Origin of the sequence: Sphingomonas sp. PvP018 (genome assembly GCF_017876865.1) — a bacterium.
GTDB lineage: Bacteria > Pseudomonadota > Alphaproteobacteria > Sphingomonadales > Sphingomonadaceae > Sphingomonas > Sphingomonas aerolata.
On the sequence record NZ_JAGIOU010000001.1, the window covers coordinates 3067925 to 3124708 of the forward strand.

Below are 56784 nucleotides of genomic sequence, written 5' to 3' on the forward strand. Positions count from 1 at the left end.
TCGTCCTGGTCGAGCAGGACATATTCGCCCTTTTCGACCTCATAGCCCTTCATGATCTCGTCGGCGTCGACCGGGCCGACGCCGGTGACGACCTTGTCGTAATGGATCGGCTGGCCCGAGGGTTCGTGGATCTGCTTGAACGAGACGGCCGCACCCGATTTGGTGGCGGAGTAGATTTCGACCGGGATCGAGACCAGCGCAAGCCGGATCTGTCCCTGCCAATAGGCGCGCGCTGCCACGGTGCGGTTTCCTTCGTTGCGAAACCGATTCAATCGTCGGCGTGGCGAGTCGTTCCGTGAGCGCCGTGCCGTGCGCTGTTTCGCGGCCCGCCAAGTTTCGCTATGGCGCTGCCATGTCCGATAACCCGATCACGCTGTTCGAGGCCTGGTACGCCGAGGCCAGGCAAACAGAAATCAACGACTCCAACGCTGTAGCCCTCGCCACTGCGGATGCGCAGGGACGTCCGTCGGTGCGGATGGTGCTGCTGAAAGGGCATGGCCCCGATGGTTTCGTCATCTACACCAACCGCGAGAGCCGCAAGGCGGGCGAACTGACCGCGAACGCGCATGCGGCGTTGCTCTTCCACTGGAAGTCGCTGCGCCGGCAGGTCCGGATCGAGGGGCGCGTCAGCCTGGTGAGCGATGCGGAATCGGACGCCTATTTCGCGACGCGCGGCCGTAATTCGCAACTCGGGGCCTGGGCGTCGGAGCAATCGCGCCCGCTCGACACGCGCGACACATTCGAACGCCGCTTTGCCGAGGCGCAGGCGCGGTTCGAGGGTGGCGACGTGCCGCGGCCACCGCATTGGGGCGGGTACCGGATCGCGCCCGATCGCATCGAGCTGTGGCAGGACCGCGAACACCGCCTACATGAGCGGCGACTGTTCGTGCGCGACGGTGAAGGCTGGACCGAAGGATTGCTGTTCCCATGACCCAGGACGAACGCCGCAGGGTGATCCCGCTGGCGACGCGCGCGGCGCTCGCCAGCGTCGCGATGGCGTGTTTCCTGCTGCTGCTGAAGGGCTTTGCGGCGTGGACGACCGGGTCGGTCGCGATGCTCGGCTCGCTCGCCGACACCGCGCTCGACCTGCTCGCGAGCCTCGTCACGCTGTATGGCGTGCGGCTGGCGGCGACGCCGGCCGATCACGACCACCGTTTCGGCCACGGCAAGGCGGAGGCGCTCGCCGCGCTGTTCCAGGTGATGCTGATCACCGCGTCGGCCGCCGGCATCGCCTGGCGCGCGATCCTCGCGTTCAACGATCCGCAGCCGACCACGGGCGCCGATTTCGGCATCGGCGTGTCGGTCGTCGCGATCGTCGCGACGGTGTTCCTGCTCGCCTATCAGCGCCGGATCATCCGCCAGACCGGATCGGTCGCGATTCTTGCTGACAATGTCCATTACCAGTCGGACGTGCTGCTCAACGGGTCGGTGATCGTCGCATTGGTGCTCGACCAGTATCTGGGGTGGAGCGGGGCGGATCCGATCTTCGGCATCGTCATCGCCTTGTGGCTCGCCTGGGGTGCGTTCTCGGCCTCGTCGAACGCGATCGACCAGCTGATGGACAAGGAATGGCCCGAGGATCTGCGTGCACAGTTCCTCGACGTGGCGGCGCGTCAGCCCGGCATCCGCGGCATCCATGACTTCCGCACCCGCCGGTCGGGCAGCCATGATTTCGCGCAGTTCCACATGGAGGTCGCGCGCGACCTGACCGTCGCGCATGCCCACGACATCGTCGAGGCGGTCGAGCGTAACCTGCGCACCGCCTTCCCCAAGGTCGAAGTGCTGATCCACCTCGATCCCGAAGGGCATGTCGATACCGACAATCCGCTGGTCGAGGCGGACGTGACGCCGCATTGGTTTGGCAAGCGGGTTTAACCCGCTGGGCGCCCGACAACCGGGTATGAGGGGCAGCAGCATGAGAATACCGTTCGCGCAGATCGATGCGTTCGCCGACACGGCCTTTGCGGGAAATCCGGCGGCGGTGATGCCGTTGTCGGCGTGGCTCGACGATGCGGTGCTGCTGGATATCGCGCAGGAGAACAACCTGAGCGAGACCGCGTTCATCGTCCCCTCGGCCGAAGAGGGCGTCGATTTCGAACTGCGCTGGTTCACGCCGGGCGCGGAGGTCGCGTTGTGTGGTCATGCGACGCTGGCCAGCGGGCATTTCGTGCTGTCGTCGGATAGCGCGCGCGACCGGGTCCGGTTCGCGACGCGGCAGGCCGGGATCCTCGAGGTCGCCTGCGCGGATGCCGGATACACGCTCGAGCTGCCGGCCTGGGCGCCCGCGCCGAAGGCGATGCCGGAGATCGTCGCGGCACTGACGATCGATTCGCCGGTCGAGACCTTGTGGCACGACAAGGGCTATGCGCTGGTGATCGTCGAGGACGAGGCTATCGTCCGCAACCTGAAACCGGATTTCGTCGCGCTGGCGAAGTTTCCGATCGTCGCGATCGTCGCGGCGAAGGGGTCCGCGACCGCAATCGTCAGCCGCGTCTTCACGCCTTATTATGCGATCAACGAGGATCCGGTGACGGGGTCGGCGCATGCGGTGATGGTGCCGTACTGGGCGCAGACGCTGGGCGACAGTTTCACCGCGTTCCAGGCAAGCGCGCGCGGGGGGCGGCTGACGTGCCGGCTCGAAGGCGACCGGGTGGTGCTTGGCGGTGCGTGCGTGACGGTGATCGAGGGAACGTTCCTGCTGCCGTGATAACGGTCTAAATCTACGTCATCCTGACGAAAGTCAGGATCCAGAGCCAGGATCGTCTCGCCCCGTCACCCTGGATCCTGACTTTCGTCAGGATGACGGAAGAGGAGCGGCGTGGCGGCTAGCGCTTGCGGCCCTTGGTCATCGGGTCAGGCTTCTTGGGTTTCACCCAGCCGGGCGGCGGGGTCAGACGTTGCTGGCTGGTGCCCAGACCCATCGCGCCGGGTTGCTGGCGGGTGAGTCCCGCGGTGTCGGCGACGGTGCCGCCGCCGCGGAGCAGGCTGATCTGGTCGCGCAGCCGCCCCGCGGTCTCGAAGTCCATCGCCGCGGCGGCGGCTTCCATCTGGCGGCGCAGGTCGTCGATATCCATGCCACGCCCAACGCGTCAGGCGGCGGCGAGTGCCGCCTCGGTCGACGCGATCCAGCCGCCGCCGAGCACGCGGTCGCCGGCATAGAGGACGGTCGCCTGCCCCGGGGCTACACCATATTCCGGTGCGTCGAACACGACGCGGTCACCGATCAGGCGGGCCGGGACGGGCTTGGCCATCGAGCGCACCTTGGCGGTAAGCGGCCCGGTAAAATCGTCGCCGAGCCAGTTGATGTCGCTCAGCTGCGCCGCCGAAACCGCGAGCGCCCGGCGCGGGCCGACGACGACGCGCCTGGTGTCGGGCTCGACGCGCACAACATAGAGCGGCTCGGGGCTGCCGCCGATCTCCAGTCCGCGACGCTGGCCGACGGTGAAGTGGATCAGCCCGCGATGCTCGCCGAGCTTCATGCCGCCGATATCGACGATATCGCCTGCGGTATCCGCCTCCGGGCGCAGCTTCTTGACCAGTCCGGCGTAATCGCCGTCGGGGACGAAGCAGATATCCTGGCTGTCGGGCTTGGCCGCGACGCCTAGGCCGAGTTCGGCCGCGATCTCGCGCACGCGCGCCTTGGGCAGGCCGCCGAGCGGGAAGCGCAGATAGTCGAGCTGCGCCTGCGTCGTCGCGAACAGGAAATAGCTCTGGTCGCGGGCAGGGTCCGCGCCGCGATGGAGTTCGGCACCGCGTGCACCCTCGACACGGCGGACATAATGGCCGGTCGCCAGGCAATCGGCGCCAAGATCGCGCGCGAGCTTCAGCAGGTCGGTGAACTTGGGTCCCATGTTGCACTGGACGCACGGAATCGGCGTGCGCCCCGCGAGATAAGCGTCGGCAAAGGTGTCGACGACCTGTTCGCGAAAGCTCGATTCATGATCGAAGACGTAATGCGCGATGCCCAGCCGGTCGCAGACCGCGCGCGCGTCGCGAATGTCGCGGCCCGCGCAGCACGAGCCCGCGCGGCCGACCGCCTCGCCGTGATCGTAGAGCTGCAGCGTCACGCCGATCGTCTCCGCGCCGGTCGCATGCGCGAGCGCCGCGACGACCGAGCTGTCGACCCCGCCCGACATCGCGACGACGATCCGTCGACCGGCCAGCGACCCCGACCCTGGTGTCGCGCCGCCGAGCTGAAAATCCGCCTGTTCCATCGGTACACCATAGTCTCTGCGACGAGGCGTTGCAAAAAAAGCGACAGGCGCGACAACTCTTTGTCCCGAACTTTACCTCGTTTTCATTCCCCGGCGTTTAGACGGGACCTCTAGTTGGTGTTTTGCGAGTGTCGCGTTGGATCTGAGCTTCCCCCGTTTCGATCGAGAGGCCGAGCTGACCGTTCTGCCCGGTGACCTGGCGGTGTTGATCGTCGGGATCGCCGCGCGTCAGGCGGCGAGCCCGACCGCGGCGGTTCAGGCCGGGTTTTCGCGGGGTGCGATCGATCCCAAGCTGTTCGCCCCCGTCCACGGGGCGTTCAACGGGCCAATGGCGGATGCCTTGACGCGATGGAAACAGGAATGACCGCGGCGTTTACCGCGGCGTTTCAGCCATTCTTCAACTCCCTTGGCTACGGGTCGTAGCCACGTATCGAGAGGGGGCCCCCGCCCCGATCAGAGGTTGTAAATGATCGAGAACCAGAAGTTCCGCCCTGCCAAGGTCATCGGACCGCTCGGCGAGCAATTGACGCTGGATTCGCTGCCGCCGCCGAGCACGACGCGGTGGGTCGTACGCCGCAAGGCCGAGGTCGTCGCCGCGGTCAATGGCGGTCTGTTGTCGGTCGACGAGGTCTGCGACCGCTATGGACTGACGGTCGAGGAATTTGCCGGATGGCAGCGCGCGATCGACCGGTCGGGGATGCCGGGCCTGCGCGTGACGCGGATCCAGCACTATAAGTCGCTGTACGAAAGGCAGCAAAAATACTGACCCGAATCAGCCTACATAATCAAAACGCGGGCGGAACAAACGTCCGTGCTCGCACGTCTTTCCGCCATCGCCCGGCTACGGGAACAACGGAGGGAAAGTAAAATGGGTATCATTCTTTGGCTGATCATCGGCGGTGTCATTGGCTGGATTGCCAGCATGATCATGCGCACCGACGCGCAGCAGGGCATCTTCCTGAACATCATCGTCGGCATCGTCGGCGCCTTCATCGGCGGCCTGATCCTGTCGGGTGGCTCGATCAACAGCGCACCGCTGACGCTGACCTCCTTCATCGTGTCGCTGCTTGGCGCGATCGTGTTGCTCGCGATCGTCAACCTCGTGCGCCGCGGCAGCGTCCGCTAAGAGCGGTCGCTACACAGCGTTGAAAAAGGGCCGTCCGGGCGACCGGGCGGCCCTTTTTCTATGCGCTCAGTTCAGCAGGAAGCGGACCGAGACCGAAACGGTGACGTCCTTCTCGCCCGCGACGATCTGCGTACTGTCCTTGGCCATCGCCGCGCGGGCCATGAACACCGGCGGGTTCGGATTGCCGGCATTCTCGCCATTCTCGGTGATCGAGACGATCCGCGAGACGCGCATCCCGGCGGACCGCGCATAGATCTCGGCGCGGGCACGCGCGCGCTTGACCGCATCGGCCCGGGCCTCGTCCAGCGCCGCATCGGGCTGGTCGATCGACAGATTGGGCCCGTCGATCTGGTTCGCGCCCTCGGCGACCAGCGCATCGAGGATCGCGCCCGACTTCGCCACGTCGCGGAAGCGGATCGAGACGCTGTTGGTCGCCTGATAGCCGGTGACCGCCGGCGGCTGATTGTCGGCATAGCGATATTGCGGCGCGAGCCCGACCGTCGCGGTGGCGATGTCGCGCGGCGCGACCCCGGCCTTCTTCAATGCCGCGAGCACGCGATTCATCCGCTGCGCATTGTCCGCCAGCGCAGCCGCGGCGGTCGTCGCCTGCGAGACCACGCCTGCGCGGATCGTCGCGACATCGGGCACGCGCGTGGTGCGGCCCTCGGCGCTGACGTCGAGCACCGTCCCGGTCGCGGGGACCATCGGTTCGACCGTCGACGTCTGCGCCTGCGCCGAAGCGGCGGCGGGGATCGCGGCGGCGAGCGGAACCGCCGCCAGCGTCGCGATCATGGTGAGCCTGGTCATATCGTGTCTCCCTGTAAGTCAGCCTGCTTTCGCGATTGATCGAAGCCGGGTCAACGCAGGCTGAACATCGCGTGCAGCTTGCAGACAGGTGCGATCCTGGTCATGTCTGACATTTGGCTGCGCGGCGTGCCGGGGGGCTTGAGCACGGTGATCTATTTATATAATACAGCTGGCGAGTGGTCCGGCGGATTCGGGTCGGGACGGGGATAGCGCGCGCATGAACTACGAAGCCAGGACGATCGGCGGCGAGCCGCAGCAGGTGCTGACGGATCAGACGCCGCCGTCGCATACCCGTCGCAACATCATCATCGCGGTGGTCGTCATCCTCGCGGCGCTGGCCATCGCCTGGTTCGCGTTCGGATCGGGCAAGAAGGATGCAGCGGCGCCCGGTGCGCCGACCGAGCAGATTCCGAGCGTCACCGTCATCGTGCCCGGTCGCCAGACCGTCGACCGGGTGATCGCCGCGACCGGTACGCTGGCTGCACGGCGCGAAATGCCCGTCGGCGTCGCGGGCGAGGGCGGCATGATCACGCGCGTGCTGGTCGAGCCTGGCCAGTGGGTCGCGGCGGGGCAGGTGCTCGCGACGGTCGATCGCTCGGTCCAGACCGAGACCGCGGCATCGCTGTCGGCATCCGTAACCGTGGCGCGGTCGGACGAGACGATCGCGCAGGCGGAGCTCGACCGTGCGCAGCAGCTGGTCGATCGCGGGTTCATCTCGAAGGCGGATCTCCAGCGCAAGGCGGCGACGCGTGATGCGGCGGCGGCGCGCGTCAAGGTGGCGCAGGCGTCGCTCGGCGAGGCCCGCGCGCGCAACGGGCGACTCGACATCCGTGCACCGGCCGCCGGCCTCGTGCTGACCCGCGGCGTCGAGCCCGGGCAGATCGTCAGCTCGGGGACCGGCGTGCTGTTCCGCATGGCGATGGGCGGACAGATGGAAATGCGCGCGGCGCTGGCCGAAAGCGATCTGCTCGGCCTTCCGGTCGGTGCGCGGGCGACGGTGACCCCGGTCGGTTCGGCCAAGGGGTATAAGGGCGAGGTCTGGCAGGTGTCGCCGGTGATCGATCCGCAGACGCGCCAGGGCGTCGCGCGAATCGCGCTCGCCTATGATCCCGCGCTGCGCCCGGGCGGGTTCGCCGCGGCGTCGATCGTCGGTGGCGCGACGGTCGCGCCGCAGTTGCCCGACTCGGCGTTGCAGAGCGACGACAAGGGCAGTTTCGTGTATGTTGTCGGTCCCGACGACAAGGTGGTGCGCCGCGACGTGAAGATCGGTCAGGTTTCCGACAGTGCGGTGACGATCGCAGGCGGGCTGCAGGGCAACGAACGCGTCGTCCAGTCGGCCGGCGGGTTCCTCGCACCCGGGCAGAAGGTCAAGCCCGTGACCAAGGCGACGACCAGCGCGACGACGACACCCACCAGTAGCAAACGGGGCTGACGCACCATGGGTTTCCGCAACATCTCGGCTTGGGCGATCCGCAACCCGGTACCGCCGATCGTGCTGTTCCTCGCACTGACGCTGGCGGGAATCGTCAGCTTCATGCGGATGGACGTGAACAACGATCCGGATATCGACTTCCCGATCGCGATCGTCGTCATCAGCCAGCCGGGCGCGGCGCCCACCGAACTGGAAACCCAGGTCACGCAGCGGGTCGAGGCGGCGGTGCGGACGCTGCAGGGCATCGACCAGATCAGCTCGACGGTCACCGAAGGCACGTCGCAGACGGTCATCCAGCTCAATATCGGCACGCCGATCGACCGCGCGGTCAACGACGTTCGCGACGCGATCGCGCAGATCCGCGGCGACCTGCCCGAGGGGATCCTCGAGCCGCAGGTGTTCCGCGCCAACACCACCGACGAGGATATCGCGAGCTATTCCGCGATCGCCAGCGACATGACGGTCGAACAGCTCAGCTGGTACATCGACAATACCGTGGCGAAGGAGCTGCTGTCGGTATCGGGGCTTGCCGCGGTCAACCGCAATGGCGGGGTGAGCCGCGAGATTCGCGTGATCCTCGATCCCGTCAAGCTGCAGAGCCAGGGGCTGACCGCGAGCCAGGTCAACGCGCAGCTGCGTCAGGTCAATCTGAACGCGGCGGGCGGCCGCGCGGAGATCGCCGGATCCGAACAGTCGGTCCGTGTGCTCGGAAATGCCAAGAACGCTTATGACCTTGGCCAGACGCAGATCTCGGTCGGCGGGCGGACCGTGCGGCTGGCGGACATCGCGCAGGTCCGCGATCTCTATGCCGAGCAGCGGACGGCGGCGGCGATCAACGGTCGCCAGGTCATCAGCTTCGACTTCCAGCGCGCCAAGGGCGCGTCCGACGTCACCGTGTTCAACGATGCGGTGAAGAAGCTCGAGGCGCTGGAGAAGCGCAACCCGGCGGTGCATTTCGTGCTGCGCTCGAACAGCGTGAAATATACCGAGGAGCAATATCACAGCGCGATCGACGCGATGATCGAGGGCGCGGTGCTCGCGGTGATCGTGGTGTTCCTGTTCCTGCGCGACTGGCGCGCGACGATCATTTCCGCACTCGCGATTCCGCTGTCGGCGATTCCCGCCTTCTGGTTCATGGACCTGCTCGGCTTCACGCTGAACCAGATGACGCTGCTCGCGCTCAGCCTCGTCGCGGGCGTGCTGGTCGATGACGCGATCGTCGAGATCGAGAACATCGTCCGGCACATGCGGATGGGCAAATCCGCCTATCAGGCGTCGATCGACGCCGCCGACGAGATCGGGCTGGCGGTGCTCGCGACGACGATGTCGATCGTCGCGGTGTTCCTGCCGGTCGGACTGATGCCGGGTATCTCGGGTCAGTTCTTCAAGAATTTCGGTCTGACCGTGGTCGCCTCGGTGCTGATGAGCCTCGCGGTCGCGCGCCTCATCACGCCGATGATCGCGGCCTATTTCCTGAAGGCGCACGGCACCGCCAGTCACGGCGAAGGCAAGCTGATGGACTGGTACATGGCGTCGCTGCGCTTCACGCTGCGGCACCGCTGGCTGCCGGTCGTCGCGGGTGCGGCGGCGACCGCGATCACGATCGCGATGTTCTTCGTCCTGCCCTCGACCTTCCAGCCGCCGCGCGACAGCGACACCAGCACCGCGACGATCGACATGGTCCCCGGCACGACGCTGGCGCAGACCCAGGCGGTCGTGACCCGGGTCGCGAGCATCCTCCAGGCGCAACCCGATGTCGCATCGGTCTATGCCCGCACCGCGGTCGGCAATGGCCGCGTCACCGCGACGCTCAAGGACGATCGCTCGATGAAGAGCACCGCGTTCGAGCGGAGTCTCGCGCCGCAGCTCGCGGCGATCCCCGATGCGCGTGTGTCGTTCCGGTCGCAGTTCGGCTGGGGCGGCAGCAATCGCGACGTGACGATCACGCTGGGCGGCGACGATCCGGTCAAGCTCGACGCGACCGCGCAGAAGATCGTCACCGAGATGGCAAAACTGCCGTCGCTCGTCGCGCCGCGCGTCGCGGGCAATCTGCAGCGGCCTGAAATCGTCATCCGCCCGCGGCTCGATCTCGCTGCCAATCTCGGCGTGACGACGCAGGGCCTGTCGAGTGCGATCCGCATCGCGACGCTGGGCGATATCGACCAGAACAGCGCACGCTTCTCGCTCAGCGATCGCCAGATCCCGATCCGCGTCGCGCTCGACCAGAATGCGCGGACGAGCCTCGCGACGATCCAGAACCTGCCGGTCGCCACCGCGACGGGCGGATCGGTGCCGCTCAGCCTCGTCGCCGATATCGGGCTGGGCTCGGGGCCGACCAAGATCGACCGCGTCAACCAGCAGCGCCAGCTGTCGATCGGAGCGGATCTCGCGCCCGGCGTGATCAGCGGCGATGCGCAGAAGCAGATCCATGCGCTGCCGACGATGAACGCGCTGCCGATCGGGGTGAGCGAACTCGTCCTTGGCCAGGCCAAGTGGCAGGCCGAGATGATCAGCAACTTCATCGTCGCGGTGGTGGCGGGCGTGCTGCTCGTCTTCGCGGTGCTCGTGCTGCTCTATCGCCGTCTGTTGCCGCCGTTCGTCAACATGGGCTCGCTGATCCTCGCGCCGCTCGGCGGGCTGCTCGCCTTGTGGGTGACGGGTCATCCGATCTCGATGCCGGTCTATATCGGGCTGCTGATGCTGCTCGGGATCGTCGCGAAGAACTCGATCCTGCTGATCGACTTTGCGCTCGAGGAGATGGGCAAGGGCGTCGATATCTGGACTGCGATCGTCGATGCCGGGCACAAGCGCGCGCAGCCGATCGTCATGACCACGGTCGCGATGGTCGCGGGCATGGTGCCGACCGCGCTGTCGATCGGCGGCGACGGATCGTTCCGCGCGCCGATGGGCATCACCGTGATCGGCGGTCTGGTGATGTCGACCGTGCTGACGCTGCTGATCGTGCCGGCGACGTTCAGCATCGCGGTCGGGATCGAGCGCTGGGCAGGGCCACGACTGGGTCGTCGTCTGCTCACCTTCCGGCCCGGCGACGACGGCGCGGAAGTGGTCGGGATCGCCGGCCCCAACGCGCCGGCGCTCGGGCCTGCATCGCCCAAAATCGGCTTTCGCGACGGCGATGGCGGGACACAGCCGGCGGAATGATCGCCGGCGTGACAGCTCACGGGTGAACTATCCCTGCGCTCGGGGATTGTTTCGGGCATGACATCGAATTCCCGCGTGCGCCTGGCCAAGGAAGCGACCAACCCGGCTCTCATTCGCATGCGGATCGTCGCGACCGGGCTGCTTGTGCTGATGGCGGTCGTGTTCCTGGTAAGCCGCGCGCTGGTCGACCGGCACCCTGCGATCGGCTTCGTCCGGGCCTTTGCCGAGGCGGCGATGGTCGGCGGGCTGGCGGACTGGTTTGCGGTCACCGCGCTGTTCCGCCATCCGCTCGGGCTGCCCATCCCGCACACCGCGATCATCCCGCGGAACAAGGACCGGATCGGCGACACGCTCGCAATATTCCTGCGCGACAACTTCCTGCTGCCCTCGGTCATCTCGCGCCGGATGCGTCGGCTCGACGTCGCGGGCGCGATCGCACACTGGCTGACCGATCCGCCCGAAGGGGCAGGGGGGCGGTTCCGGTCGGGCGCGTCGAAGCTGGTCGCGCAGATTCTCGAAGGCCTCGACCCCGCGCGGCTCGGCGGTATGGTAAAGGCCGGCATCCGCGCAAGGCTGCGCCAGACCGAGATATCGCCGATCCTCGGCCAGTTGCTCAAGGCGGCGATCGCCGAACGTCGTCACGCCCCGCTGCTCGAGGCGGCGATCCGCTGGGCATCGGTCACGCTGGCCGCGAACGACCATCTCGTCCGGGCGATGGTGCATGAGAAGTCGGGTTCGATCCTGCGCTGGACGGGGCTCGACACCACGGTCGCGGACAAGCTGATCAACGGGTTCGATCGCCTGCTTGCCGAGATGGCGGAGGATCCGCAGCACCCGTTGCGGCTGAAGGCAGAGGAGGCGCTCGAGCGGCTGGCCTGGGACCTCCAATATGACCGCCGCATGCGCGAGCGGGTCGAGGCGATGAAGAACGACCTGCTCGACAACCCCGCGATGCAGCGCTGGCTCGACGGTCTGTGGGAGCAGGCGCGCGGCGCGCTGCTGGCGATCGCGCGCGATCCCGAGCGGGCGATGGCGGGCAAGCTGGGCGACGTGCTGCGCCAGCTCGGCGAGACACTGCTCCACGATCCGCGCCTGTCGCATACGATCAACCGGTTCGTCCGCCGCGCGGTCGTCGGCATCGCGGCGGATTATGGAGACGGGATCGTCCGGCTCGTGTCGGAGACCGTACGCGGCTGGGATGCGGAGACGATCACCAGCCGGCTGGAGAATGCGGTCGGACGCGATCTGCAATATATCCGGGTCAATGGCACGATCGTGGGCGGGCTCGTCGGCCTGGTGATCCACACAGTCGACCGGATCCTCTAGTCGCCTTGGTTATCGCTCCCAGTCGGGCATCGGCCAGCCCTTCGCCTTTGCCAGCAGACGGAGCGGACCGTGCGCGTTGACCGCGAATGGCTCGTCGGCCCAGGCAAAGGTCGGCGCATCGGAGACATGGTCCGAATAGAAGCGGACATGCGCATCGTGCCGCGCGATCCCCTCACGCGCCATCCAGCGCTCGATCATCGCGAGCTTGGCGGGGCCGTAGCAATTCTCGCCGTCGATCCCGGCGAGCAGATGCCCGTTCGCGTCGCGCAGGCTCTCGGTACCGATCACCGCATCGAAGCCGAGCCGCTCGGCGATCGACTCGACGTAGAAGCGGTAGGAGGCGGTCGCCATCACCAGCCTGTATCCCGCCGCGCGATCCGCCTCGATCTGGCGGAGCGCGGCGGCGAAGACACCATCGCGCATCACGCGGTCGGCGAACGCCTCGGCGGCACGACGCTCCTGCGCCGGGGTCAGCGTCTTGCCGAGCATCATCCGCTGCATGATGTGCTTCAGGCGGCCGCGGCTCATCAGCTTGGCGAGATATCCCGCCGCCGCGAGCGCCGCGACCGGCACCAGCGCGAGTCGCCACGGCGCGCCGCCGGTGCGCGTGGTGTGGATCAGGAACGGCGTCCAGGTCGGCGCGTGGGTGATCGTTTTGTCCATGTCGTAGATGGCGAGAAGCTGGGTCATTGGGCCGGCTTACACAGCATTCGTCTTGCCGATCCAGTCCGTTTGCCGCAAAGGTGCCGCCGATGAGCGCGATGGCCGATTTTCAGCAGGACGGTGCCGACACGGGTACGCTTCGCTTCACCGGCGATCTGTCGCTCGCCAACATCGGAAATCTTCCCGATCGGCTCGAGGCAGTCGATGCCGCGTCGATCAAACGGGTCGATCTGAGCCAGGTCGACCGGATCGACACGATCGGCGCCTGGATCGTCCACCGCTTCGCCGCACGCAACGACGCGACGATCGACGGGCTTGATGCCGACGGCCAGAATTTGTTCGATCAGGTCGTCGCCTCCGACCAGCCGCTGGCGGCACGCGGCAAGCCGGTTGGTTCGGTAAAGCGCGTGCTGGGCGAGATCGGCGACGCGGTCGTGCTGACCGGCCGGACGATGCTCGGCCTGCTCGCCTTTTTGGGCGCGACGACGATCGCCTTCGGCAGCGTCATTCGCCACCCCAAGCGCTTCCGCTTCAACGCGGTCGTCCAGCGGTTCGAGGTCGTCGGCATCGCCGCACTCGGCATCGTCGGACTGATGAGCTTCCTGATCGGCGTCGTCATCGCGCAGCAGGGTGCGGTCCAGCTCCGCCAGTTCGGCGCAGAGGTGTTCACGATCAACCTGGTCGGGCGGTTGACGCTGCGCGAACTCGGCGTGCTGATGACCGCGATCATGGTCGCGGGCCGGTCGGGCTCCGCCTTTGCGGCGCAGCTCGGCACGATGAAGCTGACCGAAGAGATCGACGCGATGCGGACGATCGGGGTGTCGCCGATGGAGGCGCTTGTCCTGCCGCGCGTGCTGGCGGCGATCGTGATGATGCCGCTGCTCGCCTTCTACGCGTCGCTGATCGCGATCATCGGCGGTGGGCTGCTGTGCTGGATCCAGCTCGGCATCCCGCCCGTCACCTTCATCGCCCGGATCCGCGAGGTCGTGCCGATCACCGATCTGTACATCGCGCTGATCAAGGCCCCGGTGTTCGGGGCGATCATCGCGGTCGCGGGTTGTTTCCAGGGCATGCAGGTCGAGGCCGATGCCGAACAGGTCGGGCTGCGCACAACCTCGGCGGTGGTGCAGGGCATCTTCCTCGTCATCGTGCTCGACGCGTTCTTCGCGGTATTCTTCACCTGGATCGGCTGGGACTGATGGCCCGCAAGACTGACGACAGCATCATCTCCGTAAAGGGGCTGAGGAACGAGTTCGGCGATTCGGTCGTGCATGACGGTCTCGATCTCGACGTCCGGCGTGGCGAGATCCTCGGCGTGGTCGGCGGGTCGGGGACCGGCAAGTCGGTGCTGATGCGCTCGATCATCGGCCTCCAGACGCCCGCCGAGGGCGCGATCACGGTGTTCGGAGAATCGAATATCGGCCGCGAAGAAACCGAGGCGACCGAGATCCGCAAGCGCTGGGGCGTGCTGTTCCAGGGCGGCGCGCTGTTCTCGACGCTGACGGTTGCCGAGAATGTCGAAGTGCCGCTGCGCGAATTCTATCCTGACCTGCCGCCCGCGCTGCTCGCCGAGATCGCGGCTTACAAGGTCGTGATGACCGGACTGCCCGCGGATGCCGCGAACAAGTTCCCCGCCGAACTGTCGGGGGGCATGAAGAAGCGCGCCGGGCTCGCGCGCGCGCTCGCGCTCGACCCCGAGCTGCTGTTCCTCGACGAGCCGACCGCGGGGCTCGACCCGATCGGTGCGGCGGCGTTCGATTCGCTGACGCAGTCGTTGCAGAAGACGCTGGGCCTGACCGTCTTCCTGATCACGCACGACCTCGATACGCTCTACGCGATCTGCGACCGTGTCGCGGTGCTCGCCGACAAGAAGGTGATCGCGGTCGGCACGATCGACGAACTGCTCGCGCTCGACCATCCGTGGATCGAGGAATATTTCAAGGGGCCGCGCGGCCGCGCCGCGGTGGCGACCAAGGAGGCGCATCGCAGCGCCGACGCGGTCGCCGATGCCCACCCGACCGAAGTCCAGTCCGCGCCGGACGACGCCGACGCGACATATGCCGAGAAAGAAGCAAGGACGCTCTGATGGAAACCCGTTCGAACCATGTCCTTGTCGGCGCCGTCGTGCTGATCCTGCTGGCGATGCTCGCATTGTTCACCGTGTGGATCGCGCGGCTCGGCGGCACGGAAGAGAAGGAATATGACATCTTCTTCCGCCAGTCGGTCGATGGTCTGGCGCGCGGGTCCGCCGTTACCTTTTCAGGTGTGCCGTCGGGACAGGTGAAGTCGATCTCGCTGTGGAAGAACGACCCGCAGTTCGTCCGCGTCCGCATCAGCGTGAACGAGGAGACGCCGGTGCTCCAGGGCACGACCGCGTCGATTTCGGGCGTTGGGTTCACCGGCGTCAGCCAGGTGTCGCTCGATGGCGCGCGCAAGGGTGCGCCCGCGGTCGGCTGCCCCGATTCGAACGGCCAGCCATGCCCGTATGGCGTGCCGGTCATCCCGACCAAGCAGGGTGGCCTTGGCGCGATCCTCAATTCGGCACCGCAGCTGCTCGAGCGTCTGTCGACGCTGACCGAGCGGCTGACCGGGCTGCTGACCGATCGCAACCAGGCGTCGATCGCCGGGATCCTCGAGAACACCAATCGCCTGACCGATGCGCTGGCCGATCGCGGGCCGGAAATCGCCGCGACGCTGGCACAGACGCGGGTTGCGATCCAGCAGGCGGGCGATGCCGCACAGCAGTTCGGGGTGCTCGCGCAGACCACCAACGGGGTGCTGTCCGAAGACGTGAAACCGGCGATGGCCAATCTGAACAAGGCGATCCAGTCGGCACAGACCAGCGCCGAAACGCTGAACGCGGCGATCGGCGATGCGCGGCCCGGGCTGCAGGCCTTCTCGAAGACCACCATTCCCGAAGCTAACCGCCTCGTCCACGATCTGCGTACCACCGCCGCGGCGCTGTCGTCGGTTGCCGAACGTGTCGACCAGCAGGGGGCAGGCTCGCTCGTCGGGCAGCAGAAGCTTCCGGACTATAAGGGTAAGTGATGACCGCCATGAAGACACCGCTGTTCATCCTCCTCGCGGCGCTGCCGCTCAGCGCCTGCATCAGCTTTGGTGCCGCACCGCCGCCGACCCTGCTGACGCTGACGACGCAGTCCGCGGTTGCCGTTGGGCAGAACCAGAATTCGGCGACGTCGAAGTCGATCACGCTGCAGGTGCCGACGGTGCCGCAGGCGCTGGCGACCGCGCGTGTGCCGGTGCAGGCCACCGCGACGTCGATCGCCTATGTGAAGGACGCGCAATGGGCCGAGCCCCCCGCACGGCTGTTCGCGCGGCTGATGTCCGATACGGTGGCTGCGCGCACCGGGATGGTCGTGCTGTCGACGGTCCAGGCAGTCGGCGATCCGAGTGCAATGCTGGGCGGGGAGCTGCGCAATTTCGGGCTCGACGCGACGACGCGCGAGGCGGTCGTGACGTTCGATGCCTCACTGACGCGGGCAGGGATGCAGTCGGTCGAGAAGCGTCGCTTCGAGGCGCGCGTCCCGGTCGCGGCGATCGATGCGCCGTCTGCGGCGGCGGGGATCAACACTGCGGCCAACAGCGTCGCACAGCAGGTCGCGGACTGGGTCGGCCGCCCGCGCTGAGCCGGGGTCAGCCTGCGGGCTGACCCGCCTGTGCGAGCATCGCCTCCGCTTCGGCGAGGTGGAGTCGTTCGACCATCTCACCGTTCAGGCGGATCGCGCCCTTGTCCGCAGTGGCGCCGTCCGCGAACGCTGCGACCACCGTCTGGGCCCATTCGAGCTGGTCGGGGGTAGGGCCGAACGCGGTGTTCGCCACCGCGATCTGCGCCGGATGGATCAGCGTCTTGCCGTCATAGCCGAGACCAGCGCCCTGCTCGGCTTCGGCGGCGAGACGCGCCGGATCGTCGAGCGCGTTGCAGACGCCGTCCAGCGCCACCAGCCCGGCCGCGCGTGCGGCCGTCAAGATCGCCATCAGCGCGGGGATGAGTGGCGTTCGATCGACGCCCGGGCGGCAGCGCAGCTCCTTGGCGAGGTCGTTGGTGCCGGCAATCAGCGCGGTGAGCCGCGATCCCGCGGCCGCACGAGCGATCGCCGGTAGCTCGAGCACGCCGCCACAGGTCTCGATCATCGCCCAGATCGGTGGCCCGTCGGTACCCAGTGCGGCGCGGACGGCGGCAAGATCGACGGCGCCGGAGATCTTGGGCACGAGCACCGCATCGACGCCGAGACCGCGAAAGGCGGCGATGTCGTCGGCGCCCCATGGGGTATCGAGCGCGTTGATCCGCACCACCAGCTCGCGCGTGCCGAAACCGCCCGTGCCGACCTCGGCAACGACACGGTCGCGCGCCGCCGCCTTCTCGTCGGGCGCCACCGCATCCTCGAGGTCGAGGATCACGACGTCGCAGGGCAGACTGCGGGCCTTGGCGATGGCGCGAGGGTTGGAGGCGGGCATGTAGAGCGCGCTGCGGCGACGGCGAAGGGTCATGACGCCCAGCTTAGAAGACTATGGCCGGGGTTTGAACCCCGGCCCGCCTGCCGCGGGGTGACGCGATCAGGTGACGACGTCGGGTGCGCTTCGGCCGGTATGCTGCGCGATCCCTGCGATCGATTCGGCCGCCGCGACGATGTTCGCCAGCATGTCGCCGGTTTCGCGGTCGAGATCGCCGCCGACGGGCTCATAGCGTTCGAGATAGACGCGCAGCGTCGCGCCGGTCGTGCCGGTGCCCGACAGGCGGAACACGACGCGGCTGCCGCCTGTAAACAGAATGCGGACGCCCTGGTTGCGGCTGATCGAGCCGTCGGTCGGGTCGGTATAGGCGAACTCGTCCGCGGTCTCGACGGTGAGGTCGCCGAACTGCTTGCCGGGCAGGGTGGCGAGGCTGGCGCGCAACGCGGCCATCAGCGCGTCGGCGCGCGGGGTCTCGATGCCCTCATAATCGTGGCGCGCGTAATAATTGCGGCCGTACTTCGCCCAGTGATCGCGGGCGATCGCGTCGACTCTCTCGCCGCGGACCGCGAGGATGTTGAGCCACAGGAGTACCGCCCAGAGCCCGTCCTTCTCGCGGACGTGGTCGGACCCGGTCCCGGCGCTTTCCTCGCCGCAGATCGTCGCCATGCCGGCATCGAGCAGATTGCCGAAGAACTTCCAGCCGGTCGGCGTCTCGTACGCGGGAATGCCCAGAGCCTCGGCAACGCGGTCGGCGGCCGCACTGGTCGGCATCGAGCGGGCAATGCCCTTGAGGCCACCGGCATAACCGGGGGCGAGGTGCGCGTTTGCCGCCAGCATCGCGAGGCTGTCCGACGGGGTTACGAAGCGGTGGCGGCCGATGATCAGGTTGCGGTCGCCATCGCCGTCCGATGCCGCACCGAAATCGGGGGCGTCGGGCGCCATCATCGTCTCGTACAGCTCATGCGCGTGGACGAGGTTGGGGTCGGGGTGATGCCCACCGAAATCGGGCAGTGGGGTGCCGTTGCGCACCGTGCCCGCGGCAAAGCCCAGGCGGCGTTCGAGGATCTCTGTCGCATAGGGCCCGGTGACCGCGCTCATCGCGTCGAACGCCATCGTCAGCCTGGCGGCACGGATCGCGTCGAAGTCGAACAGCGTCTCCATCAGCGCGGCATAGTCCTCGACCGGATCGACCACCTCGACGGGCATGTCACCGACCATGACCTCACCGTCCTGGTCGAGATCGATGTCGGCCGCGTCGACGGTCAGCCAGCGGTCGATCTCGAGCGTCCGCGCGTTGATCGCGTCGGTGATCGATTCAGGCGCGGGACCGCCATTGGCGATGTTGTACTTGATCCCGAAATCCTCGTCCGGACCGCCGGGATTGTGGCTGGCGGACAGGACCAGCCCGCCGATCGCGCCACGCTTGCGGATCATGTGGCTGGCGGCGGGCGTCGACAGGATGCCGCCACGCCCGACGATCACGCGACCAAAGCCGTTCGCGGCAGCCATGCGGATTGCGACCTGGATCACCTCGCGGTTGAGGAAGCGGCCGTCGCCACCAATCACCAACGTCGCGCCGGCCTTGTCCTCGACCACGTCGAACACCGACTGGACGAAGTTTTCGGCATAATTGGCCTGCTGGAAGACCTTCACCTTCTTGCGCAGACCCGATGTGCCCGGCTTCTGATCGGTATAGGGCGTGCTAGTAACGGTACGGATCATGTAGGCTCCACAAGGCTCGAATACAGGGTCGCATAACGCCGGCCACTCTCGTCCCACGAGAAGTCCGCGCGCATCGCATTGCGCTGCAACATGGCCCAGCGATCGGGGCGTGCATAGAGCGCGATCGTTCGGCGCAGCGCATGGCTGAGCGCTTCGGGCGTGATGCCGTCATGCTGGATACCGGTTGCGACGCCCGCGGCGACCGCCGCCTCGTTCGCGTCGATCACCGTGTCGGCCAGCCCGCCGGTGCGCGCGACGACGGGGATGCAGCCATAGGCCAGCCCGTAAAGCTGAGTCAGGCCGCAGGGTTCGAACCGCGACGGGATCAGGATCGCATCGGCACCCGCCTGAAGCAGATGAGAGACCGGCTCGTCATAGCCGATGCGAACGCCGACCCGGCCCGGATGCCGCTCGGCGGCGGCGAGAAAGGCGTGTTCCAGCCCGCTATCTCCCGACCCGAGCAGTGCGAGCCGGCCGCCGAGCGCCACCAGCTCGTCGATCGCCGCGACGAGGACGTCCATGCCCTTTTGCCAGGTGAGCCGGCTGATGACGGTGAAGATCGGGCCGTCGCCGGTGTCGAGGCCGTACAGCGTCTCGACCGCGCGCTTGTTGATGCGGCGGCGGGTGAGCGTGCGCGCGGTGTAGCGCGACGGCAGCGCGGCATCGGTGGCGGGGTTCCAGACCGCGGGATCGATGCCGTTGACGATGCCCGTCAGCCGATCGGCACGGACGTTGATCAGCCCTTCGAGGCCCATGCCGAATTCGCCGCGACGGATCTCGGCGGCATAGGTCGGGCTGACCGTGGTGATCGCATCAGCAGCCTCGAGCCCGGCCTTCAGGAAACCGACGCCGCCATAATATTCGATCCCGTCGAGCGCGAACGCCGCGTCGGGCAGCGCGAGGTCGGCGAAGATCTCCGCGCCATAGCGGCCCTGGAAGGCGATGTTGTGGATCGTGACGATCGTCTTGGCCGGCGCACCCGGCCCGGGGGCGTAGCGCAGATAGGCAGGCGCCATCGCCGCCTGCCAGTCATGCGCATGGAGGATGTCGAACTGCTGGCCGTCGACGACGCCCGAGACGAGATCGGCGGCGGCCCGGCTGAACGCGGCAAAGCGCAGCCAGTTGTCGACCCAGTCGGCGCCGGTCGTGTCGCCATACGGACCGCCGCCACGCGCGAACAGGCCGGGGGCGTCGAGGATCAGCAGTGGATGGTCGCCGATGCTTGCCGCGAGGATCCGCGCCTCGACGCCGAGCAGGTCGGTGTAGCGGTGGACGACCTTTGCCGTCCGCATGACCGCGGCGAGCGCGGGATAGCCGGGAAGGAAGGTCGTCATCGCGACGCCGTGATGCGCGAGCGCCGCGGGCAGCGCGCCGACGATATCCGCAAGGCCACCGGTCTTGATCAACGGATAGGCTTCGGACGCTACCGAGAGAACACGCATCAGCCGGGCCCCTGTCCTGATCGAGAGAGCGTCGTATACACCCTCACGCGATCAGCCGGTCGATCATGGATTTGGTTACGAGCACCACGCCGCTGTCGGTACGGCGGAAACGCTGCGCGTCGAGTTCGGCGTCCTCGCCGACGACGAGGCCGTCGGGAATGACGACGCCGCGATCGACCACAACCTTCGACAGGCGCGCACCACGGCCGATCTCGCAATGCGGCAGGATCACCGCCTGGTCGAGCATCGAATAGCTGTGCGCGCGCGTGCCCGTGAAGATCAGGCTGCGGTGGATCGACGATCCCGAGATGATGCAGTCGCCCGAAACCAGGCTAGACACCGCTTCGCCGCGGCGTCCGTCATCGGCATGGACGAACTTGGCGGGCGGGGTGACCTCCGAATAGGTCCAGAGCGGCCAGCTGCGGTCATAGAGGTCGAGCTTGGGCACCACGTCGGTGAGGTCGATATTGGCCTCCCAATAGGCGTCGACCGTGCCGACGTCGCGCCAATAGGCCTCGACCTCGCTGCCCGAGCGGACGCAGCTGTCGGAAAAGCGATGCGCGACCGCCTTGCCGTGCTTGACGAGGTAAGGGATGATGTCCTTGCCGAAATCGCGTGCGGATCCCGGCGTCTCGGCATCGCGACGCAATTCGTCGAACAGCAGCTTGGTGTGGAAGACGTAGATCCCCATCGACGCCAGCGCGATGTCCGGATTGCCCGGGATCGCGGGCGGATCGGCCGGCTTCTCGACGAACGCGGTGACATTGTCATGCTCGTCGACCGCCATCACGCCGAAGCCGACCGCCTCCATCCGCGGCACTTCGAGGCAGGCGATCGTGACGTCCGCACCGGTCTCGCAATGCTGTTGCAGGATCAGCTCGTAATCCATCTTGTAGATGTGATCGCCGGCGAGGATCACCATGTACTCGGGCGCGTGGCTCTCGATGATGTCGATATTCTGGTAGACCGCGTCGGCGGTGCCCTCATACCATTGGAACTCGCTGATCCGCTGCGAGGCGGGCAGGATGTCGAAGCTTTCGTTGCGTTCGGAGCGCAGGAAGTTCCAGCCGCTCTGAAGATGGCGGATCAGCGAATGCGCCTTGTACTGGGTCGCGACGCCGATCCGGCGGATGCCCGAGTTGATCGCATTCGACAGCGCGAAATCGATGATCCGCGCCTTGCCGCCGAAATACACCGCGGGTTTTGCGCGGGTATCGGTCAGCTCCATCAACCGACTGCCGCGACCACCGGCCAGCACATACGCCATTGCGTCGCGCGCCAGTGGCTGTCCCCGCCGTTCAACCATGTCCGTCTCTCCCTAATCGTCCGCCGTATAACGCCCCGTTACCCGCGGCTTGTTCCGTCTCAGCCCTTAAACTCGAGCATGATCGTCGCGAGCGGGGGCAAGGTGACCCACGCCGCGCCGTCCTCCGCGACCACACCGCCGAGATTGCCGAGCCCGCTGCCCCAATATTCATGCGCGTCGCTGTTGATGATCTCGCACCAGCGACCGTCGAGCGGCAGCGGGATGCGGTAGGGCGCGCGCGCGATCGGCGTCATGTTGGCGATGACGGCGACCGGTTTCGCGCCGGGCGCCTTGCGCAGCCAGGCGAAGACCGAATTGGCGGCGTCGTCGGCGATCAGCCACTCGAAGCCGTCGGCCTCGCAATCGCGCGCGTGAAGCGCGGGCTTGTCGCGATAGACTATGTTCAGATCGCGGACGAGGTTGCGGATGCCCTCATGGCTGCGGCTGTTGCGCAGGCACCAGTCGAGCGCGCGGCCTTCGGACCATTCGCGGCGTTGCGCGAATTCCTGCCCCATGAAGAGCAGTTTCTTGCCCGGATAGCCCCACATGAACGCGTAATAGGCGCGCAGATTGGCGAATTGCTGCCAGTCGTCGCCGGGCATCTTGGTCAGCAGCGAACCCTTGCCGTGGACGACCTCGTCATGGCTGAGCGGCAGGACGAAATTCTCGCTGAACGCATAGACCAGCCCGAAATTGATCTCGCCGTGATGGTGCTTCCGGTGCAGCGGATCGCGCGCCATGTACTGGAGCGTGTCGTGCATGAAGCCCATGTTCCACTTGAACCCGAAGCCGAGGCCACCGCTCTTGCCGTCGTCGCCAACGGGAGCGGAGACGCCCGGCCATGAGGTCGATTCCTCGGCGATCGTGAAGATGCCGGGATGCTGGCCGTACACCGCGCGGTTCATGTCGCGCAGGAAGGCGACCGCTTCCCAGTTCTCGCGCCCGCCGGTGTCGTTGGGGATCCATTCGCCCGCCTCGCGCGAATAATCGCGGTATAGCATCGACGCGACCGCATCGACGCGAAGCCCGTCGATATGATAGCGCTCAGCCCAGAACAGCGCGTTGTTGACGAGGAAGGAGGACACCTCGCGCCGCCCGAAATTGTAGATCGCGGTGTTCCAGTCGGGGTGGAAGCCGAGCCGCGGATCCTCATGTTCGTAGAGCGCGGTACCGTCGAAATGCGCGAGCCCGAACGCGTCGGTCGGGAAGTGCGCCGGCACCCAGTCGAGCAGCACGCCGATCCCCGCCAGATGCGCACCGTCGACGAACCGCGCGAACCCCTCGACATCGCCGAACCGCGCGGACGGCGCATAGAGCCCGGTGGTCTGATAGCCCCAGCTCGGATCATAGGGATGTTCGCTGATCGGCATGAACTCGATGTGCGTGAAGCCCATCTCGACCACATAGGGGATCAGCCGGTCGGCGAGCGCATCCCAGGTCAGGAACCAGCCCTCGGCGTCGCGGTCCCATGATCCTGCATGCACCTCGTAGATGCTGATCGGCACGCGGCGCGGATCGACCGAGGCCCAGTGTTTGCGGTGGCTCGTATCCGCCCATTCATGCGCGAGCGTGCGGGTGATCGACGCGGTCGCGGGACGCAGTTCGCTGGCAAAGGCGAAGGGATCGGCCTTCAGCGGCTGAAGCCGGCCGTCGGGACCGACGATCTCGTATTTATACGCGCGATATTCGGCGATGTCGGGGATGAAGATCTCCCAGACGCCGACGTCGCCGCGCCTGCGCATCGCATGGCGGCGGCCATCCCAGTCGTTGAAGTCGCCGACCACCGAGACGCGCTGCGCATTGGGGGCCCAGAGCGCGAAATGCACGCCCGGCGCGCCTTCGTGCTCGATCAGGTGCGCGCCCAACTTATCATGGAGGCGGTGGTGATTGCCCTCCGCCATCAGCAGGTCGTCGATCGGGCCGAGCACCGGACCGAAGCTGTACGGGTCGGTCACCCACCAGTCCGTGCCGCCGCCCTCGGCGTGATATTTCACCGGTTGCGGATCGCCGTCGATCGGCCCCTCGAACAGGCCGCGATCGTCGATCCGGGGGAGGGTGCCGAGTGTCGTGCCGTCGAGCGCATGCGCCTCAGCGGTCGTCGCACCCGGCAGCCACGCGCGCGCAAACGTGCCGCCGGGGCCGGCATGCACGCCGAGCAGCGAGAAGGGATCGTCGTGACGCCCCTCCAGCAGGGCAACGATGGCGCCTTCGGGTGGCTTCACATTACCGTCCAGATATCGCGGGCATATTCACGGATCGTGCGGTCCGAGGAGAACCAACCCACCCGCGCGACGTTGCGCACGGTCGAGGCGACCCAAGCGTCGCGATCGTTCCAGCGCGTGTCGACGCTGCGCTGCGCGGTGGCATAGCTGTCGAAATCAGCGGCGAGCATGAACCAGTCGCCCTCGTACAGCCCGCCCATCAGCCCGGCGTAGCGCTGACGATCATCGGGCGAGAACACGCCCGAGGCGATCGCCGAGACCGCCTGGCAGAGCTCGTTCGACCCGTCGATCACGCTGCGCGGATCATAGCCCGATGCGCGCTTCGCTTCGACCTCGTCTGCGGTCATCCCGAAGATGAAGATGTTGTCGTCGCCGACCCGGTCCTTGATCTCGATATTCGCGCCGTCGAGCGTGCCGATGGTCAGCGCGCCGTTCATTGCGAACTTCATGTTGCCGGTGCCCGACGCCTCGAGCCCCGCGGTCGAGATCTGTTCGCTGAGATCGGCGGCGGGGATGATCTGCTCCGCGAGCGACACATTATAGTTGGGCAGGAACGCGACCTTGAGCAGTCCACCGACCGACGGGTCCGAATTGATCCGGCGCGCGACGTCGTTCGCCAGTTTGATGACGAGTTTCGCATTGTGATAGCTCGACGCCGCCTTGCCCGCGAACAGCTTCACGCGGGGCGTCCAGTCGCGTTCGGGATGGCTGCGGATCTGGTCGTACAGCGCGACCGTCTCGATGATGTTGAGCAGCTGGCGCTTATATTCGTGAATGCGCTTGATCTGCACGTCGAACAGCGCGTCGGGGTCTATGCGCAGCCCCATGCTGTCCTTGATATGATTTGCCAGTGCCACCTTGTTCGAACGCTTCACCGCCCAAAACCGCTCCCTGAACGCGGAATCGTCGGCAAAAACATCGAGATCGATCAGCCGTTCGGCATCATCGAGGAAGCCGTCGCCGATCGCGTCGCGGATCAGCGCGGTGAGGCCCGGGTTGCACTGCTGCAGCCAGCGGCGCGGGGTTATCCCGTTGGTCTTGTTGTTGATTCGTGTCGGATAGAGGCGGTGAAGATCCGCGAAGACCGTCTTCTTCATCAGCTGCGTATGCAGCGCCGCGACGCCGTTGACGCTGTGCGATCCGGCAAAGGCGAGATTGGCCATTCGCACGCGCCGCTCGCCACCCTCGTCGATCAGGCTGATCGCGGCGATCGCGCGGTCGTCTATCCCTGTGACCCCGCGTGCCTCGCGCAGCAGCCTTGCGTTGATCGCGTAGACGATCTGCATGTGGCGCGGCAGCAGGCGCTCGAACAGCGGCAGCGGCCAGCTCTCCAGCGCCTCGGGCAGCAGCGTGTGGTTGGTGTAGCCGAAGGTCGCGCGCGTGATCTTCCACGCCTCGTCGAACGCGAATTCGTGATGATCGATCAGCAGCCGCATCAGCTCGGCGACCGACACCGCGGGGTGCGTGTCGTTCAGCTGGATCGCGGCCTTGTCGGGCAGCGTGCGGATGTCGCCGAAATACTGGATGTGGCGGCGGACGATGTCCTGGATCGAGGCGGACGAGAAGAAATACTCCTGCCGCAGCCGCAACTCCTGCCCCGCGGCGGTCGAATCATTGGGATAGAGCACGCGCGTGAGCGTCTCGGCGCGGAGCTGGTCCGCAAGCGCACCAGAAAAGTCGCCCGCGTTGAACCGGTCGAGCTTGATCGGATCGAACGCGCGCGCGGTCCACAGTCGCAGCGTGTTGACGTGTTCGCCGCGCCAGCCGACGACGGGGGTGTCGACCGCCATCGCCTCGACCGCCTCGGCGGGACTCCAGTGAACCTGGCCGCTGTCGGTCGCGATGACCTCGCCGCCGAAGCCGATGAAATAGGCGCTCTCGCGGCGTTCGAACTCCCAGGGATTGCCGTGCGCGAGCCAGCTTTCGGGCATCTCGACCTGCCAGCCATCGTCGATCCGCTGGCGGAACATGCCGTTCACATAGCGGATGCCATAGCCATAAGCGGGCAGCGCGAGGCTCGCCATGCTCTCCATGAAGCACGCCGCCAGCCGCCCGAGCCCGCCATTGCCGAGCGCCGCGTCGGGCTCGATCTCCTCGAGCGCGGCAAGGTCGACGCCGTGCAGCGCGAGCGCCCGCGACACCTCGCCGCTGCGTTGCAGGTTGGTCACCGCATCGCGCAGCAGCCGGCCGATCAGGAATTCGAGGCTGAGATAATAGACGCGCTTGGCGCCCGCCGCATGCGCCGCCTTGGTCGATGCCATCCAGCGTTCGACGATGTCGTTGCGCACGGTGAGGATCGTTGCCGCGAGCCAGTCGTGCGGAAGCGCGGCCTGCGCATCCTTGCCGATCCGGTGGACGAGCGTGTCGAGGATCGAATCGGCCAGCGTCTGGACGGAGCGCTGCAGGGCGGGGTTTGCGGTCACGCGAATTCCGGATCTCGTTGTCGTCACCGGTGATCCTAGCCGCGCGGACACCTTTGTCACGCGGACTTGCGAGGTCGCGGGACGCGATCGGCCAGTTAGCCGTGCATCCCCTGATCCATGTCAGTTTATCTCAGAGCATGCCGATCAGCAGCGTCGCGTTGAGGCCGATAATGACCGCGGCGATGACCCAGGCGAGCGCTTTGAGCCAGACCGGGCTGACGAGCGAACCCATGATTCGCGCGTCCCCGGTGAACTTGACGAGCGGCACGACCGCGAAGGGGAGCTGGAGGCTCAGCACGACCTGGCTCAGCACCAGCAGCCGGGTCGCGCCCGCATCGCCCGCGGCGCCGACGACGAATACCGCGGGGATGATCGCGAGCAGCCGCGTCACCAGCCGGCGTAACCAGACGGGCATGCGCAGGTCGAGGAAGCCCTCCATCACGATCTGGCCGGCGAGCGTGCCCGTCACGGTCGAATTCTGCCCCGAGGCGAGCAGCGCGACCGCGAACACGACGCTCGCCGCGCCCATGCCGAGCATCGGCGCGAGCAGCGCATGCGCCTGGTCGATATCGGCGACGTCGGTGCGCCCGGCGACGTGGAAGGTGGCGGCCGCGAGGATCAGGATCGCGGCGTTGATGAAGAAGGCGAGGCCAAGCGCGATCGTGCCATCGATCGTCGCCATCGTCACCGCGTCGCGCTTGCCCGCCTCGGTCGGCGCGAAGGCGCGCGTCTGGACGATCGACGAGTGGAGATAGAGGTTGTGCGGCATCACCGTCGCACCGAGGATGCCGATCGCGATATAGAGCATCGCCGGGTTGGTGACGATCTCGGTCGTCGGCACCAGTCCGCCGAGCACGCCTGCCATGTCGGGCCGCGCGAGGAACAGCTCGAAGATGAAGCAGCCGGCGATGATCACCAGCAGCGCGACGATGAACGCCTCGAGCTTGCGGAAGCCGAAGCGTTGCAGCGCGAGGATCAGGAACACGTCGAGCGCGGTGAGCACGACACCCCAGACCAGCGGGAGCCCGAACAGCAGTTTGAGCGCGATGGCGGTGCCGAGCACTTCGGCCAGATCGCACGCGATGATCGCGATCTCGCACAGGAACCAGAGCACGACCGAAACGCGCTTCGAATAATGCGCGCGGCAGGCCTGGGCGAGGTCGAGCCCGGCGACGATGCCGAGCCGGGCGGACAAGGCCTGGAGCACCATCGCCATCAGGTTGGACAGCAATACGACCGACAGGAGGGTGTAGCCAAACGCCGAGCCGCCGGCGATGTCGGTCGCCCAGTTGCCCGGATCCATATAGCCGACCGCGACGAGATAGCCCGGCCCGACGAACGCGAACAGCCGCCGCCAGAAGGGCGCGCCTTCGGGAATGGCGACGGTGCGATAGCTGTCGGACAGCGAATGGGCGAGGGCGGAACTGGGCGGCGGCATCGCCCGTGCTTTGCCGGATGGGAGCGGGGGGGACAAGCAGTTCGGTTGGTAGGCGGATATCGGGCGGGCGGCGCACGGCTGTCCTTGCTCCCGTCATCCTGACGGACGTCAGGATCCAGGGTCATGGGCGCCGGGCTGCGTGGCTCTGGGTCCTGACTTTCGTCAGGATGACGGACGGGGGTGCGTGGCGTCGCACCAGCAACCGCGGTCAGATCACCTTCATGTCGGCCTGGTAATGATGCCAGAGGAAGATCGCTGCCGCGCCGCGGTGCGGGCGCCAGGCTTCGGCGAGTTCGCGGGTCAGCTTCTCGCTCGGGCGGGCATCGTGGCCGAGGATGCGGCCGATCTCGATCTGGACCGCAAGGTCGCCCGCGGGCCAGATGTCGGTGCGGCCCTCGGCGAACAGCAGGTAGATCTCCGCCGACCAGCGGCCGATTCCCTTGACCCGGACCAGCGCGGCGATCGCCTCCTCGTCGTCGGCGGGCAGGTTCGTCAGGTCGAGGCGGCCGCTCGTCACCTCGTCGGCGAGGCTGCGGGCATAGCCGAGTTTCTGCCGCGACAGCCCCGCGCTGCGCAGCGTCTCGTCGCTGGCGGCGGCGATGTTGGCGGGGTCCGCGGCACCGCCGACAAGCGCGTCGAGCTTGTTCCAGACCGATTGCGCGGAGGCGACGCTGACCTGCTGGCCGAGGATGGTGCGAAGCAAGGTCGCGAAGCCGCGCTCGCTGATCCGCGGGGCAGGGTGGCCCTTGTTCGCGACCGCCACCGCGAAGGCGGGTTCGATCGCACACAGCGCGGTCATGGCAGCCTGCAACTGGTCGGCGTTCAGGCCCATGACGCGAACCTTGCAGCTTGATCGGGGCGGCGGCGCGCGGCATGGACCGCGCACGGTTTTTCGGAGGACAGCATGCCCAAGCTTATCGTCGTGACGCGGGACGGGGAAGAACGCGAGCTCATGGGCGAAACGGGTCTTTCGGTCATGGAAGTCATCCGCGACGCCGGGATCGACGAGATCCTCGCTTTGTGCGGCGGCTGCTGCTCCTGCGCCACCTGCCACGTCCATGTCGACCCGGAATTTGCGGCCAAACTCAAGCCGATGAGCGAGGACGAGAACGACCTGCTCGATTCGACCAGCGACCGCGACGACTATTCGCGACTGTCGTGCCAGATCGACATGACCGATGCGCTCGACGGGCTGAAGGTACGGATCGCCGCCGAGGATTGATCCGGTCCCTCTCCCCCGCGGGGGAGAGGGGGACGTTCAGCGCGTCGTGACCGCGTAGAGCGCGATCGCGGCGGCGTTCGAGACGTTGAGGCTCTCGACCTTTTCCGAGATGGGCAGCTTGGCGAGCTCGTCGCAGTGATCCTCGGTGTTTTTGCGCATGCCTTCGCCCTCGGCACCGAGCACGATCGCGACACGCTGCGTCCCCATCGCCTCGGACAGCGTCTGCGTCGCATGGCCCGTGAGGCCGATCCGCCAGAACCCGGCTTCGGCGATTTCCTCGAGCGCGCGGGCGAGATTGACCACGCGGATCCACGGCACCGTCTCGAGCGCGCCCGACGCGGCACGGGCGATCGTGCCCGATTCGGGCGGCGCGTTGCGGTCGGGGGTGACGATGCCGAGCGCATCGAACGCCGCCGCCGAGCGCAGGATCGCGCCGACATTGTGCGGATCGGTCACGCCGTCGAGAATGACGAGCGGACGATTATCGTCCTTGCCATGCTCGAGCAGGTCGGCGAGCCACATGTCCTCGAGCGGCTCGACCTCGATCACCACGCCCTGATGCGGGGCGTCGCCCGGCACCAGTCGCGCGAGATCGGTGGCCTCGGCGAAGGTCACCGGCACGGCCGCGGGTAGGTCGAACCCGGCCAGCGCCTCGCGCGTGCCCATGATCTTGCGCACCGTGCGTTCGGGATTGGCGAGCGCCGCGCCCACCGCATGCTTGCCCCAGAAGCGCGGACGCCCCGCGGGGGCCTTGCTTGGCCGATGGCCCTTGCGTGCTGCCATCAGAGCGCTCCCGTCATCATATCAGTCATCGTCATCGCTATATCCATAAGGGTCGGTCACCACCGGCTTGGTCGGCAGTGGCGTGCGTGGCAGCGCCTTGTCCGCATTCGCCGCGCTGAGCAACACCGATGCGAGCACGATCGACGCCTGGCGCATGTCCTCGGCCTTCAGGTGATCGAAGGTGTCGGCCGACGTATGATGGATCCGGCTGCCATAATCGAGCGGATCCTGGATGAACTGGAACCCCGGCACGCCGACCTGCTGCAGGAAGACGTGATCGGTGCCGCCGGTCGGCCGCAGGACGACGTTCGACGCGCCCATCGATGCGAACGGGCTGAGCCAGTCGCGAAAGATCGGCACGACCGCGGGGTTGGTTTCCGCATAGAGCCCACGCAATTTGCCCGAGCCATTGTCGATGTTGAAATAGGCGGCGAGGTCGGCATGACCCGGCAGCGGGGTGATCGGCCATTTCTGTGAAAAGCCGTAATAGCTCTGCATCCCGGTCTGCGGCGGGTCGTTGGGGCTGCCGCGTGTCGCCAGATGGCGGGTGACATAGGCCATCGAACCGAGAATGCCCTGCTCCTCGCCCGACCAGAGCGCGAACCGGATCGTCCGCTTCGGGCGGACGCCGGTTGCGGCCAGGATGCGGGCGGCCTCCATGATCATCGCCGAGCCCGCCGCATTGTCGGCGGCACCGTCCGCGGCGACCCAGCTGTCGAGATGCGCGCCCGCCATGACATAGCCGGCCTTCGGATCGGTCCCGGGAATGTCGGCGATGATGTTGTACGCCTGCGCATCGCTGTCGTCGAAGCGGACGTCGCTGACGATCTCGAGCGTCGGGGCGGGGCCCGCCTTGGCGAGCCGCGCGAGGCGTCGATAATCCTCCGCGGCGATCTGCACGCCCGGCAGCGCAGGCGTGTCGCCGACACCGAACAGATAGCCTTCGCCGCTGACCAGCTTGCCGTCGTGATAGGCCATCGTCGCGGTCGCGACCGCGCCTTCGCTTTTCAGGAACGCATCGAGTTTCTTCGAGAAATCGAGCCGCTTCATCCGGCGGTCGGCGGCATCGGGGTCGTAATTCGGCTGCTGAAACCGGTCGAGCCTCGCGATATCCTCGCCGCTCAGCCGCTTGAAGGCGGGCTCGGCAGGTTCGTCACCGGTGCCGGGCCGCGTGAGCATCACGATCTTGCCGCTGAGCTTGCCGCGCCATTTCGCGAAGTCGCGCTCGCGCGCCATCGGTGCGACGATCACGGCCGCGCTCAGCGCGGTGCCGTTCGTGCCGGGAGTCCAGGCAATGGGAATCGCGGTCAGCTGCACCACCCGCGGGGTCGTCATCCGCACGCTCGACCGTTCGATCGACCAGCCTCGACCGAATGCGAACCCTTCCTTGTGGACATTCGTGAGGCCCCAGTCGGCGAAGCGGCGCTGCGTCCATGCCTCGGCCGTGCGCATCGACGGCGAATTGGTGAGCCGCGGGCCGATCACGTCGGTCAGATGCTGGACGGTCACCATGACCTGGCTGTGGTTGGTCCCTTCGTCGATGATGCGGTTGACCATGGGTTGATCAGGCTTTGCGGTGCCGCCACGCTCCTTGGCGGCCGCGGGGCTGAGCGCGATGATCGTTACGGTTGCGGCGAAAATGGCAAGTCGGCACGGACGCGATTGGTGCATGAAGGTCCCCCTGGGCAATTTTTTATGCATGAAAGGCTATGCGGGGGCGGAAGTTGGCGCAACCCGCGTTGACAGCACCGACAAGCTTCGCCATTGAGCCGCCTCGCTCGAAAGAGTGGCCCCTTTGGACAGGTGGCCGAGTGGTTAAAGGCAGCAGACTGTAAATCTGCCCGGGTTTCCCGTACGCTGGTTCGAATCCAGCCCTGTCCACCAAAGCTTTGCGGTATCACCGTCCAAGCTTTGGTCCTTCGCCGGTAGCAAGGCCAGGCGCGAACCTCACAACCTTCAGATCTGTGCCGGGATGTCGTGCGGACATTATGCGCGAAAACGCGTCCCGCGACGGCATTCGGCGCGCCTCAAACAGGGATGCCTAACCGCGGAATTGCGGTTAATGTAGGTCTATGTCTGCCAGCCGCATTGATCTCCTGACCGAAGCGCAACGGGCCTGTCTTCGACTGGTCCTGACGCATCACAATTCGAAGGAGATCGCAGCGCTGCTCGGCGTGTCGCCGTCGGCGATCGACAAGCGGATCGAACGCGCGGTTCAGGTGCTGGGCGCGGGGTCGCGGTTCGAGGCTGCGCGGCTGTTGCAACGGCACGAAACCGCCGGGGATATCGACGCGCCCGCAGAGCCCCGCGTCATGCCCTCCGCCACGCCCGCGCCCCGCGCTGCGAACGACAGGACGGAGGACGGGACGTCGCCAACGCCGTCGTCCGACCTGCTGGTCGCGACGTATGATCGGCTCCCATCCGAACCAATCGACGTAGCGCGCGCGCCGTCGCATCCGCCACAGGTCGGCCAGGACGATCCATGGGGGCTCGTCCGCCGCTTCATGGGGATGACGCCCGGAGGCGGACCGGAGGGAGCGGCGCGGAACCGCCTGTCCAAGGGGGACAGGCTGATCCGACTGGTCGGGCTCATGGCGTTGCTGGCGATCACCACGGTGGCGCTGGTGACGATGACGATGACCATGACGAGCCTGTTCAGGCAGGTTCGCGGCAGCGCCGCCTCTCCCCGGGTTGAGCATTCGTCGCGCTGGGGTGGGAAATTCGACATGTTGAAGGAACGTCGTCAGGCAACCGACAGGGTTACCGCGGACTTTCTGAAGGCAGAGGCAGCGGTCGACCAGGCCGCGTCGCTCGCTGCTTCCTGCGTCGCGACCTTGTTGCAGCAGCGTGCGGCGGCAAGATTGCCGGTCGCGACCGGGATCGCCGCGCTGCAACTCGTCGCGGATGCATCGTCCGATCTGATCAAGGCCCGCCAGCGCTTCGTCGACGCGCACCGGGCGCTGGTCGCGGTACGCAGCGAAATCGGCCTCGGTGCCTTTTATGCCTATGGTGACGAGGGCGAGTGTCCGCCCAACGAAGGGGCTTTGCGCGACGATGCGCGACTGCACCTCGTCGTTGCCGCCTGACGACGCGGCCGGTGGATCGCTTGACCCGATAACGTGGACCGCGTCTGGATCTTCAACGCGCTGCAACTGGCGGCGACCGGCTATGCATTCTGGCGTGGCGGTGCCCCCGAGCGGCTGACCGGGCTTGCCCTGCTGCTCGCGGCACTGGCCACGCGGATGTTTCACCAGCTTGGCGCAGGCGAGTTCGTCGACGTCGAGATCGGTATCATGACCGTCGACATCGTCCTGCTCGGCGTGATGATCGCCATCACGCTGCACGCCGATCGGTTCTGGCCGGCCTGGGTCACCGCGCTCCATGCACTGGGGACCGGGGCGCATCTCGCCCGGGCGATCAACCCCGACGTGATCCGGCTCGCTTATGCGGTCCTGTCGGTCATGTGGAGCTACCCCATCGTCCTGCTGCTCGCCGTCGGAACGATGCGGCATGCCAGACGGGTCCGGTCGCGAGGCTGGGATCTTGACTGGAGCCGCCAGGACCCGACCCTTCCTTAGCCCTGCATCTGAGGCTTTAAATGTCTTATGCCATTCCTTTCATGCGACTCTTGAACGGCGCACGGCCCGGGCCGGCTCTTGCACCCGCCGCCGTCGATCCCGCCCGCCTGGTGAGCGCTGCCAAGCATCTGTACGAACTGCGTCGCCAGCGCGACGCGGCATTCGGCGCGGACCTGTTCTCCGAACCCGCCTGGGACATGCTGCTCGACCTGTTCATATCGCATCACGAGGGGCGTCAGCTCAGCGTGTCCGCGGTGTGCATCGGCGCGCGGGCGCCTTCGGCGACGGCGCTGCGCTACCTTGCGATCCTGCAGGAGGCGGGTCTCGTCCTGCGGACCCGCGACAAAAATGACGGTCGACGATCGCATATTCAGCTGTCGGTCGTCGGGCGTCAGCGGATGAGCGATCTGCTCGCGGGTCTGGTGGATTGCTGATCCGCAAGCCGGCCGGGTGACCGGTCGAGCTTGGCGGACGGACGAACAAGATCCCTGCGGCCGGCGCCGACCGGGCGTCTTCGCGGCTGCTGCCGCGCGGCTCGATACGCCGCGCATGGCGGGCCCCGATCCGGCCGTCCGCCATCCAAAGCTTGTAAAATTGCGCCTGTGATGGCATGTAAGTCTCGGATACCCGTCAATTTTACTGGTTTGCGGGCCTCCCAATAAATTCCGGCAAATGGGCGAGGACTTTGAGCAACGGTTGTGCTCGGTCGATCGCTTCTTTGCGTCTTTCGGCCGATCCTGCGCAGCCCATCCATCATCCGGCGATGCGCCCTTAGCCGTCTCCGCCCCTCGGGGGCCGGGATCGGGGGCGGGCAGGCGGTAACGAAAAAGGCATCATAGTGCGAATTGGATCGAACGACGACACGCGGACCGCCGAGCAGTCAGGCGACGCTCCGGCGGCCGGCACGGGCGTAACGCGCCGCAATCTTCTAGGCTCGGCGATCGTTGCGGGCGTCGCGGGGTCCTCCGCCATGGTCCCCCTGTCGTCGGCGCAGGCCGCGACGACGGAACGCTCGGTCGACGTGCTGCTGATCGGCGGCGGCATCATGAGCGCGACGCTCGCCGTGCTGCTGCGCCAGCTCGAGCCGAGCTGGACGATCGAGCTGGTCGAGCGGCTCGACAAGGTCGCCGAAGAGAGCTCGGGCGGCTGGAACAACGCGGGCACCGGCCATTCGGCGCTGTGTGAACTCAACTACACGCCGGTCAATGCGGCCGACGGCCGTGTCGAGATCGCCAAGGCGGTCGAGATCAACGAGCAGTTCCAGGTCACGCGCCAGTTTCTCAGCCACCAGGTCAAGGCCGGCATGCTCGGCGCACCGCGGACGTTCATCAACTCGACCCCGCACATGAACCTCGTCTGGGGCGACGCCAATGTCGCCTTCCTGCGCAAGCGCTGGGAAGCGCTGGGCGCCAGTCCGCTCTTCTCGGGCATGGAGTTCTCCACCGACCGCGCCCAGATCGCCAAATGGGTGCCGCTGATGATGCAGGGCCGCGATCCGGCGCTGCCGCTTGCAGCGACCCGCTCGCCGCTCGGCACGGATTGCGACTGGGGTGCGGTGACGCGGCAATATATCGCCGCGCTCGACAAGCAGGCGAACTTCACGCTGACGACGGGGCATGAGGTCCGTTCGCTCGAGCGCAACGCCAAGGGCGGCTGGGAAGTCACCGCGCGCGACATGAAGACCGACGACAAGCAGGTCATCAATGCGCGCTTCGTCTTTGCCGGCGCGGGTGGCGGCGCACTGCCGATCCTGCAGAAGTCGGGCATCCCCGAGGCGGACGATTATGCCGGCTTCCCGGTCGGCGGCTCCTTCTTGGTCGCGGACAAGCCGGAGATCACGCACCGCCATCTCGCCAAGGTCTACGGCAAGGCCGCGGTCGGCTCACCGCCCATGTCGGTCCCGCATCTCGACACCCGCTATCTCGACGGCAAGCAGGCGCTGCTGTTTGGACCGTTCGCGACCTTCTCGACCAAGTTCCTGAAGCAGGGGTCCTATTTCGATCTGCCGGCATCGGTGACGATCGACAATTTCCGGCCGATGGTCGCGGTCGGCTGGGACGATTTCGCGCTGGTCGAATATCTCGCGGGGCAGCTGATCATGTCGGATGCCGACCGGATGGAGGCGCTGCGCGAATATTTCCCCGGCGCCAAGGACGGCGACTGGCGCTTGTGGCAGGCGGGCCAGCGCGTGCAGATCATCAAGCGCGACCCTGAAAAGGGCGGGGTGCTCAAGCTGGGCACCGAGATCGTCGCGTCGAAGGACGGCTCGATCGCGGCGCTGCTCGGCGCGTCGCCCGGTGCGTCTACCGCGCCGTCGATCATGCTCGACCTGCTCAAGAAGGTGTTTCCGAACCGGCTGTCGACCGCCGGCTGGCAGGCCAAGATCCGCGAGATCGTCCCGAGCTACGGCATCAAGCTCAATGAGCATCCCGAACTGCTCGCCGATCACTGGGGCAATACCGCCGAGACGCTGCAACTCGCCATCGCCTCGCCGGCGGTCCACGTCGCGACCAAGCCCCGGCCCGCCGCGATGCGCGTCAAGCCGGACCGCAGCCCCGACCTCGCCCTCTGACCTCTGTCCTCGATCGCGCCCTCCCCGGCATTGCCGGGGAAACCGTCGGGCGACGGACGATATGGCGGGGCTGCGCTTGTCGTAGCGGAGTTCGTCGCTTCGTCGAGACGCCGATGCTCGCCGGTCTGGGGGCTCAGCTGCTCCTCCAGCGCCGTGTCGTCCCGGTCCGCTAAACCGAAACGGCCGACGGCGCGGGGTGACACTCGGCCTCGGCACTCAGAAAGGCCCTCCACGCATCTACGAAGGTCGGCATCGAGAACGCGTCGAGACGCGCCTCGAGATCGACCCGCCGTGCCGCGATCTGGTCCGGGCGGAGTTCGGCGAGTTGTATCATCCCCGCGGCGATGGCCTCGACGGAGTGCGGATCCACCGCGATCGCACTTGGTCCCGCGACCTCTTCGAGGACGCTGTCGGCGCTGATCAGCGGCACCAGTCCGTTGCGCATCGCTTCTGCGACGGGGACGCCGAATCCTTCGAGAAGGCTCACCAGCACGAACCCCCGCGCATGCGCATAGAGCCAGCGCAACTGCTCGTCCGAGACATAGGGCAGGAGGATGACGCCGGGGGTTTGCTCCGCCTCGGCGATGACGGCCTCGGATCCCGGCTCGCGACTGCCGCAGATGACATAGCGATAGCCCGCACCGGCGAGGCCCGCGTGCGCGAATGCGCGGATGCTGGCCAGCTGGTTCTTGCGGCGCCCGATGCTGCCCACGGTCAGCAGAAACAGGCCTTCGACGCCGTCCACGGCGTGTTGCGCGCCACCCGCCACGCCGGTGCGGATCGGTGGATAGATCACGGTGGCGGGGGACCCGGTGCCATAGAGCCGCTGAAATGCTGTCCGCGATGCCTGGCTGACAAAGGCCATGCGGGGCTGGCGTTCGGCGATGCGTGCATAGACCCGCTCGTAGAGCGCGGTGACGGACGGGGCGAAGAGTTCGGGATGCGTCAGGGGGCCGAGATCGTGGCACAGCACGGCATCATGCGACGTGACGTGCCAGCCCAGCACGGTCATCGGATCGAGATGAAGGACCGCGCGTCGGCTCCGCTGTCGCGGCAGCAGCCTGGGATACCGGGCTCTGAGGCGATCTTCTTCGGCCCATAATCGACCGATGACTTTGCGGGACAAGGCATTGACGCCGACCCTTTCGGGAAGTCTCCATATCTTCACGCTGCGAAATACATCCGGCAGCGTGTCGATAATGTCCCTGCCGATAAAATACTTTCCGGTTCGATTATGAAGCGAAAGGGTGAAGTCGACGTCCCATCGTTGAAAAGACTTGCTAATTGTATTTCATCCCGAAATCATCGGTAATATGCGCCATAGAGCTACCAGAAATCAGCAAAGGGGTCATGTCGGAATCGGAATGGAGGCCCCATTTCAAAGAATAACAGACGCGGGGGGGGGCGGGTGCTCTAAGGCACAGAATTCGCTATGCCGGCTGTCGCCGCTTATAACAGCGCATCTCACGGCATAGTCAGGCAATGATCGGGTCACGCCCGTCGAGACTGGTCGGCGCTATTGGAAACGATGGAGCGGGTAACGGGAATCGAACCCGTGTATTCAGCTTGGAAGGCTGCTGTACTACCATTGTACTATACCCGCGAAGCCGGCGTTGCCGCGGCCTGCGCCCCCGCTCTGACCGTCGCGAAGGCGAGACGGGTGGCAGAAGGTGTAGGGTCGCGATAGCGCGGGTCGTGGGGTGGTGCAAGCCGGGGCAGGATGGTTCATGGTTTGCTGACGAAAATCGGCTACCCCTGGCGCCATGTCCGACGCGCCCGTGCTTCCCGAGACGACCAGCCTGACCCTGCAGCGGCGCCGCGCCGCGGATCCGCGCCCCGCGTCCGCGGTCAGTCATGGCGCCGGGCTGACGGGGCTGGCGGGGGTGCTCGGCTGGGTGGCGTGCGCGCGCGGCTGGGGGATGGACGGGCCCTATGCCGCGCTGGTCAACCTGCTCGCCTGCGCGGTCCCGATGATCCTGTGGTCGGTGCTGGTCGACAAGGTCCATCGCCGGCCGAGCACCGGGCTGGACTGGTCGCGGCCCCGGCTATGGCGCGAGACGATCGACGTCAGCCTGACAAAGCTCGCCGCCTTCTGGGTGACCTGGGCGGGGATCGCGGTGATCTATGGCACCGGGCGGTTCTATTGGGAGGGCAATTTCGCGTTTGCGATGTGGTGCTTCACCAACGCCGCGCCGATCCTCGTGCTCGTGTCGATCCCCTATGTCCTCTGGCTCGACCGCTATCTGGTCGCGCCGAAGGACGGCGCGTGGTCGCTCGGGGCATGGCTGACCGGGCAGCCGGGGGTCGACCGTGCTGCGCTCCACAACCACCTGCGCAGCTGGGGAGTGAAGGCGTTCTTCCTCGCCTTCATGCTCGCGATCGTGCCGGGCGGGTTCGGCGAGTTCATCCGCGGCGACACAAGCGCGATCCTGCGCGATCCGGTCGCGCTTGCCAGGTGGCTGATCACCTTCATGTTCCTGATCGACGTCGCCTTTGCGACGGTCGGCTATGTCCTGACGCTGCGACCGCTCGATTCGCATATCCGCAGCGCCAATCCGTTTGCGGCGGCGTGGATGGCGGCGTTGATGTGCTATCCGCCGATCATCCTGATGAGCGACGGCGGGCCGATGGACTATCACCCGGGCACGCAGGAATGGGACGTCTGGTTCCAGTATCACCCCGTCCTGCTGGTGCTGATCGGCGCGGTGCTGGTCGTGCTGACTGCGATCTATGCGTGGGCGACGATGGCGTTCGGCCTGCGATTCTCCAATCTCACCAACCGCGGGATCCTGACGCACGGGCCCTATGCCTGGTCGCGGCACCCCGCCTATCTGTCGAAGAACCTGTTCTGGTGGCTGTCGACGATCCCCGTGCTGACCACGGGGACGCCGATCGATGCGATGCGCGCGACCCTGCTGCTCGCGGCGGTCAGCGGGGTCTATTACTGGCGTGCGCGGACCGAGGAGCGGCATCTGGGCCTCGACCCCGATTACCGCGCCTATAGCGACTGGATGGCGCGCAACGGACCGGTACCGCGCCTCCTGGCGTGGGTGGCCGGGTCGCGCCGAGCGTCAGGCGCCTAGAAGCTTTCCACGCCGTAAACCTTGGCGATATCGCCGCCCCAGACACCGTTATACTTGTCGAGCAGCAGCTCGGCGGGGACCTTGCCCGAACGGACGATCTCGCGCAGCGGATCGAGGAAGCCGGTCTCGTTGTCGCCCGCCTTGTTGAGGCGTGCGCGCGACGACAGGCCGGCACCCGCGATATTAAGCACCTGTGCGGCAATATCACGCAACTGGCCGCCACCCGCGATCGGCGCATTCAGCCCGAGCTTGGGCACCGAATCGCGCAGCGACTGGCGTTCGTCGATCGTCCAGTCCTTCACCAGATCCCAGGCCGCATCGAGCGCACCCTGATCGTAGAGCAGCCCGACCCAGAGCGCGGGCAGCGCGCAGATCCGGTTCCACGGCCCGCCATCGGCGCCGCGCATCTCGAGGAAGGTCTTCAGCCGCACCTCGGGAAAGGCGGTCGAGAGATGATCGGTCCAGTCGTCGAGCGTCGGCTTTTCGCCGGGCAGGACGCTGAGCTCGCCCTTCAGGAAGTCGCGGAAGCTGAGCCCCGCCGCGTCGATATATTTGCCGTCGCGGTAGACGAAGTACATCGGCACATCGAGCGCATAGTCGGTATAGCGATCATAGCCGAAGCCATCCTCGAACACGAACGGCAGCATGCCGGTGCGATGCGGGTCGGTGTCGGACCAGATATGGCTGCGATAGGACAGCATGCCGTTGGGCTTGCCCTCGGTGAACGGCGAATTGGCGAACAGCGCGGTCGCGAGCGGCTGAAGCGCGAGGCCGACGCGGAATTTCTTCACCATGTCCGCTTCCGACGCGTAATCCAGGTTCACCTGGATCGTGCAGGTCCGCAGCATCATGTCGAGCCCCATGCTGCCGACGCGCGGCATGTGCCGCAGCATGATCGCATAGCGCCCCTTGGGCATGATCGGCAGCTCCGCGCGGGTCTTGTCGGGCCACATGCCGAGGCCGAGGAAGCCGATGCCGAGCTTCTCGCCCGCGGCCTTGACCTGTTCGAGATGCCGGCCGGTCTCGGCGCAGGTTTCGTGGAGGGTCTCGAGCGGCGCGCCCGAGAGTTCGAACTGGCCTGCGGGCTCGAGGCTGATGCTGCCGTCCGCACCGGTCATCGCGATGACGTTCTCGGTACCGTCGGGGCCGCGCTCGAACACGGGCGCCCAGCCATATTGCTCAAGCTCGCCGAGCAGCGCGCGGATGCCGCCCGCCTCGGTGTACGAAGGCGCGCGATGATCGTCCTTCGCGTACACGAATTTCTCGTGCTCGGTGCCGATCCGCCAGCGGTCCTTGGGCTTTTCACCGCGCGCGAAGCTGGCGATCAACTGGTCGCGCGACTCGATCGTCGGGCTGGTCTTTGCAGGGGCGGTCTTGCTCGTCATCGCCGCGCCTTACGCGGCGATGAACGAGGGTGCTAGAGGGGATTCGGACCGGTCGGTAGCAATGTCACGCGACGGGTGTCGGGACGGGCGGTTCGGCCGCCCAATCGCCCGCCGCCGCCATCCACAGCGCGACCGCTGCCGCCGCGGCGGTTTCCGCGCGGAGGATACGCGGGCCGAGCCCGATGCCGACCGCCTGCGGATGCGCGCGAATCGCCGCGCGCTCGTCGGCGTCGAAACCGCCTTCGGGGCCGATCAGGATCGCCGCGGGACCGGCATGCGCACGCATTGCCGCGAGCGCGGGCGCGCCGCCGGTTTCGTCGGCGAAGAACAGGATGCGATCGGCGGGCCAGTCGCGGAGCAAAGCTGCGAGCTTCACCGGTTCGGCGACCTGCGGCAGCGCGGTGCGGCCGCATTGCTCGGCCGCCTCGATCATGTGCGTGCGCAGACGGTCGGTATTGGGCTTGTCGACCACGGTGCGGCGCGTGACGACCGGGACGAGCCGGTCAACGCCGAGCTCGCACGCCTTCTCCGCGAGCCAGTCGACCCGGCCCTTCTTTATAGGCGCGGCGCAGAGCCACAGATCGGGCACCGCCTCGCGTTCGCGGAGCCGTTCGGTCACGTCGAGGACGAGGTCGCGCTTGCCGACGTTGGCCGCGGTGGCGAGCCATTCGCCGGTGCGGTCGTCGAACAGCTTGACCGGGTCGCCGATCTTCAGCCGCATGACGCCGGCGAGATAATGCGCGGCGGGGCCGTCGACCGGGAGTGGGCCGGGGCTGAGCGGGGTGTCGACGAACAGCCGCGGCGTGGATTGCGGCGGCCAGGCTGGGGTTGCAGGCATGGCGGGGGCCTAGCAAATCCCGCCGCATGCGGGGAGGGCGTTTCGCTCGTTCGCGATCCTCCGCCGTCAGGGGGGATTGGTTAGCGGCGGTTCCAGAGTTTGCGGGCGACGATCCATACGATGATCGCGACCGCGATGCCGAGGATCAGCGCACCCGCGACTGCGCCCGCGACGCGGAAGATACCCCAGAAGAGCGCCTCGACGAAACGGCCGACCGCGACCGACAGGCCGATCATGCAAAGGGGCTCGAACGCGACACTGACTTTATCCTAGCCGCTGCGGGCTTGCGCGCCAAACGCTGTCTTCCTACGCCCCGCGTCATGCAGACCACACCGAGCCCGATGGACATCGTCCCCGACAGCGAACATCGCGGCCTGGTCGCGCGGCTGCCGCCGACGCTGCGCGGGCTGGCGCTGCTCGCGCGGTTCGATCGGCCGATCGGCTGGTGGCTGCTCTTCTGGCCCGGCGCCTGGGGGATCGCGCTGGCGGGCGGGGCGTGGGCGCGCTGGGATCTGATCGCGTGGTTCCTGCTCGGCAGCATCGCGATGCGCGGCGCAGGCTGCGTGTTCAACGACATCGTCGACCGCGACCTCGACGCGCAGGTCGCGCGGACGCGCGCGCGACCGATCCCGAGCGGGCTCGTCTCTCTGCGGCTGGCGTGGATCTGGTTGGGCGTGCTGGCGCTTGTCGGGCTGGTCGTGCTGCTGCAGCTGACGCCTCTCGCCGCGGTCGTCGCGCTGGCGAGTCTCGCGCCGGTCGCCGCCTATCCGTTCATGAAGCGGATCACCTGGTGGCCGCAGGCATGGCTCGGGCTGGTGTTTAGCTGGGCGTTGCTGGTCGGGTGGAGCGACATCGCCGGCGCGCTGACGTTGCCGATGTGGCTGCTCTATGCGGGATCGATCGCCTGGGTGATCGGCTATGACACGATCTATGCGCTGCAGGACCGCGAGGACGATGCGATGATCGGCGTCCGGTCGTCGGCGCTGCGCATGGGGCGGCATGTAAAGGCGGGGGTCGGGATTTTCTATGCGATCGCGGTCGGGTTCTGGGCGGCCGCGTTCTGGACGATGCGGCCCGATCCGCTCGCGATCGCCGCGCTGGCGCCCGCCGCGCTGCACCTGGGGTGGCAGGTCGCGACGCTGCGCGCGGACGACAGCGTCGGCGCGCTCGCCCGATTCCGCGCCAACCGCTTCACCGGGTTGCTGATCTTCCTCGCCTGCGTGGTTGTCGGCACGAGCCTGTGACCCTAGATCGGCGACATGCTCACACCCGATCAAGCCCGCGACCGCGCCCATGACATCGTAGCCCGCGCTAAGGCCGCCGGCGCGGATGCCGCCGATGCGGTCTTCGCCGCCGATGCCTCGCTCGACGTTTCGATCCGCCTCGGCAAGCTCGAGGATATCGGCCGGTCGGAAAGCGAGGACCTGGGCCTGCGCGTGTTCGTCGGCAAGCGGTCGGCGAGCGTCTCGACCTCCGACCTGTCGTCCGCGGCGATGGACGCGCTCGCGGCGCGCGCGGTGGCGATGGCGCGCGAGGCACCCGAGGACGCCTGGGCCGGCCTCGCCCCCGAAAACCGCCTGTTGCACGGCGTGCCGCCGATGCTCGGGCTCGCCGATCACGGTGAGGTCTCGCCCGAGCAGCTGCGCGATGCGGCGACTGCAGCGGAGGATGCGGCGCGCGCGGTGCCCGGCGTGACGAACAGCGAAGGCGGTGGCGCGAGCGCGTCGAGCAGCGTCTGGGCGCTGGCCACCAGCCATGGGTTCGCGGGCGCCTATGCCTCGACAGCCTATGGCGTGTCGGCGAGCGTGCTGGCGGGTGAGGGCGGCGCGATGCAGCGCGACTATGCCTATCACAGCGTGCGGCACCGCCAGCATCTCGAATCACCCGAGGCGATCGGGCAGCGTGCGGGCGAGCAGGCGGTCGCGCGGCTCAATCCGGGGCGGCTCGCGAGCGGGCCGATGACGGTGGTGTATGACCCGCGCGTCGGCAGTTCGCTGCTCGGACACCTGATCGCGGCGATCGCGGGGCAGACGATCACGCGCAAGACCAGCTTCCTGCTCGATTCGCTGGGATCGCAGGTGTTTGCGCACGGCATCACGATCCGCGACGATCCACATCGGCCTTACGGATTGCGGTCGCGGCCGTTCGATGGCGAAGGCCTCCCGGTCTCGCCGACCGCGATCATCGAGCATGGCATGCTCGAAAGCTGGCTGCTGGACTCGGCCTCGGCACGCCAACTGGGGCTCGAGCCGACCGGCCATGCCGCACGCGGCGTCAACGGCGCGCCGGGCGTGTCGACGAGCAACGTCTTCATGGAAGCGGGCACGATGCCGCCCGAGACGCTGATCGAGGATATCGTGTCGGGCGTCTATGTCACCGAACTGATGGGCGGCGGCGCCAACGGCGTCACGGGCGACTACAGCCGCGGCGCGGCGGGCTTCAGGATCGAGAATGGCGTCATCACGGGGCCGGTCGCCGAATTCACGATCGCGGGCAATGCGAAGGACATGTTCCTGGCGATGACCCCCGCCAACGACCTCGAATTCCGCTACGGCATCAACGTGCCCACGTTGCGCGTGGAGGGGATGACGGTGGCGAGTGGCTGAATCGCCCCCGGGTCCGGTCACGACGTTGCGCGCGGCGGTCGAATCGATCGCCGCCGAAGCCGGGCAGATGGCACTCGCGCGGTTCGGGACCAGTTTCCACCGCTGGGAAAAGACGCCGGGCAGTCCGGTGTGCGAGGTTGATATCGATATCGACCGGATGTTGAAGGTGCGGCTGTCCGCACTGCTGCCCGACGCCGGCTGGCTGTCGGAGGAAACCGCCGACAATCCCGCGCGGCTTGCGCGCGACCGGCTCTGGGTCGTCGACCCGATCGACGGCACGCGCGACTATATCCGGGCACGTCCGGGCTGGTGCGTGTCGATCGCGCTGGTCGAACGCGGACGGGTGGTGATCGGCGTGCTCGATGCGCCGGCGCGGGGCGAGATCTGGTCGGCGGCGCTGGGCGAAGGCGCGACGCTCAACGGTGCGGCATTGCAGGCCGGATCGCGCACCGACTTTTCCGGATCGCGCGTGCCGACCGATGCGCTGCCCAAGGCGGATCGCGATCTGGTCGTGGTTGAGAAGCCCAATTCTATCGCGCTCAGGATCGCGATGGTCGCGGCCGACCGTGCCGATCTGGTCGCGACGCTGCGCTGGGGAAATGAGTGGGACATCGCCGCCGCCGCTCTCGTCGCGAGCGAGGCGGGCGCGGCAGTGACCGACGCGGTCGGGATCCCGTTGGTGTTCAACAAGCCGCGCCCGCAGGCGTTCGGGGTCGTCGCGAGCACGCGCGGGATCCACCGCGCGGCGATTGCGCGGCTGGCGGATCGGGCGGCGGCTATCCTGGGGTAGCGCTGGGCGCTTCGCTGGACACGAAAAAGGCCGGAGGTTTCCCTCCGGCCTTTTTCGTTTTTGTTGAGCGCCGCGGCTAAGCCGCGTCGTCGGACCTCGCCTGAGCGAGGCCGGCCGAGCTTGTAAGCCTGGCCGGCTTCGCCATGCCAGGCTTACGCGCTCTGCTTGGCCCGGCTCGCCCGCTTGCGCTCGTTCGCATCGAGGAAGCGCTTGCGCAGACGGATCGACTTCGGCGTGACTTCGACCATCTCGTCGTCGTCGATATAGGCGATCGCCTGCTCCAGCGTCGCGCGCTTCGGCGGGGACAGGCGGACCTGGTCGTCCTTGCCGCCGCTTGCGCGGAAGTTGGTCAGCGCCTTGGTCTTCATCGGGTTGACCTCGAGGTCGTCCGGCTTGGCGTTCTCGCCGACGATCATGCCCTCATAGAGTGCCTCGCCGTGACCCACGAACAGGATGCCGCGCTCTTCGAGCGGGCCCAGTGCGTAGTTGTTCGCTTCGCCCGAGCCATTCGAGATCAGCACGCCGTTCTTGCGGCCTTCGATCTGGCCCTTGTGCGGACCGTACTTCTCGAACAGCCGGTTCATGATGCCCGTGCCGCGCGTGTCGGACAGGAATTCACCGTGATAGCCGATCATCCCGCGGCTTGGCGCCGAGAAGGTGATGCGGGTCTTGCCACCGGTCGACGGACGCATGTCGGTCATCTCGGCCTTACGGATGTTCATCTTCTCGACGACGGTGCCCGAATGCTCCTCGTCGACGTCGATGATGACGGTCTCGTACGGCTCGGTCTTCTTGCCGTCCTCGTCCTCGCCGAACAGCACGCGCGGACGCGAGATGCCGAGCTCGAAGCCCTCGCGGCGCATCGTCTCGATCAGCACGCCCAGCTGAAGCTCGCCACGACCGGCGACTTCGAAGCTGTCCTTGTCGGCTGCCTCGGTCACCTTCACGGCGACGTTCGACTCGGCTTCGCGGAACAGACGCTCGCGGATCATGCGGCTCGTTACCTTGGTGCCCTCGCGGCCCGCCATCGGCGAGTCGTTCACGGCAAAACGCATCGACAGCGTGGGGGGATCGATCGGCTGCGCGTGCAGCGGCTCGGTCACCGTGATGTCGGCGATCGTGTCGGCGACGGTCGCAACCGAAAGCCCTGCGAGCGAGATGATGTCGCCGGCCTTGGCTTCGTCGACCGGCACGCGGTCGAGACCACGGAACGACATGATCTTGGACGCACGACCCGTCTCGATGATCTTGCCGTCGTTATCAAGCGCGTGAATCGCCTGGTTGGTCTTTACGGTACCCGAATTGACGCGACCGGTGAGAACGCGGCCGAGGAACGGATCGCGGTCGAGCAGCGTGACGAGGAAGGTGAACGGCACGCCGGCGACTTCCACGGCCGGAGGCGGCACGTGCTTCACGATCGTCTCGAACATCGGGATCAGCGTGCCTTCGCGCGCGTCCATGTCGGTCGAGGCATAGCCGTTGCGGCCCGAGGCGTAGAGCACGGGGAAATCGAGCTGGTCGTCGTTCGCGTCGAGCGACACGAACAGATCGAACACTTCGTCGAGCACTTCCTGGATGCGCGCGTCGTTACGGTCGACCTTGTTGACGACGACGATCGGCTTCAGGCCGAGGGCCAGCGCCTTGCCGGTGACGAACTTGGTCTGCGGCATCGCGCCTTCCGACGAATCGACCAGCAGGACGACGCCGTCGACCATCGACAGGATGCGCTCGACTTCGCCGCCGAAATCGGCGTGGCCGGGCGTGTCGACGATGTTGATGCGGATGCTCTCGCTCTCGCCCGGGGGCGTCCAGTCGACCGAGGTCGGCTTGGCGAGAATCGTAATCCCGCGTTCCTTTTCGAGGTCGTTGGAATCCATTGCGCGCTCTTCGACACGCTGGTTGTCGCGGAAGGTGCCGGACTGGCGGAAGAGCTGGTCGACCAGCGTCGTCTTGCCGTGATCGACGTGCGCAATGATCGCCACGTTGCGGAGGCTCATGGGAATGCTTTCGGTTTGGACGGAATTTGCAGGCGCGCTTAGCGTTTATTCCGCGATGCGGCAAGTTTGGCATTTCGATTGCCGCCCGAATGGTTCCCCGCTGCCGGAAAAATCGCCGATCGCGAGCCTGTTTCGGGATGGCCCGCACCAGTCCGCGGGCGAGCCGCCAAGACGATTGCGTGGCTTGCGTGTATTATCTAGACACCACAGTTGAATGCGGGTGTCGTTCCCCTAGGATGCGGCACCGATTGGAGGATTGCATGGCGACGACACCCGAGACGCTGACGACCGAGCCTGGCCTGGTCCTGACGCCGCCCGACCCCGTGCCGACCGTCTCCGCGACGAAGGCCGCAGGACTCGTGCCGGTCGACGCGGGGGTGAAGTCGCAGCTCGACGATCGCGTCGCCGGCTTTGTCACCGATCTGGTCGCGCAGGACGTCAACAGCCCCGAATTCGGCAAGCGCGTCGATGCGATCACCGCGATGGGGGCGAAGGAAATCCGCGAGGCGGCGGGCCAGTCGAACCGGTTCCTCGATCGCCCGGTCCGCGCGATGGATCAGGAAACCGGCGTCGGCAAGGACCTGGCGGAGCTACGCCGCGTCGTCGAGGATCTAGATCCCGGCAAGAAGGGCAATCTGACCGCGCCACAGAAACTGTTCGGGATCATCCCGTTCGGCGGCAAGATGCGCAATTATTTCGACGGCTACAAATCGTCGCAGACGCATATCGCGCAGATCCTGAAGAGCCTGTCGTCGGGCAAGGACGAGCTGCTGATGGACAATGCCGCGATCGATACCGAGCGCGCGAACCTGTGGGCGGCGATGGGGCGGCTCGAACAGATGATCCATCTGTCGAAGACGATGGATACGAAGCTCGAGGATGTCGCGAACGATCTCGACCATAGCGATCCGGCCAAGGCCAAGGCGATCCGCGAGACGGCGTTGTTCTACACCCGCCAGCGCACGCAGGATTTGCTGACGCAGATGGCGGTCACCGTGCAGGGCTATCTCGCGCTCGATCTGGTCAAGAAGAACAATGTCGAGTTGGTGAAGGGCGTCGACCGCGCCTCGACCACGACCGTGTCCGCGCTGCGCACCGCGGTGACGGTCGCGCAGGCGCTGACCAACCAGAAGCTGGTGCTTGAACAGATCACCGCGCTCAACACGACGACCGCGAACATCATCGATTCGACCGGCAAGCTGCTCAAGTCGCAGACCGCGCAGATCCATGAACAGGCCGCATCGGCGACGATCCCGCTGGAGACGCTGCAGCGCGCGTTCCAGAATATCTACGACACGATGGACGCGATCGACGTGTTCAAGCTGAAGGCGCTCGACAGCATGAAGACCACGGTCGGCGCGCTGTCGAACGAGGTCGACAAGTCGCGCGGCTATATCGCGCGGGCGGAGGGCGCCACCCAAGGTCAAAATGGGGGGCAGCTGGGCGGCCCGTCGCCAAGCGCGTTCAAGCTGGAGGCGATGTAAGGCGTGAGCGAAGTCGACGACGCCATCGCCAGCGCGCGCGCCTCCTGGTCGCGGATATCGGACGACCGCGGCGCCGTCGGCGCGGCGCGGCTGCCGACGCGGGGGCGGACGCGCCGGACTCAGACGATCGGCAAGAGGCTGACGCGGATCGCGATCGCCGACGTCGCGATCCTTATTGCGGCGATGGTGATCGGCTGGATCGTCCCGCTCGGGATCGGCGGTTTTATGTTGGTCACGGCGTTGTTGGTCGCGGCGACATTGCTGTTCGCGGTGTGGCCCGCCGAGCGCGCACCGACGCCCGAGCGGCTCGCGTCGGTCGATATCAAGGCACTGCCCCGGCAGACCGAACGCTGGCTGGAGGCGCAGCGTCCCGCATTGCCCGCGCCCGCAGTGACGCTGGTCGACCGGATCGGCCTGCGGCTCGAAACGCTCGCGCCGCAACTCGCGCGCTTCGCCGACGACGCGCCCGAGGCGATCGAAGTGCGCAAGCTGGTCGGCGAACAGCTGCCCGCGTTCGTCAAGGATTACGAACGCGTGCCCCAGGCGCTGCGCACGACGCCGCGCAATGGCCGCACACCCGATGCCGAACTCGTCGCGGGGCTGTCGCTGATCGAGCAGGAGATTGGCGAGATGACACAACGGCTCGCGCAGGACGATCTCGACACGCTGGCGACGCGCGGTCGCTTCCTCGAGATGAAATATCGCGACGAGTCCTAGCAGGCCGTCATGGCGGGGCGGGGATGTTCTCCATGCCGTTAAACCTCAGCTTAACAGCACATTCCGCTTCGGTTCAGCCCGACTCGGATAAAGCGGGACCACGGTCGCGGTTTATGCGTTTGCTTCTTGCGGACCGGACGTAGAGGAGGTTCTCGATGAACGGATTGATGAAGAAGGCAGGTCTCGGCATCGCACTTGCGGCGACCGCGCTGACCGCGGCGGCGCCGGCCGACGCGCAGCGTTGGGGTCGCGGCTATCGCGGCGGCGGCTGGGGTGGGTATCATCATCGCGGCGGCGGCAATGTCGCGGGCGCGGCGGTGCTCGGCGGTATTCTGGGGCTCGGCGTGGGTGCAGCGATCGCGAGCAGCAACCGCGACCGCTATGTCGACCGCGGCTATTATAATGGCGGCTATTACGATGGTCCGCCAGTACGGACCTATTACCGCCAGGATTATCGCCCGCGGTGCTGGAGCGAGTGGCGGGTCGATCCCTATTATGGCGATCAGGTCCAGGTGCAGGTCTGCAGCTGATTTGGTCTGACGGAAGACGCGGCGTCGGGAGCAATCCCGGCGCCGTTTTTTTGTGGCGCCACCCGCCCGCTTGCGGCTAAGCGCGCGCGATGACCGACACGCCCCCAGATCGCCTTTCGACCAACCATCGCAGCCCGTTTTTCCAGCAGGAGCTGCTGGAGCGCGGGATCGGCATCCGCTTCAAGGATGGCGTGCGCCACGACGTTGAGGAATATTGCATCTCCGAAGGCTGGATCCGCGTCGCGCTCGGCAAGAAGGTCGATCGCAACGGCAACCCGCTGACGCTGAAGCTCTCGGGGCCGGTCGAGGCATGGTTCGAGCGGCCTGCGGCGAGCGACGCCGACGAGGGCTGAGCCTCGCGTTCACGCATCCTCACACCTATCTCGTCATCCTGGGCTCGACCCAGGATCCAGAGTTACGGGCGCTACGGTCCATGACTCTGAGTCCTGACTTTCGTCAGGATGACGGGGCGTGGCTTAAGCCGCCACGCCCTCCAGCGCCTCGCTCGCCTCCAGCCACTTGGCTTCGCTCGCCTCGAGCTTCGCATTCACCTCGGCGCGACGCTTGCTGAGATCACCCATCGACATCCGCGAGAAGCGTGGCTCGGCGTTGGCCGGGTCGACCATCGCGCGGTCGATCGCGTTGCGTTCCTTGGTGAACTTCGCGGTCTGCTCCTCGACCTCGCGCAGCGTCTTGCGCAGCGCCGCGTCGTTGCTCTTGGCCTCCGCCGCGGCTTTCTTGCCCGCCTTCTTGTCGGCCTTCGACGCCGCATCGCCCTTGCCCGCATCGCCCTTCAGGACGAACGCGATGTAATCGTCGAGGCTGCCGTCGAATTCCTTCGCCGTGCCGCCATCGACCAGCACGAGCCGGTCGGCGGTGAGTTCGAGCATGTGACGGTCATGGCTGACCAGCACGACGGCGCCGGTATAGGCGTTGAGCGCCTGCACGAGCGCCTCGCGCGCGTCGACGTCGAGATGGTTGGTCGGCTCGTCGAGGATGAGCAGGTGCGGCGCGTCGCGGGTGATCAGCGCGAGCGCGAGGCGGGCGCGTTCGCCACCCGACAGCTTGCCGACCTTGGTCGTCGCCTTGTCGCCGGAGAAACCGAACCGGCCGAGCTGGCCGCGCACCGCGGCGGGCGTCGCGCCCTTCATCAGATGCGCCATATGCTCGATCGGCGTATCGTGCGGATCGAGTTCCTCGACCTGATACTGGGTGAAATAGCCGACCTTCATCTTGTTCGACGACGCCATGTCGCCGTCCATCGGGGTCAGCTGCGCCGCGAGCAGCCGCGCGAGCGTGGTCTTGCCGTTGCCGTTGCGCCCGAGCAGCGCGACCCGGTCATCGGGATCGAGCCGCATGTTGAGCCGCTTCAGGATTGGCACGTCCGCATAACCCACGGTCGCCATGTCGAGCGTGATCAACGGCGGGCGCAGCTCGGTCGGGTTGGGGAAGCCGAACGAGAGCGTCGGATCATTGTAGCTCTCGGCGATCGGCTGCATCTTCGCCAGCATCTTCTGGCGCGACTGGGCCTGCTTGGCGGTCGAGGCGCGCGCGGAATTCTTGGCGATATATTCCTGGAGCTTCTCGCGCTGCACCGCCTGGTTGGCGCGCGCGGCCTCGATCTGCGCCAGACGCTCGGCACGCTGGCGCTCGAACGCATCATAGCCGCCGGGATAGAGCGTGATCTTGCCGCCCTGCAGATGCAGGATGTGATCGACGACGTTGTTGAGAAAATCGCGTTCGTGGCTGACGACGACGATCGTCGCCTTGTAGCTCTTGAGGAAGTCCTCGAGCCACATCACCGCTTCGAGATCGAGATGGTTCGACGGCTCGTCGAGCAGCAGCAGGTCGGGCTGCGAGAACAGCAGCGCGGCGAGTGCGACGCGCATCTTCCAGCCACCCGAGAAGCTGTCGAGCGTGCGTGCCTGCATCTCCTCGTCAAAGCCGAGGCCGAGCAGGATCTGCGCCGCACGCGCGGGCGCGGTATAGGCGTCGATCGCGATCAGCCGCTCGTACACGTCACCGAGCCGGTCGGGATCCTCGCTCGTCTCGCTCTCGATCATCAGCGCGGCGCGTTCGAGATCGGCCTCGAGCACGGTCTCGAACGGGGTCTTCACGCCGTGCGGGGCTTCCTGCGCGAGATAGCCGATGCGAGCGCCCTTTGGCATGTCCGCGGAGCCGTCATCGGGCTCCAGCTGCCCTGCGATCACGCGCACCATCGTCGACTTGCCCGCACCGTTGCGGCCGATCAGCCCGACGCGGCTGCCCGGCGGCAGCGCCGCACTGGCGCCGTCGAGGATAACGCGTCCGCCGAGGCGCACCGTGATATTGTTCAGGTTCAGCATGGCCGCGGGCGTTAGCAGATGCAGCATGGTTTTGCGAGAGGGCGGGCGAGGCGGGGCAGCGCTGAGCGCGGCGTGCCGCCCCCCCTCCCGTCATCCTGACGTTCGTCAGGATGACGGACGGATGGATCAGTGTACGAAGCGCGCCACGACGTCGCGATACGACCGCGACACCTTCACGCTGGCACCCGAATTGAGCACCAGGAAGCATTCGCCATTGGTGTGCGGCTTTACCTGCTTGACGAGGTCGAGATTGACGATCGTCGAGCGGTGCACGCGCTGGAACCGGCGCGGGTCGAGGCGCTTCTCCAGATCCTTCATCGTCTCGCGCAGGATCAGCGTGTTGTCGCCGGTGTAGATGCACATGTAATCGCCGGCCGCGTCGATCCGCTCGATCGTGTCAACATCGACGCGGAAGATCTGGCCGCGATCCTTGATGTTGATGAGCTTTTCGAAGCGGTTGGCGGACACCGCATCACCATCGGGCATGTCGGCGGCCGCATCGGGGGCGACGTCGGCAAGCACTTCGCGCAACCGGTCGACCTCCTCGACGCCGCGCTTTTCCGACAGGCGCTGGCGGACGCGCTCGATCGTGTCGGCGAGCCGCGACTCCTCGACCGGCTTCATCAGATAATCAACCGCCTGCGCCTCGAACGCGCGTAGCGCGTGGTCGGAATAGGCGGTGACGAAGACGAACAGCGGCGGTTCGACCTCCATCAGCCCCTGGACGACGGAGAAGCCGTCAAAGCCGGGCATCTGGATATCGAGGAAGACGAGATCGGGCTTGTGCGTCTTGATCGCGCGAATCGCCTCGCGGCCGTTCGAGCATTTTTCGATGATCTCGACGTCTTCATGCGCCTGGAGGCGGAGTTCGAGCCCCTGGATCGCCAGCGGCTCGTCGTCGACGAGAATGGTACGGATGGTCATGCGGCCTCTCTGTTCACGTCTTCAAGCTGGTAGGGAATCTCGATCTCGACCGAGAAGCCGCCAGCGGGCGTGGAGCGGGTTTCAAAACGATGGTCGGGGCCATATGCCTGCGCCAACCTGTCTCTAATATTAGCGAGCCCGACGCCTGTTGAAAGGCTTGGACTGATCCGCCCCTCGATCAAGCCCGGTCCGGTATCGGATACGGCGATCTGCACCCGTTCCCCGGCCAGCCGCACCGTGACGCAGATTTCGGCGCCTTCCTCCTGCGGCGTGACCGCATATTTGATCGCATTCTCGACCAGCGGTTGCAGCAGAAGCGAGGGCAGGCGGGCGCGTTCGGCGCGGGGGTCGATGTCGAATTTGGGCCGCATCCGGTCCTCGAACCGCATCTTCTCGATCTCGAGATACAGCTTCAGCGTCTCCATCTCCTGCGCGACGGTGACGTGCGCGGTCGGCTCATTGGCCAGCGTGTAGCGCAGGAACGACGACAGCCGCGACAGCATCGCGTTCGCCCGCTCGGTCTGTTTGAGCAGCACGAGCGTCGAGATCGAGTTCAGCGTGTTGAACAGGAAATGCGGGTTGAGCTGATAGCGCAGCATCGCCAGCTGCGCCGAGGAGGCCTGATTTTCCAGATGCTGCATCTGGTCGATCTGCTCCTCGACGATCAGGTAGAAATTGATCCCGAAATACAGCGCCGACCAGCCCGCCAGCGTGACGAAGTTGAGGAACACGAAACCGAGCATGCGGGTGATCGTGATCCCCGGCGTCGCGGTCTGGATGAACGAGAAGGAAAAGGCGTCGAGCACCGCATAGAGAAACGTCGCTGCCGCCAGCGTTGCGATCGTCAGGAACAGCCCGATCACGCGCGGAATGCGGCGGTAATAGCCATAGAGCGTCGAGAGCAGCAGCGTGATGCAATAGCCGACGATCGCCTCGATGATGACCGGGATGATCGAGGTGAGCGTGAGGCCATTCGACACCGACGACACGCCGCGCAGCATCAGATAGCCGCTCCAGCCGACCGCCTGCAGCGTCCAGAACGCGCGCGCCTTGTTCTCGAAGAACGGCCGTGCGGAAAAGGGCAGGCGGGGGGGCGTGCCGGGGGGCTGGGTGGAAGACGGGGCGGGGGAGCTGGCCATGGTTGGCCGCGGTCTTACACGCGGGCGGCGGCGGGCGCAAAAGCGCTTGCAGCTTCAGGAGATTTTCGTGCCGGCGGCGAAGGGCCGGCGACCGGACGCGAAAGGGCCGCCGTTTCCCATCTGGAAACGGCGGCCCGGTCGTCACGTCGAGGCGATAGGGCTCAGAAGCTGAACCGTGCGCCGACGCGGATCGAGTAGAGCGACTGACGCGAATAGATCGTGTCGCTCGGCGCCGATGCGGGCGCGCTGTACCGATATTGTGCGCAGGCCTGGCTCGAATTCGCTGTGACCGCTGCGCCCGGCGCCGTGCCGGTCGCGACCGCCGCCTGGAGGCACTGAACGCGAACCGCCGGGATCGTGTACGGGAACTGGTATTCGCGGATCTGGCCCCAGTTCTTGTTCAGGAAGTTGGTGACGTTCTCGATATCCGCGAACAGCTGGACGCGGCTGGCGCCGACGAAGGTCGGGATTTCCTGCGACAGATGAAGGTCGAAACGCGTGAACCACTTCGAGTTGAAGCCGTTGCGCGGCGTGATCTTGCCACGATACTTCTTCAGGTCGGTCGAGTTTATAAGCGCCTCGAACGTGTCCCGCGTTGCCACGCTGTCATACGACACCAGCGCATCGGTGGTCGAGGTCGGCACGTAGAGGAGGTAGCGCGATGCGCTGCCGATCGTGCCGAACACCGGCGACCGGTTCGAGGACAGATCCTGCATCGTGTAGCTGTACGGGCGACCGATACGCGTCTCGCCGAACAGCGTGAAGTTGGTCTTGTAGTCGCCGAAGAACGCGTGGTTGAAGCTGACGTTATACTTGATGTTGTGCTTCACCTGGTCGTTCGAGATGCCATAGGCGGCGCCGTTGGCATCGAGGAACGCGCCATTGCCGTAGTTGGACGAGGCGGTCGACGAGGTTGCCGGCGCCTGATCCTTGATGTCCTGATAGGTGTAGCTGACGCCCAGGTTGAGGCCGAAATCGAAGTCCTTGCTGACGCGCGCGACGCCGATGTAGCTGCGGCCACGCGTGGTGTTCGTCAGATACAGGTCCGAATTGGTGTCGGCGAACGTGGTCCGCGAGGCATAGCGTACGCGGCCATCTGGCGTCCGCAATGCCGTCGGCGCGACGCGCAGATCGGTGAAGAACACCTGGTTGCGGACGTCGGACCACAGGAAGTCGGCGCCGAAGTGCCAGCCATCGCCGAACGTGCCACCCCAGTTGGGATCATAGTCGGCCGACAGCGTGCCACGCCACTGCGACGGCACCTTGAAGTTCGGATCGAGTGCGTTGGTCGGCGAAAGCGTGTTGACCGTCGCGTTGGTGAGCACGCCATTGGCCGCCGCCGGGACCGCCGTGCCGTTCACGTTGGTCAGGATCGCGCCGCCATTGGTCTGCGCGTCCGCCGCGGACAGCCCGGCGATCGTGTAGCTGTTGTTGTTGTTCTGGCGGACGTCGATCGCGTTGGTCAGGAAGCCCGTGTTCGAGAAGCTGTTCGAGACATAGACGTCGGGCGCGCCGCCCGAGAAGATGCCGATACCGCCGCGCAGCGACACCGCCGACACCGGCTTGAAGTCGAACCCGATGCGCGGCTGGAACACGCCGCGGCCCGAGATATAGGCGGTGTTCGGGAAGTTGTAGCGCGACAGGAATGCCGAGTTCAGCTCGGGACGGCTATGGCCGCCGAACGTGTCGTAGCGTGCGCCGTAGGACAGCGTGAACAGGTCGCTCAGGCGCCAGGTGTCCTGAACGCCGAAGCTGTAGGACTGGTAGCGGAAGCGCGCGGCACCGTTGACCGGGTCGAGCGACGGAACGGCATTGCCATAACGGAAACGCTGCGCGTTGCCGGCCTGGAAATCGGCGATCGAGTCGAAGTAGTAATCGCCCGCGGTCCGCTGGACGAACAGGTTGTTGATCTTCGAATCGGTGAACTCACCGAACACGCGGACGTCATGATTGTCCCGCGTCAGGCGCCCCTGCACGAGGCCGCCGAAGCTGCGGCTGGTCAGTTCGTTCGACTGGCGCGAGATGTCCGGTCCGAACGAGACGTTGCCAAAGCCCGACTGGCAGGTGTTGGACAGGTCGTTGTTGGTGGCGGTGCCGGTGCTGCGATCCGAGGTCGGCGCGGTGCAGACCTGCATCTGGGCGAAGCCACGGCCGAGGATCGGGTCCTGACCGCGCTTATAGTCCTTGTAGAAGCCGCGGATTTCGGTCGAGAATTCCTCGCTCCAGTCGCTGTTCAACTGCGCGACGCCGGTATGGAGGCGGTTCGACGAGATATAGCCGTTCGACTCGAGGCCGAGCCCGGGCGTGCCCGTGACGAAGGTGTTCTGACCGAGCTGGATCGAATCCTTCGTGTAGAGATAGGTCAGCGACGCGCGCTGCGTATCCGACAGGTTGGCGTCGATACGGGCGACGAGGCGATCGTCGCGATCGTTCGAATCCTGCAGCACGCCGCCGGTGTCATAGCCGTAGCGCGAGTCCGCGATCTGCTGGATCTGGGCGACTTGTGCGTCGGTGATGTTGGGGACGACCGTACCGGCGTTGGTGCCGGCGGTACCCTCGACGATCGGGGTGTTCGCACGGATGCGCTCGCCCGCGATCATGAAGAACAGCTTGTCCTTGATGATCGGCCCGGACAGCTCCGCGCCGAAATTCTCGTACTTGAAGTCGGGAATGTTGACGCGGCCGGTGGGAACGCCGGGGCCTGCCTTCGTGCGGTTGCCGGTCAGGCTGTCGTCCGAATAGGCATAGAAGCCCGTGCCGTGGAATTCGTTGGTGCCCGACTTCAGGATTGCGTTGATCGCGCCGCCCTGGAAGTTGCCTTCGCGGACGTCATAGGGCGCGACCTTGGTCTGGAACTGGCCGATCGAATCGAACGGGATAGGCGCGCGGCGGGTCGGCAGGCCGTCGGGGTTGAGGCCGAAATTGTCGGTGACCGGCACGCCGTCGACCGAGAAGCGGTTGAAGCGCGCATTCTGGCCGGCGAACGAAACGGCACGACCGCCCGAGGGGGTGTCGTCGAGACGCGCGAACGGATC

General features: G+C 66.6%; 50 protein-coding genes and 2 tRNA genes (2 of these 52 only partly in view). 27 read left to right on the forward strand and 25 right to left on the reverse strand.

Translation table 11 applies throughout. From position 1 onward, the window contains the following. On the reverse strand, positions 1–239 hold the start of the coding sequence (locus tag J3A66_RS13710; protein ID WP_209569468.1) for a Ku protein. Its footprint begins 649 nt before the window's first position; only the first 239 of its 888 coding nucleotides appear in the window; its start codon is at positions 237–239; its stop codon lies beyond the left edge, outside the window. A gap of 113 nt (positions 240–352) precedes the next feature. Between J3A66_RS13710 and pdxH the strand changes: the two genes are divergently transcribed. From pdxH to J3A66_RS13725, 3 genes are read left to right on the forward strand one after another with little or no spacing between them, the layout of a single operon-like run. Next, complete coding sequence (gene pdxH, locus J3A66_RS13715) at positions 353–931, forward strand: pyridoxamine 5'-phosphate oxidase (protein WP_209569470.1); 579 nt, start codon at positions 353–355, stop codon at positions 929–931. Then, on the forward strand, positions 928–1875 hold the full coding sequence (locus tag J3A66_RS13720) for a cation diffusion facilitator family transporter (RefSeq protein ID WP_037529981.1): 948 nt from the start codon (positions 928–930) through the stop codon (positions 1873–1875). Before pdxH ends, J3A66_RS13720 begins: the two co-directional genes overlap by 4 nt. A gap of 40 nt (positions 1876–1915) precedes the next feature. Continuing rightward, positions 1916–2707 carry a PhzF family phenazine biosynthesis protein gene (locus J3A66_RS13725; protein WP_209569472.1) on the forward strand — a complete coding sequence of 264 codons (792 nt, stop codon included), beginning with the start codon at positions 1916–1918 and terminating at the stop codon, positions 2705–2707. Positions 2708–2825: 118 nt separating this feature from the next. Here the strand turns inward: J3A66_RS13725 and J3A66_RS13730 are convergent, their stop codons facing one another. Together J3A66_RS13730 and mnmA are read right to left on the reverse strand one after the other, a co-directional pair. After that, positions 2826–3074, reverse strand: coding sequence for a UvrB/UvrC motif-containing protein (locus J3A66_RS13730; RefSeq protein ID WP_031440563.1), 249 nt, complete (start codon positions 3072–3074; stop codon positions 2826–2828). A 15-nt stretch (positions 3075–3089) separates the two neighbouring features. Next, the gene (mnmA, locus tag J3A66_RS13735; protein ID WP_192069627.1) at positions 3090–4214 is read right to left on the reverse strand and encodes a tRNA 2-thiouridine(34) synthase MnmA; all 1125 of its coding nucleotides are present in this window, start codon (positions 4212–4214) and stop codon (positions 3090–3092) included. A 136-nt stretch (positions 4215–4350) separates the two neighbouring features. Between mnmA and J3A66_RS13740 the strand changes: the two genes are divergently transcribed. The 3 genes from J3A66_RS13740 (at position 4351) to J3A66_RS13750 (ending at position 5340) form a co-directional block, all read left to right on the forward strand. Further along, entirely contained in the window at positions 4351–4578 is a 228-nt protein-coding gene (locus J3A66_RS13740; protein ID WP_031393005.1) for a hypothetical protein, read from the forward strand. 102 nt (positions 4579–4680) lie between these two features. Next, on the forward strand, positions 4681–4980 hold the full coding sequence (locus tag J3A66_RS13745; RefSeq protein WP_031393004.1) for a DUF1153 domain-containing protein: 300 nt from the start codon (positions 4681–4683) through the stop codon (positions 4978–4980). Between the two features lie 102 nt (positions 4981–5082). Then, on the forward strand, positions 5083–5340 hold the full coding sequence (locus tag J3A66_RS13750) for a GlsB/YeaQ/YmgE family stress response membrane protein (RefSeq protein WP_031393003.1): 258 nt from the start codon (positions 5083–5085) through the stop codon (positions 5338–5340). A 66-nt stretch (positions 5341–5406) separates the two neighbouring features. On the opposite strand, the gene J3A66_RS13755 is transcribed toward J3A66_RS13750, so the two are convergent. Further along, complete coding sequence (locus J3A66_RS13755) at positions 5407–6132, reverse strand: SIMPL domain-containing protein (RefSeq protein WP_209570517.1); 726 nt, start codon at positions 6130–6132, stop codon at positions 5407–5409. A gap of 232 nt (positions 6133–6364) precedes the next feature. On the opposite strand from J3A66_RS13755, the gene J3A66_RS13760 reads away from it, so the two are divergent. The 3 genes from J3A66_RS13760 to J3A66_RS13770 are packed head-to-tail and all read left to right on the forward strand — an operon-like array spanning position 6365 to position 12067. After that, positions 6365–7579 (forward strand): efflux RND transporter periplasmic adaptor subunit, encoded by a 1215-nt coding sequence (locus tag J3A66_RS13760; RefSeq protein ID WP_031440560.1) that lies wholly within the window; start codon positions 6365–6367, stop codon positions 7577–7579. A 6-nt stretch (positions 7580–7585) separates the two neighbouring features. Then, positions 7586–10741, forward strand: coding sequence for an efflux RND transporter permease subunit (locus J3A66_RS13765; protein WP_031440559.1), 3156 nt, complete (start codon positions 7586–7588; stop codon positions 10739–10741). Between the two features lie 57 nt (positions 10742–10798). Continuing rightward, positions 10799–12067, forward strand: coding sequence for a DUF445 domain-containing protein (locus J3A66_RS13770; RefSeq protein WP_031396261.1), 1269 nt, complete (start codon positions 10799–10801; stop codon positions 12065–12067). 9 nt (positions 12068–12076) lie between these two features. On the opposite strand, the gene J3A66_RS13775 is transcribed toward J3A66_RS13770, so the two are convergent. Further along, the gene (locus J3A66_RS13775; protein ID WP_031440557.1) at positions 12077–12757 is read right to left on the reverse strand and encodes an HAD-IB family hydrolase; all 681 of its coding nucleotides are present in this window, start codon (positions 12755–12757) and stop codon (positions 12077–12079) included. A 62-nt stretch (positions 12758–12819) separates the two neighbouring features. Between J3A66_RS13775 and J3A66_RS13780 the strand changes: the two genes are divergently transcribed. Genes J3A66_RS13780 through J3A66_RS13795 form a run of 4 tightly spaced genes read left to right on the forward strand, consistent with a single transcriptional unit; the run spans position 12820 to position 16377 of the window. Next, a complete protein-coding gene (locus J3A66_RS13780) occupies positions 12820–13929 on the forward strand; it encodes an ABC transporter permease (RefSeq protein ID WP_031396263.1) in 1110 nt (369 codons plus the stop codon). Further along, entirely contained in the window at positions 13929–14816 is an 888-nt protein-coding gene (locus tag J3A66_RS13785) for an ABC transporter ATP-binding protein (protein WP_209569474.1), read from the forward strand. The genes J3A66_RS13780 and J3A66_RS13785 overlap by 1 nt, the downstream gene beginning before the upstream one ends. Beyond that, on the forward strand, positions 14816–15778 hold the full coding sequence (locus J3A66_RS13790; RefSeq protein WP_031396265.1) for an MlaD family protein: 963 nt from the start codon (positions 14816–14818) through the stop codon (positions 15776–15778). Before J3A66_RS13785 ends, J3A66_RS13790 begins: the two co-directional genes overlap by 1 nt. Beyond that, positions 15778–16377 (forward strand): ABC-type transport auxiliary lipoprotein family protein, encoded by a 600-nt coding sequence (locus J3A66_RS13795; RefSeq protein ID WP_031396266.1) that lies wholly within the window; start codon positions 15778–15780, stop codon positions 16375–16377. The genes J3A66_RS13790 and J3A66_RS13795 overlap by 1 nt, the downstream gene beginning before the upstream one ends. Positions 16378–16384: 7 nt before the next feature. On the opposite strand, the gene J3A66_RS13800 is transcribed toward J3A66_RS13795, so the two are convergent. From J3A66_RS13800 to J3A66_RS13835, 8 genes are all read right to left on the reverse strand, one after another. Continuing rightward, the gene (locus J3A66_RS13800; protein ID WP_209569476.1) at positions 16385–17239 is read right to left on the reverse strand and encodes a CoA ester lyase; all 855 of its coding nucleotides are present in this window, start codon (positions 17237–17239) and stop codon (positions 16385–16387) included. 66 nt (positions 17240–17305) lie between these two features. Beyond that, the gene (locus tag J3A66_RS13805; protein WP_209569478.1) at positions 17306–18925 is read right to left on the reverse strand and encodes an alpha-D-glucose phosphate-specific phosphoglucomutase; all 1620 of its coding nucleotides are present in this window, start codon (positions 18923–18925) and stop codon (positions 17306–17308) included. Further along, positions 18922–20367 carry a glycogen synthase GlgA gene (gene glgA / locus J3A66_RS13810; protein ID WP_209569480.1) on the reverse strand — a complete coding sequence of 482 codons (1446 nt, stop codon included), beginning with the start codon at positions 20365–20367 and terminating at the stop codon, positions 18922–18924. The genes J3A66_RS13805 and glgA overlap by 4 nt, the downstream gene beginning before the upstream one ends. A 43-nt stretch (positions 20368–20410) precedes the next feature. After that, positions 20411–21673, reverse strand: coding sequence for a glucose-1-phosphate adenylyltransferase (gene glgC / locus J3A66_RS13815; protein ID WP_031396272.1), 1263 nt, complete (start codon positions 21671–21673; stop codon positions 20411–20413). 59 nt (positions 21674–21732) lie between these two features. After that, positions 21733–23895 carry a 1,4-alpha-glucan branching protein GlgB gene (glgB, locus tag J3A66_RS13820; RefSeq protein ID WP_209569482.1) on the reverse strand — a complete coding sequence of 721 codons (2163 nt, stop codon included), beginning with the start codon at positions 23893–23895 and terminating at the stop codon, positions 21733–21735. Beyond that, on the reverse strand, positions 23892–26318 hold the full coding sequence (locus tag J3A66_RS13825; protein ID WP_209569491.1) for a glycogen/starch/alpha-glucan phosphorylase: 2427 nt from the start codon (positions 26316–26318) through the stop codon (positions 23892–23894). The genes glgB and J3A66_RS13825 overlap by 4 nt, the downstream gene beginning before the upstream one ends. Before the next feature lie 130 nt (positions 26319–26448). After that, entirely contained in the window at positions 26449–27756 is a 1308-nt protein-coding gene (locus tag J3A66_RS13830; RefSeq protein WP_031396276.1) for an Nramp family divalent metal transporter, read from the reverse strand. A 208-nt stretch (positions 27757–27964) separates the two neighbouring features. Then, a complete protein-coding gene (locus tag J3A66_RS13835; protein WP_031396277.1) occupies positions 27965–28588 on the reverse strand; it encodes a DNA-3-methyladenine glycosylase in 624 nt (207 codons plus the stop codon). Between the two features lie 72 nt (positions 28589–28660). Between J3A66_RS13835 and J3A66_RS13840 the strand changes: the two genes are divergently transcribed. Further along, complete coding sequence (locus tag J3A66_RS13840; protein ID WP_031396278.1) at positions 28661–28978, forward strand: 2Fe-2S iron-sulfur cluster-binding protein; 318 nt, start codon at positions 28661–28663, stop codon at positions 28976–28978. Between the two features lie 36 nt (positions 28979–29014). Here J3A66_RS13840 and rlmB read toward each other — a convergent pair whose 3' ends face one another. Together rlmB and J3A66_RS13850 are read right to left on the reverse strand one after the other, a co-directional pair. Then, a complete protein-coding gene (rlmB, locus tag J3A66_RS13845) occupies positions 29015–29761 on the reverse strand; it encodes a 23S rRNA (guanosine(2251)-2'-O)-methyltransferase RlmB (protein ID WP_031440547.1) in 747 nt (248 codons plus the stop codon). 21 nt (positions 29762–29782) lie between these two features. Next, positions 29783–31432 carry a M20/M25/M40 family metallo-hydrolase gene (locus J3A66_RS13850; RefSeq protein ID WP_192008110.1) on the reverse strand — a complete coding sequence of 550 codons (1650 nt, stop codon included), beginning with the start codon at positions 31430–31432 and terminating at the stop codon, positions 29783–29785. Positions 31433–31558: 126 nt separating this feature from the next. Here J3A66_RS13850 and J3A66_RS13855 point away from each other — a divergent pair. The 5 genes from J3A66_RS13855 (at position 31559) to mqo (ending at position 35911) form a co-directional block, all read left to right on the forward strand. Further along, positions 31559–31645: transfer RNA gene (locus J3A66_RS13855), tRNA-Tyr, on the forward strand. Between the two features lie 188 nt (positions 31646–31833). Beyond that, entirely contained in the window at positions 31834–32847 is a 1014-nt protein-coding gene (locus J3A66_RS13860; protein WP_192140298.1) for a helix-turn-helix transcriptional regulator, read from the forward strand. 33 nt (positions 32848–32880) lie between these two features. Then, positions 32881–33339 (forward strand): hypothetical protein, encoded by a 459-nt coding sequence (locus J3A66_RS13865; RefSeq protein ID WP_042467030.1) that lies wholly within the window; start codon positions 32881–32883, stop codon positions 33337–33339. Between the two features lie 41 nt (positions 33340–33380). Further along, on the forward strand, positions 33381–33773 hold the full coding sequence (locus J3A66_RS13870) for a hypothetical protein (protein WP_042467029.1): 393 nt from the start codon (positions 33381–33383) through the stop codon (positions 33771–33773). A gap of 404 nt (positions 33774–34177) precedes the next feature. Further along, entirely contained in the window at positions 34178–35911 is a 1734-nt protein-coding gene (gene mqo, locus J3A66_RS13875) for a malate dehydrogenase (quinone) (protein ID WP_348634053.1), read from the forward strand. Between the two features lie 169 nt (positions 35912–36080). Here the strand turns inward: mqo and J3A66_RS13880 are convergent, their stop codons facing one another. Together J3A66_RS13880 and J3A66_RS13885 are read right to left on the reverse strand one after the other, a co-directional pair. Further along, positions 36081–36923, reverse strand: coding sequence for a glycosyltransferase family 1 protein (locus J3A66_RS13880; RefSeq protein WP_209569493.1), 843 nt, complete (start codon positions 36921–36923; stop codon positions 36081–36083). A 517-nt stretch (positions 36924–37440) separates the two neighbouring features. Then, a tRNA-Gly gene (locus J3A66_RS13885) sits at positions 37441–37514 on the reverse strand. A 160-nt stretch (positions 37515–37674) separates the two neighbouring features. On the opposite strand from J3A66_RS13885, the gene J3A66_RS13890 reads away from it, so the two are divergent. Beyond that, a complete protein-coding gene (locus tag J3A66_RS13890) occupies positions 37675–38994 on the forward strand; it encodes a DUF1295 domain-containing protein (protein WP_209569495.1) in 1320 nt (439 codons plus the stop codon). On the opposite strand, the gene J3A66_RS13895 is transcribed toward J3A66_RS13890, so the two are convergent. From J3A66_RS13895 to J3A66_RS13905, 3 genes are all read right to left on the reverse strand, one after another. Beyond that, the gene (locus J3A66_RS13895; protein ID WP_209569497.1) at positions 38991–40379 is read right to left on the reverse strand and encodes a glutamate--cysteine ligase; all 1389 of its coding nucleotides are present in this window, start codon (positions 40377–40379) and stop codon (positions 38991–38993) included. The genes J3A66_RS13890 and J3A66_RS13895 overlap by 4 nt on opposite strands. A gap of 64 nt (positions 40380–40443) precedes the next feature. Further along, positions 40444–41217: a 16S rRNA (uracil(1498)-N(3))-methyltransferase gene (locus J3A66_RS13900; RefSeq protein ID WP_209569499.1), complete on the reverse strand. Its 774-nt coding sequence runs from the start codon at positions 41215–41217 to the stop codon at positions 40444–40446. An 80-nt stretch (positions 41218–41297) separates the two neighbouring features. Beyond that, positions 41298–41453 carry a hypothetical protein gene (locus J3A66_RS13905; protein ID WP_166746254.1) on the reverse strand — a complete coding sequence of 52 codons (156 nt, stop codon included), beginning with the start codon at positions 41451–41453 and terminating at the stop codon, positions 41298–41300. An 84-nt stretch (positions 41454–41537) separates the two neighbouring features. Between J3A66_RS13905 and ubiA the strand changes: the two genes are divergently transcribed. Genes ubiA through J3A66_RS13920 form a run of 3 tightly spaced genes read left to right on the forward strand, consistent with a single transcriptional unit; the run spans position 41538 to position 44613 of the window. Then, positions 41538–42461: a 4-hydroxybenzoate octaprenyltransferase gene (gene ubiA / locus J3A66_RS13910; protein ID WP_245336824.1), complete on the forward strand. Its 924-nt coding sequence runs from the start codon at positions 41538–41540 to the stop codon at positions 42459–42461. Between the two features lie 15 nt (positions 42462–42476). Then, positions 42477–43823, forward strand: coding sequence for a TldD/PmbA family protein (locus tag J3A66_RS13915; protein WP_209569501.1), 1347 nt, complete (start codon positions 42477–42479; stop codon positions 43821–43823). After that, the gene (locus tag J3A66_RS13920) at positions 43816–44613 is read left to right on the forward strand and encodes a 3'(2'),5'-bisphosphate nucleotidase CysQ (RefSeq protein WP_348634054.1); all 798 of its coding nucleotides are present in this window, start codon (positions 43816–43818) and stop codon (positions 44611–44613) included. Before J3A66_RS13915 ends, J3A66_RS13920 begins: the two co-directional genes overlap by 8 nt. Positions 44614–44765: 152 nt before the next feature. Here the strand turns inward: J3A66_RS13920 and typA are convergent, their stop codons facing one another. Beyond that, positions 44766–46610 (reverse strand): translational GTPase TypA, encoded by a 1845-nt coding sequence (gene typA, locus J3A66_RS13925; RefSeq protein ID WP_056674093.1) that lies wholly within the window; start codon positions 46608–46610, stop codon positions 44766–44768. Between the two features lie 260 nt (positions 46611–46870). Here typA and J3A66_RS13930 point away from each other — a divergent pair, with 260 nt between their 5' ends. The 4 genes from J3A66_RS13930 to J3A66_RS13945 all read left to right on the forward strand — a co-directional run bounded on the left by J3A66_RS13930 (position 46871) and on the right by J3A66_RS13945 (position 49694). Continuing rightward, on the forward strand, positions 46871–48094 hold the full coding sequence (locus J3A66_RS13930; protein ID WP_209569503.1) for a toxic anion resistance protein: 1224 nt from the start codon (positions 46871–46873) through the stop codon (positions 48092–48094). Positions 48095–48097: 3 nt separating this feature from the next. After that, on the forward strand, positions 48098–48811 hold the full coding sequence (locus tag J3A66_RS13935; protein ID WP_209569512.1) for a hypothetical protein: 714 nt from the start codon (positions 48098–48100) through the stop codon (positions 48809–48811). Positions 48812–48966: 155 nt separating this feature from the next. Next, positions 48967–49341 carry a hypothetical protein gene (locus J3A66_RS13940; RefSeq protein ID WP_031393114.1) on the forward strand — a complete coding sequence of 125 codons (375 nt, stop codon included), beginning with the start codon at positions 48967–48969 and terminating at the stop codon, positions 49339–49341. 89 nt (positions 49342–49430) lie between these two features. Beyond that, positions 49431–49694: a DUF3297 family protein gene (locus J3A66_RS13945; protein ID WP_037529686.1), complete on the forward strand. Its 264-nt coding sequence runs from the start codon at positions 49431–49433 to the stop codon at positions 49692–49694. A 123-nt stretch (positions 49695–49817) separates the two neighbouring features. Here J3A66_RS13945 and J3A66_RS13950 read toward each other — a convergent pair whose 3' ends face one another. The 4 genes from J3A66_RS13950 to J3A66_RS13965 form a co-directional block, all read right to left on the reverse strand. Continuing rightward, positions 49818–51686: an ABC-F family ATP-binding cassette domain-containing protein gene (locus J3A66_RS13950; RefSeq protein ID WP_031440648.1), complete on the reverse strand. Its 1869-nt coding sequence runs from the start codon at positions 51684–51686 to the stop codon at positions 49818–49820. Between the two features lie 126 nt (positions 51687–51812). Then, a complete protein-coding gene (locus tag J3A66_RS13955) occupies positions 51813–52610 on the reverse strand; it encodes a LytTR family DNA-binding domain-containing protein (RefSeq protein ID WP_031393111.1) in 798 nt (265 codons plus the stop codon). After that, positions 52607–53749, reverse strand: coding sequence for a sensor histidine kinase (locus J3A66_RS13960; RefSeq protein ID WP_051916213.1), 1143 nt, complete (start codon positions 53747–53749; stop codon positions 52607–52609). Before J3A66_RS13960 ends, J3A66_RS13955 begins: the two co-directional genes overlap by 4 nt. 161 nt (positions 53750–53910) lie before the next feature. Then, on the reverse strand, positions 53911–56784 hold the 3' portion of the coding sequence (locus J3A66_RS13965; RefSeq protein ID WP_209569513.1) for a carboxypeptidase regulatory-like domain-containing protein. 480 nt of this gene lie beyond the right edge of the window; the window shows 2874 of its 3354 coding nt (coding positions 481–3354); its start codon lies beyond the right edge, outside the window; the stop codon is at positions 53911–53913.

Excerpts from the sequence above, each read along its gene's own strand:
- pdxH (WP_209569470.1), top strand. The coding sequence starts at position 353 with ATGTCCGATAACCCGATCACGCTGTTCGAGGCCTGGTACGCCGAGGCC.
- J3A66_RS13720 (WP_037529981.1), top strand. The coding sequence starts at position 928 with ATGACCCAGGACGAACGCCGCAGGGTGATCCCGCTGGCGACGCGCGCG.
- J3A66_RS13725 (WP_209569472.1), top strand. The coding sequence starts at position 1,916 with ATGAGAATACCGTTCGCGCAGATCGATGCGTTCGCCGACACGGCCTTT.
- J3A66_RS13730 (WP_031440563.1), bottom strand. The coding sequence starts at position 3,074 with ATGGATATCGACGACCTGCGCCGCCAGATGGAAGCCGCCGCCGCGGCG.
- mnmA (WP_192069627.1), bottom strand. The coding sequence starts at position 4,214 with ATGGAACAGGCGGATTTTCAGCTCGGCGGCGCGACACCAGGGTCGGGG.
- J3A66_RS13745 (WP_031393004.1), top strand. The coding sequence starts at position 4,681 with ATGATCGAGAACCAGAAGTTCCGCCCTGCCAAGGTCATCGGACCGCTC.
- J3A66_RS13750 (WP_031393003.1), top strand. The coding sequence starts at position 5,083 with ATGGGTATCATTCTTTGGCTGATCATCGGCGGTGTCATTGGCTGGATT.
- J3A66_RS13755 (WP_209570517.1), bottom strand. The coding sequence starts at position 6,132 with ATGATCGCGACGCTGGCGGCGGTTCCGCTCGCCGCCGCGATCCCCGCC.
- J3A66_RS13760 (WP_031440560.1), top strand. The coding sequence starts at position 6,365 with ATGAACTACGAAGCCAGGACGATCGGCGGCGAGCCGCAGCAGGTGCTG.
- J3A66_RS13765 (WP_031440559.1), top strand. The coding sequence starts at position 7,586 with ATGGGTTTCCGCAACATCTCGGCTTGGGCGATCCGCAACCCGGTACCG.
- J3A66_RS13770 (WP_031396261.1), top strand. The coding sequence starts at position 10,799 with ATGACATCGAATTCCCGCGTGCGCCTGGCCAAGGAAGCGACCAACCCG.
- J3A66_RS13775 (WP_031440557.1), bottom strand. The coding sequence starts at position 12,757 with ATGACCCAGCTTCTCGCCATCTACGACATGGACAAAACGATCACCCAC.
- J3A66_RS13780 (WP_031396263.1), top strand. The coding sequence starts at position 12,820 with ATGAGCGCGATGGCCGATTTTCAGCAGGACGGTGCCGACACGGGTACG.
- J3A66_RS13785 (WP_209569474.1), top strand. The coding sequence starts at position 13,929 with ATGGCCCGCAAGACTGACGACAGCATCATCTCCGTAAAGGGGCTGAGG.
- J3A66_RS13790 (WP_031396265.1), top strand. The coding sequence starts at position 14,816 with ATGGAAACCCGTTCGAACCATGTCCTTGTCGGCGCCGTCGTGCTGATC.
- J3A66_RS13795 (WP_031396266.1), top strand. The coding sequence starts at position 15,778 with ATGACCGCCATGAAGACACCGCTGTTCATCCTCCTCGCGGCGCTGCCG.
- J3A66_RS13800 (WP_209569476.1), bottom strand. The coding sequence starts at position 17,239 with ATGACCCTTCGCCGTCGCCGCAGCGCGCTCTACATGCCCGCCTCCAAC.
- J3A66_RS13805 (WP_209569478.1), bottom strand. The coding sequence starts at position 18,925 with ATGATCCGTACCGTTACTAGCACGCCCTATACCGATCAGAAGCCGGGC.
- glgA (WP_209569480.1), bottom strand. The coding sequence starts at position 20,367 with ATGCGTGTTCTCTCGGTAGCGTCCGAAGCCTATCCGTTGATCAAGACC.
- glgC (WP_031396272.1), bottom strand. The coding sequence starts at position 21,673 with ATGGTTGAACGGCGGGGACAGCCACTGGCGCGCGACGCAATGGCGTAT.
- J3A66_RS13830 (WP_031396276.1), bottom strand. The coding sequence starts at position 27,756 with ATGCCGCCGCCCAGTTCCGCCCTCGCCCATTCGCTGTCCGACAGCTAT.
- J3A66_RS13835 (WP_031396277.1), bottom strand. The coding sequence starts at position 28,588 with ATGGGCCTGAACGCCGACCAGTTGCAGGCTGCCATGACCGCGCTGTGT.
- J3A66_RS13840 (WP_031396278.1), top strand. The coding sequence starts at position 28,661 with ATGCCCAAGCTTATCGTCGTGACGCGGGACGGGGAAGAACGCGAGCTC.
- rlmB (WP_031440547.1), bottom strand. The coding sequence starts at position 29,761 with ATGGCAGCACGCAAGGGCCATCGGCCAAGCAAGGCCCCCGCGGGGCGT.
- J3A66_RS13850 (WP_192008110.1), bottom strand. The coding sequence starts at position 31,432 with ATGCACCAATCGCGTCCGTGCCGACTTGCCATTTTCGCCGCAACCGTA.
- J3A66_RS13860 (WP_192140298.1), top strand. The coding sequence starts at position 31,834 with ATGTCTGCCAGCCGCATTGATCTCCTGACCGAAGCGCAACGGGCCTGT.
- J3A66_RS13870 (WP_042467029.1), top strand. The coding sequence starts at position 33,381 with ATGCGACTCTTGAACGGCGCACGGCCCGGGCCGGCTCTTGCACCCGCC.
- J3A66_RS13880 (WP_209569493.1), bottom strand. The coding sequence starts at position 36,923 with ATGACCGTGCTGGGCTGGCACGTCACGTCGCATGATGCCGTGCTGTGC.
- J3A66_RS13890 (WP_209569495.1), top strand. The coding sequence starts at position 37,675 with ATGTCCGACGCGCCCGTGCTTCCCGAGACGACCAGCCTGACCCTGCAG.
- J3A66_RS13895 (WP_209569497.1), bottom strand. The coding sequence starts at position 40,379 with ATGACGAGCAAGACCGCCCCTGCAAAGACCAGCCCGACGATCGAGTCG.
- J3A66_RS13900 (WP_209569499.1), bottom strand. The coding sequence starts at position 41,217 with ATGCCTGCAACCCCAGCCTGGCCGCCGCAATCCACGCCGCGGCTGTTC.
- J3A66_RS13905 (WP_166746254.1), bottom strand. The coding sequence starts at position 41,453 with ATGATCGGCCTGTCGGTCGCGGTCGGCCGTTTCGTCGAGGCGCTCTTC.
- ubiA (WP_245336824.1), top strand. The coding sequence starts at position 41,538 with ATGCAGACCACACCGAGCCCGATGGACATCGTCCCCGACAGCGAACAT.
- J3A66_RS13915 (WP_209569501.1), top strand. The coding sequence starts at position 42,477 with ATGCTCACACCCGATCAAGCCCGCGACCGCGCCCATGACATCGTAGCC.
- typA (WP_056674093.1), bottom strand. The coding sequence starts at position 46,610 with ATGAGCCTCCGCAACGTGGCGATCATTGCGCACGTCGATCACGGCAAG.
- J3A66_RS13930 (WP_209569503.1), top strand. The coding sequence starts at position 46,871 with ATGGCGACGACACCCGAGACGCTGACGACCGAGCCTGGCCTGGTCCTG.
- J3A66_RS13940 (WP_031393114.1), top strand. The coding sequence starts at position 48,967 with ATGAACGGATTGATGAAGAAGGCAGGTCTCGGCATCGCACTTGCGGCG.
- J3A66_RS13945 (WP_037529686.1), top strand. The coding sequence starts at position 49,431 with ATGACCGACACGCCCCCAGATCGCCTTTCGACCAACCATCGCAGCCCG.
- J3A66_RS13950 (WP_031440648.1), bottom strand. The coding sequence starts at position 51,686 with ATGCTGAACCTGAACAATATCACGGTGCGCCTCGGCGGACGCGTTATC.
- J3A66_RS13955 (WP_031393111.1), bottom strand. The coding sequence starts at position 52,610 with ATGACCATCCGTACCATTCTCGTCGACGACGAGCCGCTGGCGATCCAG.
- J3A66_RS13960 (WP_051916213.1), bottom strand. The coding sequence starts at position 53,749 with ATGGCCAGCTCCCCCGCCCCGTCTTCCACCCAGCCCCCCGGCACGCCC.